The organism is Pantoea sp. App145, assembly GCF_047947045.1.
Classification (GTDB): Bacteria; Pseudomonadota; Gammaproteobacteria; order Enterobacterales; family Enterobacteriaceae; genus Pantoea.
Map to the genome: position 1 here is coordinate 343,524 of NZ_CP133293.1, position 55,968 is coordinate 399,491.

The window sequence follows — 55,968 nt, forward strand, 5'->3', positions numbered from 1 at the left end:
TCATTTCCTCATTGTAGGGTAAGGAGATCTTTATTTATCATCTTCGTGAATTGACGAAGGATGTCGGCATAAGGGTTCCACAGCAATTTTCATAAATGGATACAAAGGTAAGGCAGTTAAAATCTCATGCAGCTCGGTATTATCTTTTACATCAAAGATACTGACATTTTCATATTTCCCGGCAACACGCCAGATATGACGCCATTTCCCTTCACGCTGTAACTTTTGTGAGTATATTTTCTCACTGGCCTTTAATTTTTCTGCCTGGTCTTTTGCCAGGTCGTGAGGAATTTCAACCTTCATTTCAACTTTAAATAACATAGTGGCCTCGCTATTGGCGTGCATAATGCAAGAGTTTGTCTTCGTCGATTTCAATACCTAATCCCGGACCGGATGGCAGCGCCACACTCCCTTCACTGAAATCCAGCGGGTGCGTGAGTATGTCGTCTTTCAATAACAAGGGACCAAACATCTCGGTGCCTTCACTGAGAGCCAGCGTGGACCAGGCATGAAGTGACGCTACCGTGCCAATCGATCCTTCCAGCATGGTGCCACCGTACAATCCGATGCCCGCAGCACTGGCAACCTGTGCCAGTTTCAGTACCTGCGCCGGCCCACCCGCTTTGGCGATTTTGAGCGCCCAGGCTCCGGTGAATCCGCCATTCGCCAGCACAAAGCCTGACTGACTGTCTGTCACAGCCTCATCCGCAAGGATGGTCGCGGTAAAACGCTGGCTGAGATCGATCAGATTGCGCAGATCATGCCGCTCAAGCGGTTGCTCAATCATACGAATCCCGCCAGCGTGTAATTCAGGAATGGCACGTAACGCTGTGGTCATATCCCACGCCTGGTTAACATCGACATGGACATCCACATCACTACCCAGAGCGGCCTTTATTTTAAGGGCGTGCCGGAGGTCATCTTGCAACGCCCTGGCGCCAATTTTCAGTTTGAAGCGTTGATGGCGTCCTTCCGCGATCAGGCGAAATCCTTCATCAATATCTTTATCCGTATCGCCACTGGCCAGCGTCCACAACACCGGCAGACGTTCCTGCCTTGCGCCGCCCAGCAGGCTGCTGACGGGGAGGTTTTTCGCTTTTCCTAAGGCATCAAGAAATGCAGTCTCCAACGCGGATTTAGCGAAGCTATTACCACTCACCCCCGAATTCATTGCCGCTGCCAGTGGTTCGACACCTGCCAGTGGTCGCCCGATGATCAACGGAGCCAGGTAGCGGTCGATGGTGATTTTCATCGATTCCGGACTTTCTGCACCGTAGCTCAGCCCACCGATAGTCGTTGCCTCACCCCATCCGATAATGCCGTCTGCGCAACGCATTTTGACAATGACCATTGTCTGGCATCCCATGGTGACCATTGAGAGCTTATGGGGTCGTATAGTGGGGATATCGACCAGCCAGCTGGTGATACTTTCAATGGTGAGCGACATGTTCTTCTCCTTTAAGCAAAAATTTCATCGTCTGCCGGGTAAACTCTACAGCACAGGCAATATTGGAGAGATGCGAGGCGGGTAACACGCAAAGTTCGGCATCTGGAGCGGTATCCACCACCTGTTCTGCATCGGCAACAGTCGTCACAGGATCCTGTTTCCCGGCAATCATCAGTACTGGTCTGGACATATCTGCCACACCGGAACGCAAATCAGCCTGTGCCAGCACTTCACAACAGGCGGCATAACCTTCAGGGGAGAGATCCGCCAGACTTTCCAGCATATTTTCTACCACGCCAGGTTTTTGCTGGATGTAATCATCAGTAAACCAGCGCTTATCGGATGCGGCGACCACCTGACCCAACCCCTCCCGTCTCACCATATCGGCACGCGATTGCCATGCTGCTTCATTTCCTATGCGTGCTGCCGTATTAGCCAGTACGAAACGGTTAAATCGCGATGGGTGGTGCAGATTCAGCCACATGCCAGTCAGCCCGCCTAACGAAATGCCACAGAAACTGGCACGCTGAATATTCAGATGGTCCAGCAAATCCACAACATCCTGCCCCAGACGGTCAATGTTCGTCTCTGTACCCGGCAATGGGCTATTACCGTGACCACGGGTGTTATAACGCAGTACGCGATAGCGTTTAATGAAGCTGGAATACTGCGCATCCCACATGCTCCAGGTGGTGCCCAGTGAATTTGACAGTACCAGTACCGGGGCGCTGGCAGGGCCATCGAGTCGATATTCTAATTCCATCGCAGCACCTCACACCCGTTCAAGGATCAATGCGATACCCTGACCCACACCAATACACATGGTACAGAGCGCCAGTCGGCCACCTGTTTTTTGCAGTTCATGGCAGGCATTCAGTACCAGTCTTGCTCCCGATGCCCCCAGAGGGTGCCCAAGTGCAATAGCGCCGCCGTTAGGATTGATCCAGGGCGCATCGTCAGGCAGCTCCAGAGCACGAGTGACACTCAATACTTGGGCCGCGAAGGCTTCATTCAGCTCAATCACATCGATGTTATTCAGCTTCAGGCCGCTTAATGCCAGCACCCGGTTAACTGCGCCCACCGGACCAAATCCCATCAGCCCCGGCTCCACACCGCTGACCGCACTGGCGAGAATGCGCGCCATCGGTTGAATGTTATGCGTGATCAAAGCTCGCTCACTGGCCACCAGCATGGCGCAGGCACCATCATTTAACCCGGATGCATTCCCGGCGGTAACGGTGCCGGTTGCGTGCACGACAGGATTAAGCCGGGCCAGTGCGTCAGCGGTGGTTGGACGAGGGTGTTCATCACGGTCAAAAATGACAGAGGGTTGTTTTTTCGTCCCGGGCAGGGTCACAGCGGTAATCTGTGGCTGATAAAATCCGCTTTCCCAGGCTGCTGCTGTGCGTTGCTGGCTACGCAGTGCATAGGCATCCTGATCTTCGCGGCTGATCGCGAATTTTTCAGCCAGATTCTCAGCCGTTTGTGGCATTGATTCCACGCCATACTGCGCCTGCATCTGTGGGTTGATAAAACGCCATCCCATGGTCGTGTCTTCGATCTTCATCGCACGGCTGAAGGCCGTTTCCGCTTTCCCCATCACAAAGGGGGCTCGTGTCATGCTCTCCACGCCACCGGCAATCATCAGCTCGCTTTCACCGCTTTTGATCGCCCGTGCCGCAGTGGCGACCGCATCAAGGCTGGAACCACACAGCCGGTTCAGCGTACCGCCAGGGACTGTCGTGGGCAGGCCAGCCAGCAGTGCCGCCATTCTGGCCACATTACGATTGTCCTCGCCCGCCTGATTTGCACATCCCAGCAGAACATCATCAACAGCCGCCGGGTCGAGCTGTGGATGGCGCTGTAAAAGTTCACGTAAGGGAATAGCAGCCAGATCGTCAGCACGAATACCCGACAGGCTGCCATTCAGGCGACCAAAGGGTGTCCTGACTCCACCGCAAACATAGGCTTCAGACATAAGCGGCCTCCGGTTGTGATAAGGCAAATTGCAGCGGGATGGGAGTGACTTCCTGCAGATAATCCGCCGTAACATCACCGAACAATTCACGTACCACCACGCCAGCGGGAGTAATATCCATCACTGCCATATCGGTATAAATACGTGAAATGCAGGCAATTCCTGTCAGGGGATAGGTACACTCGGCAACAATTTTACAGTCGCCTTTTTTGGTCAGATGATCGGTCATGACAAATACTTTGCGCGCACCAATGGCCAGATCCATTGCGCCACCCACTGCCGGAATGGCTTCAACTGCACCTGTGCTCCAGTTCGCCAGATCACCTTTCTGTGAAACCTGATAGGCACCCAGTACGCAGATATCCAGATGACCGCCACGCATCATGGCAAAGGAGTCACCATGATGGAAAAAACATCCACCCGGCAGAAGAGTGACCGGTTGCTTACCCGCGTTGATCAGTTCCGGGTCGATGGCGTCTTCAGACGGCGTGGGGCCCATACCAAGGATGCCATTTTCACTGTGCAGGAAAATTTCTTTGTCGGCTGGGAGGTAGTTGGCGATAGCCGTAGGCAAACCGATGCCCAGATTGACGTAAGCACCCTCAGGGATATCCTGGGCAATGCGCTGGGCAAGTTGCTGGTGATTAAGCGTTTTCATTCAGGCTCCCTGTGCGATTAAGTGTGTCTGAACAACCGGGACATGCACGATGCGCGAGACATAGATTCCCGGTGTGATCACCGCTTCAGGATCGAGCGCACCAAGAGGGGCTAATTCACTGATTTCAGCGATGGTACAGCGGCTGGCGGCCGCCATGATCGGTCCGAAATTTCTTCCGGTTTTATTGAAGGTCAGATTGCCCCAGCGGTCGCCGCGTTGTGCTTTGATCAGAGAGAAGTGAGCGGTTAGCGGGGACTCAAGTACATAGTGACGACCATCAATCAGGCGGGTTTCTTTGCCCTCAGCCAGCTGGGTACCATACCCCGTCGGGGTGAAAATAGCGCCCAGTCCCGATCCTCCTGCCTGAATACGAGCCACCAGATTGCCCTGTGGCACCAGCTCCAGTTCAATTTTCTTCTGACGATATAACTCGTCAAATACCCAGGAATCAGCCTGCCGGGGAAACGAACAGATGATTTTGTTTACGCAACCGGCTTTCAGTAAAGCAGCAAGCCCGTAATCACCATTGCCGGCATTGTTACTGATCAGCGTCAGGCCCTGTGGTTTGCGACGAATCAGCGCATCGATCAGTTCAGTCGGTTGCCCGGCCGGACCAAATCCCCCCACCATGATGATGGCACCATCCTCTACATCAGAGACGGCCTCATCGGCATTACCCACTTCTTTGTTGACCATTTACTTCCTCACTTCATTGAATCGGCTTGTTTCCAACTTAAGCGAGGTAAAAAAGACCAACAAGTGCGAATAACGGTATTTTGTGCGATTATCGAAACTCTTAACAAATGTGTGTCAATTTTGTGAGGGATGTAAAATAAACGTTAAGTCAGTGGGGGGTTGCTATCTGGAATGCACTTTTTCATAAAAATAATGTAATGCATTGATTATGTTTATTTTTATGTGCCTTTATTACCTGGCGCGCCATTGGCCCCCACCCTTTTGGTTTAGATAAGGACCACAGCAGAGAAAATCATTGAGTTGACGAGTTGAAACTCACAACAGCAAGGCCAGTTCCATGGCTGCGCGCTGAAGTTTTGGCAGGAAAAACTCTTTCAGCTCAGCCTTAGATACTTGCGAAGCATGAGTGCCGACATTCATTGCCGCCACGACTTTCCCTTTACGTGAATACATCGGCACTGCCATCGAACGCAGCCCTATCTCTAACTGCTGGTCGTTGATTGCATAGCCCTGGGCTTTCACTTTTTTTAACTCCTCACGCAGTGCCTGTTTGCTGGTGATTGTCTGGGGAGTAAAAGGTTCCAGATTGACACGATCCAGGTAAGCATCAAGTTCCATCTCGCTTAATTCACTCAGCAACACCAGCCCCATTGATGTCGCGTAAGCGGGCAAACGGCTACCACGCCCAAGATCAATTTTCATAATCCGGCTGACTGACGCACGAGCGATATAAAGAATACTGTCACCATCCAGAGTCGCTACAGAACAGGATTGATGAATTTGCTGACTGAGGTGATCGAGAGACATCTGCGCCTGGCGTGCGAGTTCAGATGAATGCAAATACGCATGACCAATGGTTAACACGCGTGGGAGCAAATGATAGTGACGGTTATCTGATGAATAAACAAACCCTAGCGCTGCAAGGGTATAGAGGCATCGCCTCACAACAGCACGATGCAGATTAGTCATGTCACTGATTTGCGGGACCGTTAATGAATCATACTCAGGCCTGAAAGTCTGTAAAACTTCCAGCCCTCTTGCCAGTGAGGTCATGAAGTTAGGATCACCTTTATATTTCTCATTGGCCAGCAGGCTAACCTCCGGTAATCGCATGAACTCAGTATCCAAAACACTTTTTTGACTTTTCACCCCTTCCCCCCTAGCACGTCACGTACTCAAAACACGTACATTAACATATCCATAGAGCAATTTTGGTATACAGTGATTTACGGTATAACAACATGCATCAATACATCTTTCATTCTATTTTACCGTGCAATAAAAATTCCCTAAAAAAACACCTCAAAAAACCCGCATAAATACACAAAAAAGCATTAAACATCAAAATTATCAGCATAAATAGTCAATACTGAACCAATGCCGATAGCTATTATTTCAATTAAAAAACCTTCCATTAAAAAATTAAAAAAGATAATTAACTACAATGTTTTAACCCCCACTGATCTTTATATGCTTTTAGTTATACCACCCCCTTCATACTGCATAAAAAACATGAAAGTCAGCACTATAATTCAAATACTCCTTGAGAAAAAGAAATACTTTACATGGTGTAAGATAACTCATATATTTCTCAACTCTAAAGAGATAATTATCATGAAAGACTTTAATTATTGGTGGAATATAGAAGGTGATCCGAAAGAAACAAAATATTTCAATGAAAATGGATTCAGCAGTTATGCCAGAGTTGAGATAGATAATAATTTCTTTTTCGTAAAACGGATGCAAAATCATCTTTCTCGTTCTTTGATTCATCCCCGAGGTATACCAACATTAATTCAGGAGGTAAATGCAATTAATCATTTAAAAGATAGTGGCGTTAAAACACCAGATATAATATTTAGTTCAGCATATAAATCCGGAGGGCAATGGAAGGCTATACTTGTTACTAAGGAGATGGAGAATTTCATCTCCTTAAAGGATTGGTATAATAATATCAATAAGGAAATTAATGAGGAAATGAAAAATAAGATAATACGCGAAATTGCATGGACTTTTAGGAAAATGCATCTTGCAAAAAGACAACACGGTAACTGCAATGCCGGTAATATATTTATTCATACAAATGGCTATGTTCATGCCGGTTTCATCGGACTTGAGAATAGCAAAAAGCGTCTAACCCGATCTCAGGCAAAAATTCACGACTTCAATCAACTCAAAAAAAACTCACCAATGATACCAAAAGAGGACTGGAAGCTATTTCTTTCCTATTATTCACAGCTCGCATGAGAGAATTGAGTTGATAATATAATTTATACCTTTTCATCTAACAAAAAAGTAGTCTAACTATCGAATCATAGTGCATGCCAGGATGGTATTGTGAACATCGATATTCTTTTATCTACTCCTGTGCCATGGAGAAGTTTTTCCCCTTTTTCAAGGGGTAGATGAATGTCCATAGCCCAATTTTTTATGATTCATGTACTCTCACCGGTATTAAATAATCACAATGGATAAATTCTGGTATTTTATCTCTCTCTCTATTTTGGTTAGTATAGTACCGCTCTACATCCATACCCTGACGGCGAATGAGAGCCAGTGATGGCAGACAGGTTTGATAAATCCTTAAGATATATGACTGAAAATCAACACTTTTTCCGGAATAACTGAATTGAACATACAATCCTTTTTCAATTGTGATTTTTTCATATTTTTCAATGGATGGATTCATATCCTCAAAGCACATCCCGATTCCATAAAACAATATTTGGTCATCGAAATTATTTTTACCCGGCATGACCTTATCTACACCATAAATAATCTCAGGTAAGGTTCTGTTTCTTTCAATAATATCTAACCAAAGCCTTTCACGTATTGTTCTTCTGGATACGGAATAGGTATCCAGCGTACTATGATACTTTCCAGTTAATGCATAGATATTAAACTCTTCAAGCTCAACAAACGTTGCTTTAGGTAAAAAGTCTTCATGAAGTACTATGGGAGGCTCTATCCCCTGCGCATCCCAATCTTCAGCTCGTCTGTAACGTGCCGGAGTTTCACCAAATTGTTTTTTAAAAGCGCGGGTAAACGATTGCTGAGAATCAAATTGATATGTATCCGAGATATCAAGAATAGATCTACTTGTTAATCTTAATGCAATTGCAGATTTAGAAAGCTGTCTTTTCCTGACATATGCCCCTACATTTTCGCCTGTAATCTCTTTAAACATTCGTTGCAGATGCCACTTGCTGTAACCAGATTTTTCCGCTACAAAATCAATAGAAAGCGGCTGAGTCAAATTATCTTCTATCCAGAAAAGTAAAGAATGTATAATACTATGCTGTTGCTTCATATGCTTCTTCCTTCACCAACACAATCGCAGCTTATATAGCTTCTTTGTTATGTGAGTATTTTAAAAATACGACACCAATGAACATCTAGTCCGATATTAAATGTTAAAAATAATCAAAGATTTTATGTAAATTATGTTACTTTCCAAATAAAAATATAGCAAGGACATTAAAATTAAATTGTAAACCATTAATTCCAATTGATATAATTTGTAAAAATCATTTATTAACAATGAGTTATGTTGCTTTCCTATATCATTCTGAGCACTATTCTTTGCATCTGCTATATTAAAATCACATAATTTCAATAAGTTAAGCATCTAGCGAAATCTAAATAATTGATAGTTCCAAAACAAAAAACCGCATGAAAATATCAAAAACAAGACCCCATTTCATCAGTGATGATCATACTTACTGATTACTTTTTTCCTTTATATCACTTACGTACACCCTGAAAATAACAATGCATTAAAATAAATCACGACCGACTGTCTCCCCTAATATTCTTCATGTTTTGGTAATGACTCCAACTTACTGATAATGATTTATCGTGCGATAATCACCGATACTTTATCGTGCAGCTCCACTGATTTTGAGAACGACAGCGACTTCCTGCACAGCCTTGTCCGATGCAGCCTCAGATTCAGGTTATGCCGCTCTAATCTCTGCGTATACCGCTTGCTGATAACGTGCAGCTTTCCCTTCAGGCGTGATTTAGCCCCGACGTAGTCCCACTGTTCGTCCATTTCAGCACAGACAATGGCGTCTCTGCCCGGAAGTATCCCGGAGGTTACTGACTGCGGCCTGAATTTTAAATGTCGGAAAATCGTGTTGAGGCCAATGCCCATAGTACGTGCACTGACACGGCACCCTACGCCATTCATAGCCATATCAATGATTTTCTGGTGTGTACCGGGCTGAGAGGCAGTGTAAGTGAAGCTGAGTTACCATGTTTTACGGCAGTGAGCGCAGAGATAGCGTGTTGTCTAGCAGTACTTTTGCCGTTGCGCACCACGCCTTCTGTAGCGGAACAAGAGGGACAACAAACGGAGACGGAAGCCACAGGAGAACCTCAAAAGCGCCATCATACATTAAATCAGTAAGTTGGGAGCATTACCCGCCCCTCGGAATGGTGAAATGGACATCCAGTACCACCAGAGAGGCATAAGCTCGCTGCAATGTTGTACGCCATCGCAACCCGCCTTCTGGAGACGCAGCTGATATTGCACGATTTTTTCGGGTGAGCCGACCAGTTGAATATTGCCGCCGACAATTTTTTGATCGCGCTGCTGCCCGACAAACGCCTGGCTATCGCGCTGCGATGATGAGGCAAAAAAATTGTCCACGGTCACGCGATCCTGTGCCGCCACAATCGCCTGATGATACTCCCAGGCCTCTTGCTCAGTCGGACGGCAGATGATCATCGGATTGATTAACGTTCGCAGTGTGCGCTGCTGCAAGGTAGCGGCCGCTTTAATGCGCGCAGTATGTGCGGGGAGCCCCTTTAATGCCGCTTCAATCTCCGCCCTCGCAGGGCTGGTGATAAACACCAGATCCGAATGTCGTGCAGCGGACTCAATCCCCGCCGGTGAGCCGGTCGCATTGACCAGTAATGGACGTCCATAGCGGGGTTCGCCGGCGACCCATCCTTGTTCGCTGGACCAGAAATCACCCTGAAAAGTAACCTGTTCATCATTACGCCAGTAGCGTTGTGCAAGGTGACAAACTCTTCTGCTATACGGTAGCGGGTATCATGTTCAATCTGCGGCGCCCCAAACATGCGGGCATAGCAGTCCTGATTACCGGTGACCATGTTCAATCCCCAACGCCCGCCGGATATCAGATCGAACGAGGCACCAAAGCGCGCAAGATGCAACGGATGGCAGGACCCGTAGAGAATATGCAGCGTGGAAATGAGCAGAATGCGTGACGTTACCGCACTGAGTGCCGCCGTGGTCATGAAGGGATCGATGCTGTGTTCACGATAGCGAATATCGCCGCCGTACCCCCCTTTGGGATTCCATTCGGCAAGACCAAACACCAGGGCTTCGGCATTGAGGATCAGCTGTTTGTTGTAGTCAAAACGCCAGTCCGTGCTTCGTGCCAGTCGTGAAGGGCTCCAGTCACCACTCTGATTCGGCAGAAAAAGCCCCAGCAAAAACGGTTGCATCTGTACGCGATGTAACGGACTGCCCGCAATATCCGCAGGAGAAATATCGTGAATGCCTGGTGAAAGCGAAGTCATGTTGGCCCGGCTGTGATTGAGATAATGGGCCGATACTAGTGAGCGGGATTTTTAGGCTGAAATGAGAATTGGGTATTTGTTTATGCTTCTCCAGGAAATAGCGACCTGACAAAACCGAAAAAATAATTAATATCATTATAAATAATCATTAATTCAGTTTCAGATATTTTCCGCGCATGGACGAAGTATCCTGAATGCTAATAGGTTTTCCGCGCTGTCTAATATAAGTTCAGCCATTCCTGAAACCGCTGGCGACCAGATCAAACGCCTGTTTAACCAGCGTCTGGCTGGTGCCCGGACGGATCCACAGATAAAACTGCGCGCCGTCACACCAAGGCGGCCTTTTACCGCGGCTTTGATACCCAGCAAATTCGAGGTGGTGTAAGCCAGAGACCAGCGAACCTGGGCCGCATCCAATGCCTTTATTGCTACACGGCGAAAGATGCTGGGATAGTCGGCCAGAATGAGAGGCACCGGCGAGTGTGGACGATGCTGATATTGCGCGGAACATATCCAGACAGTGGGTGACGTGCGCAGCAGTACCCCTTCCAGTTGCGGATCAAAGCGTGTCGAGATGGTCATATCAACTTCCCCGCGATGCGACGCCTCCATCAGAAACGGACTGCGGCCAACATCGAGTTCAATATTGAGAGAAGGTGCCCAACGGGCAATTTGACTGAGTAACGGAGGCAGCAGAGTATCAGCCATATCATGAGGTGAGCCAATCCTCAGCACGCCAAAAAAGCGGCTGTCTTTAAGTGAACGCAAGGCGTCATCGTTTAGCAATAACAAATCTCGCGCATAGCTCAGCAAATGTTGACCGAGTTGCGTCAGACGTTTGGTTCTGCCTTCCTTTTCAAACAGCGCTGCGCCCACCAGGGTTTCCAACCGTTGCATTTGCTGGCTGACCGCCCCCTGCGTGCGACCCAGGCGGATCCCGGCTTTGCTGAAGGTATGGAGGTCAGCCACCGCGATAAACGTACGTAACAACTCAATATCCAAATTTTCTGCCGCCGACATATTGCCCCTGTAGATTCGTCTTACTCGTCTGCCATTCTTTCAAACAAAACCGGCCGGGCGATAGACCCTGTTCGCTTTTAAATTTCCGCCCAGACGGGCAACCGACGCACGACGCCTGATGTACCCGGCTATTTCTTGCTAATTCCATTTTCATCATTAACTCATGCCATTTTATTCGTTTAACACGGTGCTTTTCTGACCTACATTCATTTTGAATTATGAATTCATTTTTACATATTGAAACATATCTGGAGAAAACGATGTCAGTCAGAAAACTTTTACCCCTGGTGGCGTCCCTGTCGCTGCTGTTACCGCAGGGATATGCATCCGCCGCTGTGTTACCACTCGATCAACCCCTACCCGCCGCAGTACCCGCAGGGACCGTACTGAATGTGGCCGACCAGGATGAAGTGTTACAGACCCTGTTCCGCGCCTCGGGTCAAAACAAACATCTACAGGCGAAGGTACATTTCGGCAATTTCAGTGATGGCCCGGAGATCCTCGAAGCTTTCCGTGCCGGTGCCGTGGACGTCGCAGTGGTCGGTGATGCCCCTCCGATCCAGGCGCAGGCGAATGGTAACGCCGTGCTTATCGTCGGCGTGCAGCAGAACAGCGATCGTGAGTATCAACTGGCTATCGCACCGGGTACACACGTCACCTCGCTCGACCAACTGCGCGGCAAGAAAATTGCTAATGCGCCAGGAACAGGGCGCGAGGCTTATCTCTATCGAGTGCTGGAAAAAGCCGGACTTGGCCTCCAGGATGTTCAGCTTGTTACCCTGCAAACCGGTAATTTCACCGATGCAGTTCGTTCCGGTGAAGTGGATGCAGCAGCGTTGAAGGAACCCAACCTGACGCAGTATCTTTCCGCCTATAAGGCTAAAGGCGGTAATGTCCTGGGCACCAATGTCACCTCCGGTGGTTCAACGGGTTTACGCTACCTGTATGCGCGTCGTTCGGCACTGGAAGATCCCGCCAAGGCCGCTGCCCTGAAGGAGTTTGTGACCAATTGGGTGCAAGGCTGGCAGTGGGCTAATCATCATCCACAGCAATGGATCGATGCATATTACGTCAAAAATCAGGGACTGAATGCCGCAAATGGCAAGCTGATCAACGATGTAGCCGGTCCTACCCATTTCCCACGCATCGACCAGCATTTATTTGCTACCCAGCAACATACCGCCGATCTGTTGCTGAGAGCGGGGAGTATCCCCAAAAAAGTGGATGCAGCTGAAGAGTTTGATGTGCGCTTTGATGCTGTGATCCAGCAGGCTGCGGAAAATCATGAATCCTGAGTCAATGACGGCACGGCGTGGTCGTCTCGCTCCGCTACAGGCAACGTTCAGCTGGCGGTTGATTGGGCCGCTGATTCTGATGGCGTTGTGGCAACTGGCCAGCCAGTTTAGCTGGGTAGACAGCATGACCCTTCCTTCGCCCGCCACCGTGGGCCAGACCTTCTGGCGTCTGATTGAAGATGGCAGACTGCTACCCAGCATTCAGGTTTCGGCGGTCCGTGCGTTCACCGCCCTGTTGTTCGGTGCCGTGATTGGAGTGGTGCTGGCGCTGTGCGCGGGATTAAGCCGAATAGGTGAATCATTAATTGATGGCCCGCTACAAATTAAACGCGCGATCCCGACTCTGGCGATGATCCCGCTGTTTATTATCTGGATGGGTATTGGTGAGGCCACCAAGGTTACATTGATCATGTTTAGCGTGCTGATCCCGGTGTATATCAATACCCATGCGGCGCTGCGGGGGGTGGATGCACGTTATATCGAATTGGCGGAAACATTGAAGATCACTCGCTGGACGTTTATTCGTCGCGTCGCCTTACCGGGTGCCATGCCGGGATTTTTTACCGGATTGCGCCTTGCCGTGGCGCACTCATGGACCTCGCTGGTGGTGGTCGAACAAATTAATGCCACCTCAGGTATTGGTTATCTGATGACGCGAGCACGTGCCTACGGGCAAACGGATATTATTATGGTTGGGCTGGTACTGTATGCGGTATTTGGTCTGCTCTCCGATAGCGCAGTGCGTACTACCGAACGAAAGGTGCTTTCATGGCGCAACACTCTCGGACGTTAATCACTCCTCCCACGCCGCCGGTGATTGAGGCTACTCACTTAACCCGCCGCTTTGGCGAGCGGACGGTACTGCGTGATATATCGCTACGCATGCATCCGGGCGAATTCGTTGCGCTACTCGGCCGCAGTGGTTCCGGGAAGAGCACGCTGCTGAAAGCGATTGCCGGTCTTGATCGTTCCGCTCAGGGCAGCGGCGCGCTGGCAGTCAGCGAGAATGTGGCGGTGGCGTTTCAGGATTCCCGTCTGCTCCCCTGGTTACGTTTACTCGACAATATTCTGCTGGGGCTGACCGGCCCGGCCACACGCGAACGGGCACTCAAAGCCCTGTACGAAGTTGGCCTGGCAGGCCGCGAAAATGCCTGGCCAGGTGAACTCTCCGGCGGCGAGCAACAGCGCGCTGCCCTGGCTCGCTGTCTGGTGCGACGTCCATCGCTGCTTCTGGCAGACGAGCCTTTTGGTGCACTCGACGCCTTGACTCGCCTCAATATGCAACAGTTGCTGCGTCAGCTCTGTCAGCAACACCACCCGGCGGTCCTGTTGGTCACACACGATGTTGATGAAGCGATTGTGCTGGCGCAGCGTATTCTGGTGTTGCAGGATGGTGCCATTTCGCTTGAAATGACCATCGACCCCCTGCGTAACCGGATCCCGTCCGAACATCAACGTTATCGCCAACGGCTACTGGCAGAGCTGGGTGTGGCAGGTTCAGAGCAGGCGTAATTATTCAGGAGCAGAGCAAATCGTGAGCGAAAGTGTAAGTGTGCGCAGCGGCAGACAAAGCCTGCATCAGGAAGTCGCTAACAGTTTGCGCAGCATGATCCTCAATCATGAACTGATGCCAGGGGACAAAATTGATGAGCAGGCGTTGTGCAAACAATTTGACGTCTCACGTACGCCGCTGCGCGAAGCATTGAAAGTGCTCAGCCAGGAAGGACATATTGAACTGATGACGCACCGCGGTGCACGGGTAGCGGTTACCTCGGCAGACGATGTACGTCATTATTTTCCCATCATCGGTGCCCTCGAGGCATTAGCTGGTGAACTCGCCTGCCACAATGTGACTGACAGTGATATTGCATGGCTGCAATTTTTGCATGACGAGATGGTGGCCTGTGCTGAAAACGGCGATCTGGCAGGCTACGCCGAACGTAATCGCGCCATTCATCTGGGATTGTTTGAACTGGCTGATAATCCCCCGCTACAGACCCTCTATCAGCAGTTATCAATACGCACCCGTTCAGTCAGGCACACGGCACGCAAGACTCCCGATGAGCTGAGTCTGGCGATCAATGACCATGAAGAGATCATTCAGGCGCTACGTGACAGGGATGGTGCGCGGATTGGCACGATTCTACGCAACCATCTGAATAAAAAAGCAGAAATGGTTCTGAAGTACCTATCCAGTCTGTAAAAAACAGACAATATTGCTTAAGCGGCAGGTATTTCTTATGCATCTTTGAAGTAAAAGAAAAACCTGACACAACGCAAAAGTCCGGCATATTAATAATTTCCCTGTCAAAAATGTGCCAATGGATGCACAAGCCCCCCCTGAATCTCTATCGCGGGATTATGCCTGATACTGAAAAAATGTGTCATAACATGCTGGCCGATTCGCAGAAACATGTCTCACAACATGCTCGCGGGGGAGGAAAGATGTGTCGCAGCATGCAGAAAGGACCAAATCCTGTGTCGCAACATTTATGGGGATAAAAAATATGTGTCCCAGCATGCAGAATGAAGGTTAGTCAGCATGATGTGACACATGTCGCGCATGCAGCCGCCCATTTTCGTATCGCGTCACACACATTCAACATGCTGTGACCCATGTTTCACATGCTGCGACACATAGTCTTCATGTTATGACACATCATTCTCGTATAACTCTTTGAGTTTCTTGTTCCTTTTATTGATAAACAAAAAGGACTCCCTGCCCTTCTTAATGATGCTGTACTCGATATAGCCAATCTTCTCCATGGCCAGAAGCGCGTTCTTGATGAGGCGGTTCTGCTCCGGGACCGGTGATGTCAGCAACAATCGCTCACGGATGCGGGAGAACGAAAGAGGTGCAGGGTTATCAGGCAAGCTGGCGATATAGGTGTAAAGCGTCTGAGCAACTTTCTACCTTTCAGATAGTTATAAGGTCGCTTGCGGAGCAAAATCGTGTAGTCGATTTCGTAAAGTTCCCAAAGTCGCTAATCCGCTTCGAGAGTGACCGTATCTTTTTCCCGGTCAAGCAGTGCGGTTTTCAGAAACTGAGTGAAGAACATCTTGGCGTTCCATTCCCTTCACTTGAACTGCACAACCTTTGTCCCGCGTTTTGCCAGAGAATCAAAATCTGATCACGATGACGATGGTTGATCTGACGAGAGTCATACTGGCACAGCTGGGCAAATTCCTTAAAAGGGAGTGCGATGTTGTTACTGTCCCGACCATACTTGCTAAAGGCGCCGATTACACCCATCCACACGCTAAAATCTGATGTAATATTAAGACGTTCGCCACGAATTTCTCCAAAGCGGCCGATGTTTCTTTCACCGAGTCTTTCCGCTAAGCATCTGGTCAGGACGTCATTGCGATTTCTGTATCACGAGGTGACACATTGGTGTTCGAAGAGGGTGAGTACTATACCAATGGTCGCCCAATTGTTATTTCAGCTTAACATGCCAGTCTGAAGGGTAATGCAATCATAGGATTTAGCTCTCCCCAAAATATCCCTACCACAATTGCTGAGGTAGCAGCATTGGGTCAACAAGGCGGAGCAGGAGGCATTAGCACCCCGTAACCAGGGCTAAAACCCCTTATCGCATTCGGTTTGGTTAAAGTTAATTCAAATCCAGCTGCTGGAGGAAATGGTGGCAAGTCTGGTATACCAGTGGTCGCTGGTCGGTTTGGTTCTGGTTGAAATGGAGGTTTTTGCGGAGGCGGTGGAAGCAATGGCCGCGATGGCACCGCCGGTAATCCAGGCTCAGTCGGGCAGACTGGCATCCCTGGATGCAAGGGTGTACTACGATATATAAAGATTGACCAGCCCTCAGGCTTAAATGAAAGCTATCTATAAATGTGTTTATTACCTCTACAACTAATCTCATTACACCCTCCCCTACCGCATAAGAGTGTTACGTTTGGGATTTCGCATGCGAAATTAACCTGACTGCACAATTCACAATTCCTACGGGGCAGTTCGATTTTTTTGTAGGTGAACGCGATACTGGCTGATTTCTATTACTGGTTGTAAAAAAAGTCCAAATTTCGCATGCGAAATCACCCTCTTTCCTGAGTCAACATTGAAACTACCTAAAACGCCTGGCATACTGCAACAATCAAGGCAGATAAAGATGGCAGTCAGACCCGGCGTGTGAATGAACAACAATTTCGCATGCGAAACTTTTTTTTGGTTTGGCCGCTTTTTTAACCATTAATCGCAAGAAAGCATACTCTTTTAGGGCTCCAGTTTTAGCAATCAACTTTTGCGATTTAAAATAAAATTTCGCATGCGAAATGTTAAGGGTCTAAGAATGGACAATAAGAAAGCAGGAAAAGTCATCATCATTGGTAATCAGAAAGGCGGTGTGGTTAAAACGCAGTCAACCAATGAGATTTCATACAATATGCAGCAACTGGGCTACCAGACGCTCATTATAGATTTCGACAGTACATCAGGGCTGACCGAAAGGACTTTCCCGGGAAGTATTCCGTTGTCCATTGATCGTGACCCTATGGGAAACAGCTTTACCCCGGGTGAAGCACATGCGTTTCAGCTTTTTTTCCAGGACACAGAAATCCGGCCAGAAGTTCTGCCAGATGGACGTCACATCTTTGGCTCGACTAACGAACTAGGTGAGATTAACTACCGTCCGCAGGATTGCGTATTCGATTTCAAAGACAGGATCGACTCCCTGAGAAGTCAGTATGATTACATCCTGATTGACTCCGCTCCTGAGTATAACAATCTACTGATTGCCTCACATGTTGTTGGTGACTACCTCCTAGTCCCTACTCTGCTTGAAAAAGGGTCCAGGATTGGTGTAGGTAAACAACTTAACTATATGCTTCGAATCCGTAAAAACTACAATCCTTCGCTGCAGTTTCTTGGCACCTATATCACTCAGGCAAGTGTACAAAGCTACACCCAGCCGTTGCTGGATGGATATCTTACTGCAGTGGAAACTGAGAACCTTAAACGCCTTTTCGAGATTCTCGCTGAAAAGAATTACAATGAAGATAAGGTTCTTGGCTTAATATCCTGGGTTAAAAATCAAGCCAAAGAAGCGATTGAGTTGGGAATGACAATTCGTGAATATTCCCCGTCCAGCAAGCCAGCGATTCAGTATCAGGAACTTACGAACAAGATTGTCCAGCTAACTGGAGGTGATATTCATGGCAGCAAGTAAATTCCAGAAAAAACTACAGGAACAAAAGGATACTACGGCCGCTATGCCACAGGTAGCAACAAGTGTAGCTGCACGCAGTGCCCCTGCTCCTGCAGGAGATTCTGAGGCAGCCAGAATGCGCAGCGAGATCAGCAGACCAGCAATGGAACCTGCAGGACAGATTGTCAGGGTACGTGCTGATGAGGTCTATGAAGTTGAACAGGTACGTCCTGAATCAGATTTTGATGAAGAAGTTCTATCAGGCATGGTGGAGTCATTCTCTGAATTTGGCAACCTGACACCCCCTCGCTGCTTTCCAAAAGACAGGAAAGGATATCGCGTGTGGTTTGGTGCTACCCGTGTCAGATCGATGAAACGTCGAGGGGATGAGTACATCGATATTTATGTCGGTACTCCTCCACGCGATGAACGCCAGCGGATTATGGGCCAGCTGATTGAAAACCTTCAGCAGTCAGGTCTTAAACCACTGGCTACCGCAATGGCATTTGAACAGCTGAAAAATAATTATGGTATGAGCGGCGAAGAAATTGCCAAATCACTTGGTAAACCGACTTCATTCGTCAGTAAGCATATGCGCATTGGTTCCGCTCCCGAGAAGATCAGAACCCTGGTCCGGGGACGCAAATTATCTGATATTGAGCTTATCTATAATCTCATACAGCTGAATGAAGTCGATTCTCAGTGTGCTGATGATTTCATTGAAAAAATTAGTTCTGGCAAAAACGTCACTCGAGCGAACGTTAAGAAGGAACTTAATAACCGCAAAAACCCGAAAAAAGACCCAAAGAAGGATAGGCCTGCTGACAGCAACATTTCGCATGCGAAATCTGATCTGTCTGAGGATTTACAGCATTCATCCATAAATCCTATCCCTGCTTCAAACCATCATAACTCTGGCAGCACGCTAAAACCGATTGTATTAGTGAATGGGCTTGAAGGGTATCTGATGCTGGATCGTATTCCGGATGAATTTGGCTGGGTCTGGATTTCCACAGCGGAAGGCGAAATCTACGAAGAAGCCAGCGAGGTGACACTTCTGGGACTTCGTTGATTATCCGTACGCTCTGTCGTTCATAACCGACAGAGTGTGCACCGTCAGGTTAAAACCATATCCATTCTGAAATATCAGGTGCACTTAAGAACCAGTGATTGTCGATATGATTTCGCATGCGAAATCATATTCCATAATCAGCATTCCGATTCCTCCCAGTATGTATCTGCAACATTCTCGATTCGATTGAAGTATTAATTTAAATTGCACGAAGATCACCTCCGTGCAATCGATAGGTTACAGATTGCTTCGACGTAACAATTCGTCCAGACGCGTATATGCCAGAGACTGGGATATCGCAGGATCGGCGTTCGTTATGTCATTCAGGCACTTCCGCAGCTCTTGAGGGATGAAAGGTGAGTTACCAATGATAATACTCAAAAATTCAATGGCCTGTTGTGGGAATTGTGTACACAGACTGGTTCCTTCCAGCAGATGAAGGACGTAGTAAAGATTATCTATAGGCCTCAACCAGTCCTGAACCATCTTCAAGGCTTTTGGAAAAGATGTTTCAGAAGTGATAATCAACTGAGAAAGTAAATCTGAGATTCTTGGGGAAGAACGATTTCGTGATTTAGGCCATATGTCATGCCAGAAGGGCAGAATTCGATTTTCCCAGTATGATTCACGTTGACCAGCAGCCCCATCCAAAGCTTGCTTAAGCGTCTGTACCACACTGACTAATCCCTCAGAAGGCAGATGGCCAATAGCAGACTGAAACTCCGCCGCAGTGAAACCCTCTTTAACGTCCAAGGCGGCTAACGTAAGTAGCTGTACATACTGATGCCGATGTTCTCCGAGATTATCATAATGTTCAGCAGTATTCAGGAAGTTATCCTTGAAGGCATCAAGCAAAGGTTTATAAAGTCGGGGCGACCATAAGAATCCCTCCCAAACCCCTCTGGCTTCTGAATGATTTTGCCAGCTGAATATTGGCAGCAGATATGATTCCACCCATGATCTATCGACGCGGAACAGGGCGATAAGATTCGCTGCAAGTATGACTCGTCCATGACAATAGCGGGCTACATCGAGCTGACAGATCTCACTGAAAAAAGCGGACAATTCACCAGGAAGTGTATCGTTGTCCCTCGGTTTACTGGCTAACCAATAGTTCACCAATGCCTCTGTGATGTGCCCAACAGGATGATTAATTGCCTCAGTGACGGGGGAGTTAATAGGCCTACCATTGCTGGTGATTCGTGTTGATTCATCCAGGGGCAACTCCAGTATTCGGCGGCATAATGACCAAAATTCATCAAGATGTATATCAATAGATTTTGCACAGGATTCAGTCCACCAACTGACTGAATGAACAACTTTACTAAATTTATCATCTGGCATTTTACTGACTAAAGGTGCGGCAGCCTTCCAGGACCGGTGGGTCATAGAATCTTTGCCCCAGACCTGCAATGCCTCTCTCCAGCGACCTTCAGGCCATTCGTTCTCTTCAGCTAATGTTGAAAGCGCAACGACGCTATCTTCAAACCGTAGTTCGCAGACGTCTCGCCAGTCATCATTTCTGTTATGCCTGTCAACATCGGGGGATTCCTTCAGCCATTTAACCAACTCTTGAAGGTCCTCTGGCGCTTTTTCAGATTTAGTAAAACTATCAAAATCCGGATCCCCGGTAACACTCATCCAGTGAGAGAATTCATCACTCTGATTGTCAGCCAGCTTCCATTTCGGATTAGCTTTAGAGACGTCATGAAGGTATTCGGCTGCCTGAGTGCCCAGCTGAATGCCGGATAAGCCCAGTTTTGATAAGTACTTCCAAATCTCATGTTGAACAATATGGTGCCATCGATCATGCCCCAAACCTTCACTGTACTTACTCCGTGGTGGGCCTGCCAGAATCGCTGACTCCAGCTTTTCCAGATAATCGCTTGTCAAATGCATTCCCTGTAGCACCAGCAGACGAAACACTTCCCGGCCAGTATCAACTGACCAAAGCCATCTGGCATTATCTTCAACGAGCCAATCAACCCAGACTGATGAAGAAATGCAGCCATTTTGGCTTGCAGCAAAGAAAGCGAGTCGTTTGAAAGTCGGGTAGGGAAGATGAAACCAGGACATGGCTATTTGCCGGGCACGGTCGTGGTTGCTGTCATATAAAGTCAGCCAGCCATCACGAAGATACTCGATTAAAACAACCCATTCCTGGTAACCCCGGTTTTGCCAGTGCGGGGTGATAGATGGAAGGTGCCAGTGGGAAGGATCCTGGAATTCATCAGCGTCTTCCAGCTCATGTAACAGATCAAGAGCATCCCGAAGCAGTTGCTGGAGGTCATCCAGCATTTCTTTAAAGATAGATTTCAGACGGTCAGCAGGTAGTGATTCTAAAGTTCCTTTCACATCATTCGCTTTCAGATGGATTTCCCAGTCCACCAGATCACGAAGTTGCTTCTGTTCATCTGTATCTCCGGGTATTTTCGAAAATCGAAACGGCTGCTTAAGTAAAACACAGGGGGCCAGCATATCCCTGAGCTCAAGACGCATAGTTCCTGTCAATCCCTCGGTTTTAATCAGAGCAACCCACTGATACAAATCCGGTTCTCTATAGAATGATTTAACCCGTCTGCTCAGAATTAAGCCCCATAGCTTTCTCATCAAGGGACTGGGTATTGCATTAGGAGCACTTTCCCTGATTCTGTCCAGTTCAGAGATATTATCGCCACTCAGCATCGCGTCGATTTCCTGAAGTTTTTTCTGAATCATCATCCTGAAGCGTCCGTGAAGAGATCCCCCATTACCCGCAAGACTGATAACAAGTCTTGGGTCGTTCAGATGCCGGATGAGCCAGCGAGCAATCTGAAACATGACCTCATCCCATCTGACAGCATCAATAGCATTGTCAAATAACCCCATGTATGGGGTAAGAGAGTACGGGGCAGGGCGGGATACCAGACTAAACGTTAATTTATCGTCAACTTCAGCACGAGGAGTAACACCGAAGCGAGGCAGATCGAAGTGCTGAAAACTTCGCTTTTCAAACGCTTCAATCAGCCAGTCAAGGGATGGCACAGGATCAAAGTCAGCAAACTGCCTGGCGGGCAACCCCGACTTATCGGACAGAGCCCATAGCATCCTTCCGACATAATCATCCTGTTGGGTGCTTGCTGAAGGTCGTGACAGTGCATGATTCACCACGATCCGCTCTTTGCCCAGAGTGCCATCTCTGTATGTTTCTGCCCAGGCATGCAGGGTCTTATGCAATGCTGAATGATCAGGGACTCCTTTGGTGGAAACAGGGACATGATAAAGAATAGGGGTGACCCCTTTAGCCTCCCACTCAACAGTTTTCTTATGTTCCTGACCAGATTCGTAATCAGCGAATGCCCAGGCCTGGGGGGTGAACTCACCCTGCATACGATCAGCCGCTAACGCGTCCATCATGTAGCGTAAAACTGGATCATTGATGCTGTATCCCACAAAGCACACGACGTAGTTACGAAACAACTCACTGACAAAGCGTGCTGCCCAACGCTCGGTAAGATAGGCCAGCCCAAAGTCTCCACTGGTGATAACCAGACGATTTAATGATGTTTCATCCTGGCTACCGGTTAACAATCCATGTAGATAAACGACACCATCCCACCGGCTGTTTTTGGGCACGGGGAGCATGGGGGCAGAATAGGTATCAAATTTAACGCCGTCTCGCCTGGCTGCTTTGTGAAAGACATTATCGAAGTTAGTGGTGACGAGCCTTGTCTTTCCCTCCAGGTTTCTGCCGAGCCTGAGCAAAGCACTGTGGGTATCCATCGCCCCCTTACGGCGCAGTTTAGGTTTCAATGCTTCTGCGAGTGCACGTCTTACTGCAATTCTGCGTCCCTGTAGGCGTTTCTCAAGCAAATCAAGCGTGGCATCGAATTTTTCTTGTTCGAAAGCAATTTCTTCTATCTCTTCTCTTGCTGTCCCAATAATTTTATAAATGCTGGTAACCAACCCCTTAAATCCAGGCAGACCAGCAGGGTAGGAAATTCCAGCACCACAGAAAAAAACTACGCGTCCTTCTTCATGGGCTTGTAACAGCGCGTCGGGAATATCCGGTCCGTTAGTGATGAACTGCATTTCATTCCACTCCTGTCGATGAATGCAAAATTTGAATTAATCCTGTTCGCTCCAGAGAGCGTCAGAATTTACATTTTGGTTAAGTAACAAGAACCGTTCATTTCAGCCGTTAGTTGACTATAACGTCTTCTGGGATCAGGTTTTTTTGATTCTATGCGCTAATAGATCAGAACGAAACTGAAATGAAGTGCAGAAATTCCATCATTGAAAGTGCATTACATTTTTATTTAAAATGTATATTGTTTAAGGTTAATATCGCAAATTTGATGACGGATAAAATAGTAATTGTTATCGGTATGTGGACATAGGGTAATCTTTATAGATTGCAGACAAATAAGTCAGGATTTAATTAAGGATAAGCGATGGCCGAGAAGAAGGAATATTGGGTTAATATTCACAATTTAGCTCAAGCCAAAAATCATACGTTTTCCCCCGAACGCAGGAAAACTCATTCCGATGCGTACCAGAAATGTCTCAGAAGAGCATGGGATACTCGTTATATCGCTACCTGTTCGTGTGACAGAACAAAGGAACTAAGGCTTTACATCCGATCCGTAAATGGTGGTGAGCCTTTTTCATTAAGGCGCTTTCCACACACAGGATCGCACCATGCCGAAGATTGTATTTTTCATAGCAGAGTCAACAGTGATGGAGCTGCGAGTACTTATTCAGGAAAAGCTCTCACAGAAGATCCGGACGGAACGGTGCAAATTAGTCTCGGCTATTCACTCCAGGTGAAGGAGGTTAAGACAACTGAACCAGATGCCCTTTTACCCGCAAGACGAAACCATGCAGATACCAAATTAGGGCAAATGACGTTGCTGGGGGTACTCCATTTACTCTGGGAAAACAGTGAGATGAATGCCTGGTCCCCCGCGTTTGAAGGCAAAAGATCTTCAAACACGGTAGCAAGGCGGCTGGACGAACAGGCAAAATTAATTCGGCAGGGTACGACACATCTGAACGATATTCTGTTGCTGCAGGACAGAAAAAATGAAAACGAAGCGCGAACGACTTATGCCATAAATAACAACCGGCGTCTGATCGTCATTTGTCAGCTTGAGGTAAAATCAGCACAATCGGGGCTACGTACTTTACCAGTAGGAAGTTTCGTTGCTCAGGGTATGCCATTTCTCAACATTGACAACGTTCGCTGGAATGACACTTTGAAACGTTTTCCCCGTGCATCCGCCTGGTGGAGAGAAGGGAAGAACGTAGTGCTTATCGCTGTGACTGACGTACCTAAGCAGGGTTCGAATTACAAATCTGCTAAGGTTCGACAGGCCTGCCTTATGATGGTCAACGACCAATGGTTGCCTCTTGATTCCTCTTTCGAAGGGATCGTTGCTGATCGTCTTGTCAGTGAGAGAAGGGCATTTGTGAAACCACTGATCTATGACTCAGCTATCAGTGAGTATCATATGGATTTTTGTCTTACGGATACGCCTCATGGAGATGTATACCCCATGGAAGTATGGGGCAGGGATGATGATGATTACACCCATCACCGTGAAGAAAAGACTGAATGGTATAACGCGCGACATCCGCAGGCATGGTGGGAGTGGGACGCTGTGGTAGATCCCAAAGGAGTGCAGATGCCCGTATTTCCTGATCGAAGTGAATATTACAGTAAGAAGTACCCCTACCCGACCAAAACCTGAATAAAGGGTTTTGCCATAGTGCTAACCATGCATCCTTGTATAACGAGATCATTTCTCTGGCTGTCTTGTGACTAAACAGCCAGTTATGATGCTTCCTGGCCTTCTGGAGCAATGAACAGCATAAATACATGCCTTACATCACTTTTATCTGAAGTAGGCTCAGAATCGCTTACAGACGTTTTTTGGAATGGATTGCCCAGTGCGAACCTGGAAGACACCACCAAGCTAAATCAGAGATCTTGCATTTAACTCTCGATATATTGTTCCTGCGATGTTTGATCTTGTTTCAGAACTCGTTGATTCGCCGGAAGGAAACGACTCTGGATACCTCAATTTTACCGGCTTGGTTGGCCATGAGAGCGATTTTAAGGGTCAAGGTGTGGGTAGCCACCGGATTTATTGCCAGAGCGCTTCTAAGCGGCGTTAATGACGTCTGGTGCAGTTCTCTGGCATTGATCTCTTTAAAACTCAGGATCTGTAACTGACTATGGCATTGTCCATCATTGGATCGTTTTGATGTTCTCCATACATACATGCGTAGTAGTTGTGAAGGTTTAATCGTCATTATCCACAAACGCGTTTGCAGACTGGTGGCCATTATAAAATCTTAGATTCAAATGGTGTTTCTGTTACGTGAGCTGCTGAAGGTGCATTCTTACTGACCTCATATGAGGATCCTAAAAATGATCCTGCGGATCGCATGCTTCATCCAGGTCCTTAAGTGTGTGACTTTTCCACTTATCCACCGGGATATTTTTAATAGTTTTTTAAAATTGTTACCTATTTTTAAACCTTTTTAGACGGCTCTCAGCCCTTGTCACACGCGGCCTGCGAAGGATCAATATGTAGAAATCACCCTCAGAAGGTGTAGAGATCACCCTCAATAGATGTAGAAATTGCCTCCAGCATGTGTATCATCTGCCCTTAACGTATGTAGAAACTGCCCTCAACCTTAAAAGTTACTCACACGGATCAACAGGGGATCGGAATCAGTGGATAAAAACAAGCAAGTTCTGGCGCTGGTTGAATCAGTAATGCCTGTCAGCAAGATCATTGCGCAGTCTAATGAGATGACTGAAGCAGCATACCACTTAACGCGTGACCAAAAGCGTATTCTTTTCCTTGCTGTTGGCCGTATACGAAACGCAACCAAAGGCGGTGATAAATCCGCTGGTCTTTGTGAGTTCACGGTTGCTGAATACGCAGAGATGTATAATTTGCCCTCGGCTGAAGCCAGCAAAGATATCCGGACAGCGCTGGCCGGGTTCGCAGCGAAGGAAGTATGTATTTTTCGCCCTGAAGAAGACGAAGGGAACGAGAAGGGCAGTGAGGTTTACCCTTGGATGATTAAGAAAGCCTACTCTCCACGACGCGGTACCTACATTGTCCACCTGAATCCCTATCTGATGCCTTTCTTTACCTCACTGGAGAAGCGATTCACTAAAATCAAAATCAAGGATGTAGCAGGTATCACCAATCCCTATGCTATTCGCCTTTATGAGTCACTTTGTCAGTATAAGAATGCAGAAGGTTCTGGTTTTGCTGTGTTAGGAGTCGACTGGATGATCGAGCGCTATGGATTGCCGAAGTCGTACCTCAAAATGGCTGAGTTTAAGCGTGGTTTTCTTGTAAAAGCCGTAAAAGAAATCAAAGAAAAAACCCATATGTCAATTACTTACAGTGAGAAGAAGTCAGGGAATCGTATCACCCATTTTCAGTTCACCTACCAGCAAAGCTGAGGGCAATTTCTACATGTCTTCCCCCTGATAGAAGCCCAGACCCGAGGGCAAAATCTACATATCCAATACAGACAGAAGCCTGTACGCGAGGGTGATTCCTACACTTCCCCTCAGTTTGAAGCTCCTGTCTGAAGACCCTATCAACTCCCCCTGTTCGTTGACTGCTCGTAAGGGTGTTTTCTACATATCCTTATTGATGGATGCTTATGCCTGAGGGCAGTTTCTACATCTTGCTACTTGTAGTATCCCAGTATCAGGGCAATTCCTACATGTCTTCATTGAAGGAAACTTATACCTGCGGGCAGTTTCCACATATTTGCCTACTGATAGCACCCATTCTGAATGCGAGGGCGATTCCTACAGTACCTGCTGATGTAAGCTTAATTCTGAGGGCATTTTTTACATCTCTGTCTACCTTCAACATCCCCGATGTGAGGGCAATTCCTACATATGCCAGCTGTTGATCGTTTAAATCTGAGTGCAGTTTTTACATGTCAATTTGCCATAAGCATTCCTGGCACGAGGGCAATAACTACATTCCCCTGCTGTTGAAAGCCTGAATCTGAGGGTGATTCTTACACCTTACGCCCTACGGGGATGCAAATCCGAGGGCAATTTCTACATTTCCGCTATGAAAAGTACCAGTCGAGTTCTTCTTCTTGTTCTCCTGTTGGGCGATGCTCCAACCTGAGGGCAAAAACTACACGTTGTTGGATAGTCATCTGAATATATTGGTGATTTTCTGACTGCTTTCTTTTCCAGATGTGTTATCTGTGCTTTATTTCACCACTTCAGGATGATGCACATGTAGTTTTTGCCCTTAATTGAGGGCTGTTTCTACACCATACCGCGTTTATATCCCCTGGGATTTACTGTAATCAGCGATTTTGAGGGCAAAAACTACACCTTCGGATGGCTGTAGTGGTTGCCATCGAACATTAAGGGCAATTTCTACACCTTATTTTCAGTGTGATTTGGTTGAGGGCAGTCCCTACATCTCTCTAAAAGGAGTTAAAGGGCAATTTCTACATCTTAACGACCTTACACTGAGGGTGATTACTACATATCTTAGCCAAAATTCTGAGGGTGATTTCTACACTTTTCGGATGAGAACTCTTAGGGTGATTTTTACATATATCTTAATAAATCATATACTAAAATGCTTTTGACACGTTCTCACTATGTCAATATTCCTGTTTTACCTGAAGAGCAGAACGCTCGGTTTAGGGCGTTGCTATCACGCAGGACAAACCTGAAGTGAGAACCAGATATCATCCTCTTTTTACAGTACCAACTTTACTCCGGCCAGGTACTTAACATTATCTTTGCCATCTGCCATCTGCCATCTGCCATCTGCCATCTGCCATCTGCCATCTGCCACTGGTACTGCCGAAGTCCGTCTTGCCCGAGTTAGGTTTTTGTGAATCCGGTCAGCATAAATTTGCTAACTAACAATGAAAGAGTGCGGTTAGTGTTTTGGTAGAGTATTTGATAGAAAAATGTATGAAAATTCATTAGCTTTGAAAATTAAAGCCAGAGGTGAGGCAAGGTGAATGGAGGCCAACCTGGGGGCTATTACAAAGCGGCTGTGGCCTCTGGAACGGGAAGCGTTCTTACATGCTGGAACGAGAAAAGCCACCGCGATAATGGAATATTAGCCATTATTCCAGGTAAATTCATAGCGTTCTGGTCGAATGTAAAAGACCGAGTGCTCTGCACACCGACTGTCTTCAAACCAGGAGGTCCTTTCCAGATGAAACAATGGGGCATCGACAGTAACATTGAGGATTTCGGCGAGGGCTCTGTCGGCAAAATTCAACTTGATACGGATGTCGGCGCGTGTAATGGCTAACCCAGCACTTTTTTCCAGCAAAGACCATGTTGGCTGTTGCTCAATGTACTCCCAGCTCATGTTCTCACTGAAAACAGAAATATAGCTGTGACCGACTGCGATTGGCTCGCCATCTACCAGGTGCAGTCTGGCAATAAACGTCAGGTTATCCGCAACATTGAAGAGGGACTGCAAATTCTCCGGCGTGGGGCTGCTCTTTTTTTCGAGCAGACGCATTGTGGCATTCAGACCCTGCTGTGTCAGCGACTCATGAAAGCTGCGCATGACATTGATACCATGTGCCACTTTTTTTCCTGCAACGTAAGTCCCTTTCCCCTGTTTACGCTCAACCACCCCCTGTCCGGTAAGGTGCTTTAAAGCCAGTCTCACGGTGACACGACTGACCGCAAAACGCTGCTCCAGCGCCGATTCTGATGGTAGTTTTCCACTGGGCTGATAACAACCCGCAGCAATCTCCTGCTGCAAAGTGTCAGCGATTTGTCGGTAAAGCGACGTCAGGTTGTCTCGAACCAAAGTCATGATTATCCCGCCTGTCTGTATTCCGTTCGGATCTAATTTAGCAAGAAGCGATCTTAGACCAACTTGTATTAATACGTATTATTACCATATCTCGCTTCATTCTCTCACAGAGTCACTTTGATGAGTACAAACGTTGCCATGCTGGACATTGATTCCCTGACATTCCAATACCCTGCCGGTGCTAAGGTGTTTCGCAACTTCAGCTTCCATGCGGATGAGGGTGAGTTTGTCGTTTTGCTGGGTCCGTCCGGTTGTGGCAAAAGCACCCTGTTGAACCTGCTGGCGGGTTTTACTCAGCCGGACACCGGTGCAGTGAAAGTGAAAGGTCAGTCGATTCAACCGGAAAACGATGTCCTCGGTTATGTATTTCAGCAACCGCACCTGTTTGGCTGGTTAAGCGCGGTAGAAAATGTGCGCTTTGGTCTGCGGATGCGCAATCAGATCAGCAAAAAACAGCAGCTGGCGATCGCCCGGCAATATCTGGACCGGGTAGGGCTGGCGCATGCGGCCGATTTGTTGCCGCATCAAATGTCCGGTGGGATGCAGCAGCGTGTTTCCCTGGCCCGTGCTCTGGCGCTCGAACCAAAAGTGCTGTTGATGGATGAGCCGTTTGCGGCACTGGATGCCATCACCCGCAGCGACATGAATGAAGAAACCCTGCGTCTGTGGACGGCGCTGGGGCAAACCACGGTTTTCATCACGCACGATATTGAAGAAGCGGTATTCCTCGCCGATCGCGTCATTGTGTTGAACCTTGCGCCCGGCGGCATCCATAGCGAACTCAATATCGAGCTGCCGCGCCCACGTAGCAACCTTGAAACGCGTCAGTTGCCTGAATTTATCGCTTATCGCACGGAATTACTTAAACGCATCAGTGACGTGATGCAGCAACTCCCTCAAAAATCATCACATTAAAACGGACAACACAATGGGTAAATCACGCTTTGCGCTGCTGGTTGCGGCCATCCTTGTTTCCACCTCAAGCCTGGCGGCCGGGAATCCGCCAATTCGCATTGGTTGGGTTTATGCACTGGCGAACGCCCCGGCACTGATCGCAGAGAAAGAAGGCTTCTATCAACAGGAAGGCCTTAACGTTGAGTTAACGTCGTTTGGTGATGGTCCGGTTATCACCCAAGCCTTAGCCGCGCATGAACTGGATGCGGCTTATATTGGTGCGCCGCCGGTTTTCCAATGGTATTCCCGTGGGCTGAAAGGGCAAATCATCGCCAAAGTGAACAGCGGTCAGGCAGCGTTGCTGGTCAGTAAAAACAGCACTATCACCCATCTTGCCGATTTGAAAGGCAAGCGTATCGCAGGAGTGAAAAAGGGCAGCGGTATGGATGTGCTGCTGCGCGGTCTGGTGCTATCTCAGCAGGCAAAACTGACCGCCGATAAAGATGTTCAGGTGTTGAGTATGCCTGCGGGGAATATGGTGGCCGCACTGGGGCAGAATGTGGTGGATGCGGCCTTCACCTGGGAACCTTTCGTCAGTGAGGCGATATTGCGCGGTGATGCCAGGGTGCTGCTCGATGTGAATCAGGTACAGCCGGACTATCCCTGGTACGTGATTATGGCATTGCCGGAAACCCTGAAAAATCGCCCGGATGATGTGGTGAAATTATTACGTGCCCACCGTAAAGCGGTCGACTTTATCAACCAGCATCCGCAGGAAGCGGACAAAATCATCGCCGACGCCTTCAAATTGCAGGCGATCAAAACGGTCGACGGGAAAACTATCACGCCAGAAGCCCTGGTGCAGGAGGCCCGTAAACGTATTCACTGGTCGGTTTCCCTCACCGATCAGAACAGCGCCTTTATTCAGGGTCTGATGAATGACTCGCTCAGACTCGGTTATATGCAGCAGGCCCCCAGGCTGAAGGATGTGGTGAGCACTGAATGGTTGCGTAAGGCGGGTCTGCAACCGTGATCAGGTTCAAACCAAACTGGGGTTGGGCGTCGTTGCCGTTCTTGCTGCTGGTATGGATCGCTGTTGCCAGCCGCTATCCCTCTTACGTGCTGCCTCAGCCCTGGGATGTCTGGCATGAAGCGGTCCGTTGGTTTAGCGACGGTTCGATCTGGGTACAACTGTGGGCAAGTTTGCTGGAAGAGTTCGCAAGCTTCACCATCGCGGTGGTGCTGGCGCTGCTGTTGGGTGTCAGTGCCGGTTTATCCGATCGCTTTCGGGACTTTATTACGCCATTAAACAGCCTGTTTATGGCGATCCCGCCCATCGCATGGGCACCACTGATGCTGCTTATTTTTGGCCTGGGTTTCACCTCCATCATGGTGGTGATCGTCATTGCTGCCCTGTTCCCGATGTGCATCACCATCCAGGAAGGGATCCGTGGCATTCGTGGCGGTGAAGTCCGTGCCGCCCGTACCTTGGGCGCAAATTATCGTCAGTTATTGCTGCATATCTATCTGCCCAGCTCTCTGCCATTTATTACCGCCGCTTTACGCATTGGTTTCAGTCAGGCGTGGCGCGCACTGGTGGCTGCCGAAATGCTGGGGGCTTCACAGGGTATTGGATGGATGGTGGCGATGGGTGGTCAGACGGGCAACAGCAGTCAGGTACTGCTGGGTATTTGCCTGATCGGGTTGATTGCCTGGCTAATGGAAAATCTGGTGTTCCGCCGTATTGAGCGGCGCTATCAGCGCTGGCGTGCGGCTTAATGTTGAGAGAGGTAAGTGTGAGCCAATTTGATATTCGCGATGCCGGCCAGTATGTGGCACCCCAGGGATTGTATCAGCTGAATAAAGCGCGTCCTTTTCTCGGTAGCGTGATTTGTTCCCATCACACCGTCACGGCTGGCAGTTGGCAGGAGATCGTCCTGACCTATACCGTCGGTGCCAGTGGTCTGGCGGACGGGGCATGGCTGAAACTGGCCTTTAAGTTTTATTCAGACTGGGCACTGTTCCAGACCAGCGAACCGGCAGCGGCGGACTATATCAGTGCGGAGTACCAGGCGGGGCCCCTGGTGCCAGGGCAGAGCCCGGCAACGGTGCAGCATCTTAAGGTGCGATTCGATCAAAAAGGGCACGAGCGTCCGTTTCAGAAAGCGATTCTGATCGACATCGTCGATGGTTATCTGAATCCGGGTGATCAAATTATCATCCGCCTCGGCGATCGTCGCTACGGCGGCGGTGGCACCCGTGTACAAAGTTTTGTCGAGAAAGATTTTGCCTTCCGTATGTTTGTCGACCCGCTGGGCAGTTCCAAATTTGCCGAGGTGCCGGGCTATATTCTGCTGGATATTGTGCCGGGCGCACCGTCCAGCCTGGCAGTGATCGCCCCCCGGCTGATTGCCCCAGATACCGGATTTTCCGCCATCGTCCGGCTGGATGATGCCTGGGGAAATACCTGTATCAACTTACCCCTGACCGGCGTTCTGAGGTTAACCCGCCAGGATGGGACATCAGTTGAGCAGCGTTTCAGCCTTGCTGAACAGGGCTGGGCGATCACGCGTGTGCAGGATTTGGCGCTGGCGGCGGGGGAATGGCAACTCACGGCCACCCTTGATGCCTTGCCATTGCAAGGCCAGGCGTGGGTCAACGCGGAAGAGATCAGCAGCGGCCTGCGACCATTGTATGCCGATCTGCATGTGCATTCCGATGACACCGTAGGCACCAACGATACCCTGTATAACCTGAGTTATGGCCGGGATGTCGCCGGTCTGGATATCCTCGGTTACACCGCCAATGATTTCAACATTACCGAAGCCCGCTGGAAAAAAGCGGTCAAACTGATCAATGAGCTGAATCAGTCCGGGCATTTTGTCTGTTATTCCGGTACCGAGTGGTGTGGCAATACCTGCGCCGGGGGAGACCACAATGTGGTGTTTCTCGAAGATGACGACCCGCAGTTTCCTTTCGATCGCGAAGGGCGTCTGGTTCGTTCCTTCGAGTGGAATGAGTTTACCGCTGGCACGATAAAACCCGGAGCCTGGCCGCTGGATGAACTCTATGCTGCGTATGCCAGAGAACCGCACAAACACCTGTTGATCCCACACGTCGGTGGGCGTCGCTGCAATCTCGACTGGCATCATCCTGAACTGGAACGCCTGATTGAAGTTAGCTCGGCGTGGGGCCAGTTTCACTGGGTTTACGCTGAAGCGTTGGAGCGGGGCTATCGTCTTGGCGCAACGGCAAACAGTGATGAACATCAGGGGCGTTGTGGTGGTGGTGTCCCGGCTACCGCAGTGTTCGGATCGCGGGGCGGATTAACCGGCGTGCTGGCTGAGCAGTTTGACCGCAAGGGGGTGGCGGCAGCTCTCAGGGCGCGTCATACTTTCGCAACCACCGGTGAACGCAGTTATGGCGAACTCCGTTATGGCGCAGCCGTGATGGGTGATGTCGCGTCATTCAGCGCCACAGGGGTGTTGAACTATCGACTGCTGGGCGATGCGGGTTGGGAAGCGATAATGCTGTACGATGGCGAGAAAAAAGTCTGGGAGCGCGATCTCCATGCAGAGCGCGGGCGTTCAACCCGTCAGTTCCGGGTGCGCCTGAGTGGCGCACGGATCAAAGACCGTTACCGGGGTGCCTGGTGGCAGGGGCATATTGAGGTGTCTGGTACGCCGATTAATCGCTTCGAGCTGACAGGTGCCGACCATCCTGAGCAGGTCATCTGGCGTAAAAATCATACGCAAATCGGTTTGCGGACGGATACCAATGGTGACAGCGATACCATTACGGTAAGGACCGGCGGGCTGGAGCACGCCCAACTTAAACTTCACCTGAATATTGGTGGCTATGTAAAAGTCGGGGATGTTCGCGCACCGCATCCGCATGTGTGGGCACCGGAATTCAGTGTCGAAATCAGCGGTGCAGAGCTGCTGCAGGCGGGCAAGCAGAGTTACACCTTGCCGGGTACTGAGTTGCAGGTCGAGATTGAGGCCATTAGCGAATTAGCGCTGCCGCGTGATGTCACGGGTGAAATTGTCTTGCAGGATTTGTCACTGCCAGAGAAGCAAGAGCATGCGCTGTTCATTTCGGCTCGCCAGCAAGATCAGTCGCGTATCTGGACGTCGGCGCTGTTTCTGACGCGGGCTTCCAGCCCAGTTCCGGCGCAATCCGTGTCGCAAAGTTGCTAATAATCTGGCTGTACTCCCGGAGCTAAATTCGCAGGGGAATTCGATTCTCAGCGCATTTCTGGCAACGGAGCTGGCCGTGTTGTTACCCGGTGACATCAGCTGGCTGATGTCACCGGGTTAGCTGCTTTGCCGGATGGGCAGCGCGAAGCGGCGTTAAGTCAGGGGTTTTCAACGGCGACGTCATTGCGCTGGATATTGTTGCCGCAGGGATTAGTGAATGCCTGCCAGCCGATACCGGGCTGGTGTATTACCTGTTGTGCACCGGGTTGGCGCATCTGGTGCAACGGCACAGGGTGAAATAGCCAGGATCAGGCGGGATGGCGTCATTATTGGCCTGCCAGCAATAACGCCGAAATGAGATTTTCTGATAATCCGCTATTGAGACGATAGGTCACCGATCTGGCAGCCCGGGTTGAAACCAGTAGACGTGCCTTGCGCAGTGAGGCCAGATGCTGTGACAGGTAGGGTTGTGCAATCCGGGTTCTCGCTTCAAGTTCTGCCACTGTAGCTGGTTGCTGACTCAGTTCGAAAGCAATCAGCAACCTGTCCGGATGCCCCAGGATACGCAGGCATTTCGCCAGCAGTTTGCTGTTGTCTGCAAAGGTTTTCATGATCCTTAGTATCCCTGTGGCTACGCGGTTTTTCACCATGTCGGTTAAGCCCCATCCTGTCAATCAGACACCTATCAGGGTAATCAAATCTGACAAGTCATTTCGCACTAAAATATGAAGCGCGATAACTTTATTACCGTGAGCAACCGTGCGAAGAAAACCGGGGGAATATTTAATCCTATGAAAATAAGGTTATTGCTTGATAAGGGATTCTATTTTTATTTTTGATCATTCAGGTGGGCTTTTTAATTAACAGTAATGCCACTTCTGGTCTTTGTTAATAACAATTAGTTTATTTGCATTCCATCCTGTTTCGATACTCTCCAGTGGCGAGGAGATAAATATGAACAGTACCCTAAGATATATAGGTTTTCGGCTTATACAGGTCGTTCCAACCGTCATCATTATTATTTTGTTGGCTTTCGGGTTGATGAAGCTGGCACCCGGTGATCTGGCCGATGTCATTGCCGCACAATCAGGCGGGGCTTCTGCCGAATATATGCATGAAATGCGGCAGTTATATGGTCTTGATGTCCCTTTATGGCAGCAATTTACCCATTATCTTAGTGCTATCTTCCATCTTAATCTGGGGTACTCATTTCTCTATAACTCCAGTGTCAGCGATCTGATAATCAGCCGCTTGCCTGCCACTTTATTACTGGCCTTAACAGCAATCTTCTTCGCGCTGGTGTTCGGTGTGCTATTGGGTGTGCTGGCTGCCCGTTATCGTGGAACCTGGATTGATGGCGTTATCTCAGTTTTTTCGACGCTGGGTTTTGCCACGCCGCTATTTTGGATCGGTTTATTGTTGATTGTTGCCTTTTCGCTGAAATTACCCTGGTTGCCTTCCGGTGGGTTTTCCACTGTCGGCACCAGTTACACCAATATCTGGCAACACATTGCCGATGTGCTGCACCACCTGATCCTGCCCGCTTTTTCTCTCAGCCTGTTCTTCTTATCTGTCTATGTGCGTCTGACTCGCTCCTCAATGCTGGATGTCTACCATCAGGACTATATCCGTACTGCACGTGCTAAGGGTTTACAGGAGTGGGGTGTCATCTTTAAACACATGCTGCGTAACGCCGCACTGCCGATTGTGACGCTGACCGGGCTGGAAATTGGTGGGCTGCTGAGTGGCTCAGTGGTGATTGAAACCGTGTTTGGCTGGCCGGGCATTGGCAGGCTGGCTTATGACGCGGTGCTGCAACGCGATATCAACCTGCTGCTGGGCATTTTCCTCTTCAGTGCCCTGCTGGTGGTATTGGTTAATCTGGCTATCGATCTGATTTATGTTGTTCTCGACCCACGTATCGGGAGAAATCGCGCATGACTGACTCTACGCTTCAGGCCATACCGCGTCGCACCGGCAAACTGCAACGTATCCGCGGTTCGACATCGCTCTTACTGGGGCTACTGATCCTGCTGGTGATTGTTATCTGCGCCATACTTGCGTCGTGGTTATTTCCTGGCGATCCACGCGAGATGGTCAGCGCCCCCAACCTGTGGCCGGGTAGTAATCCGTCATATCCGCTTGGCACTGACATGATGGGCCGGGATGTGATGGCGCAGCTTTTTTACGGTGCGCGTGCCTCGCTGGCAATTGGCCTGATTGCTACCGTGCTGGCGCTGGTCTGCGGTGTGCTCATTGGTGTTGTTTCCGGCTATTTTGCTTCCACGTGGCTGGATGATGTGCTGATGCGGGTGACGGAGGTGTTTCTCACCATGCCACGCTTACTGTTCGCCATCGCGATTATTCTGGCACTGGGTCCGACGTTGTTCAGTCTGTCTCTGGCGTTGGGTGCCACCTCATGGCCGCAAATCGCCCGTCTGGTCAGGGCAGAGGCGATGAAAATTCGGGAGCAGGATTTTATCCGCGCCGCGAACACTCTCGGTCTCAGCCATACCCGCATTATTTTCCGCCATGTGTTGCCGAACAGTGTAACGCCGGTGATGGTGGCTGCCTCGGTATTGATCGCGCAAATCATCCTTTCTGAAGCGTCGCTTTCGTTCCTCGGGCTGGGTGATCCCAGCCTGGTGTCCTGGGGGGGTATGGTGGGGAGCGGGCGTGAAGTGCTGCGTACTGCCTGGTATATGGCGGCCCTGCCAGGGCTGGCCATTTTCATTACCGTAATGAGTTTTATGCTGATTGGTAATGGTCTCAATGATCTGTTCAACCCGCGCTTAGCGATAAGGAAATAAACAATGTCAGCATCTGCTTTTATCCTGGTCAACCCACTGGCTATCCGTCAGCAACTCGCCAGTGGCGAGGAAGTTGCATTTATCGACATTCGTGAAGCCGGGGAATACGGTAACGGGCATGCGTTGCTGGCAGTGAACCTGCCGTGGAGTGAACTCGAATTCAGGGTTGGGCAACTGATTCCCCGGCTCAGCACGCCGATTATTGTTCAGGATGAAGTCGGTGATGAGCGTGCTGTCACGGCAGCCCAACGCCTGCAGCAACTTGGCTATCAGGATATTCGTCTCGCACAAGGGGGCGTACAGGGCTGGCAACAGGCTGGTTATCCGTTGTTTCATGGTGTTAATGTTCCCAGCAAAGCCTTTTCGGAATGGATAGAGCGCGAGGCGCATACCCCAACCTTAAACGCTGAGACCCTTGCTGAGTGGCAGCAGCAGAATAAACCTCATCTGTTACTGGATGGCCGTACTCCGGAAGAGTTTCAGCAGTTTCATATTCCCGGCGCAATCAATTGCCCCAATGGTGAACTGGTCTCCTGGGTAAGCGCTTATGCGGCTAAACCCGCATTACCGATTGTCATCACCTGCGCCGGACGTACGCGCGGCATCATTGGTGCCCAGTCACTGATTGATGCCGGTATCCGGCAGCCGGTGCTGGCACTGGCTGGCGGCACCCAGGCCTGGCGTATTGCGCACCTGCCGCTGACGCTTAATGATAACCGTGCCTGGAGACCCGGCGAGCGCGTGAATGACAGTGGCAGGTCATTGCATCATCCGGCTATCCAGCAGGTGGATAACTGGCAGCCAGAGAAAGATGCATCACGTACCACCTATCTGTTTGATGTACGCAGTAGAGAAGAATATCTGCAAGGCTCATGGCCAGGCGCGGTGTGGGTACCCGCCGGACAACTTATCCAGACGCTGGATGAACATGTTGGCACGCGCGCTGCGCGGATCGTCTTGTTTGATCCGCAACACAGCCGGGCGCAGGTGGCCGCATGGTGGTTGTATCAATTGGGCTGGGATGTCAGCATCCTGACTGATGCGGCAGGAGTGCAGCCCCCCACGGCTGTAGTTGTGGCTTTGCCTGCTCTGTTTCCGCCGGTCGCCAGCCTCACCGCCAGTGCTGCGCAGGCAGAATATCAGCCTGGCGATATTATTTTGCTCGCCGATCGCAGTAAAAACCTGGCGAAACCCACGCTGCAAGGCGGGTACTGGGTAAACAGGGCCACGCTGGCACAACATGTGGCAACGCTGCCGAAAGATCGGGTGTTGTGGGTTTTTGCCAGACAAAGCTCGCTCGCCTGGGCGGTGGCCTGGGATTTGATTTCCCGCTATGCATTGCATGCCAAAGTGGTTCAGGGCGATGAGGATGACTGGCGTGCCGCAGGCTGGCAATTTGCCGCACAGCCTTTGTCTCTTACTGAAGCGGAACGTATAGATTACCTGTTCTGGTTACATGATAGACACAGTGGAAATCTGCAGGCCTCCGCGGATTATCTTGCGTGGGAAGCCGGCCTGCCTGCGGCGGTTGATGAGGATGGCCTGCATGGTTTCCGCCGTTTGCTGCCGCAGGCACAGGCTGAAGAGGCGCTGCAATGAGGCGCGATGCGTTAATTCGCAGCGTAACAGTCTATCCCTTACGCATACCGCTTAAATCGGCGTATGACATTGCCGCTGGTGTGGCGCGTCAAAGTGTGGACGTTGTGATTGTCAGCCTGCAAACCGAGGACGGGATAATTGGGTTAGGTGAAACTCAGGCCTGGCATCGGCAGGGCAGTAACGAAACGCTGGTGGGTCTGGTGGATGCGATGCAATCACTGCTGATTCCGCTGATGCTGGGGCAATCAATCTTTGATATTGCCACGATCGCCCGGCGTTTTGATCAGCACTTATCGGGGCGCTACGCTGCTAAAGCGGCATTGCTGGATGCCCTCTATGATGCGCAGGGGCATATGCTGAACCTGCCGGTATGGGCGCTACTGGGCGGCCGTGCACGCCCCACGGTAGCAACCGGTGCGGTGCTGACGTTACGCGATCAGCTGGCGGAGACGCTGGAAGAGGCCCGCTTACGTTATGACCAGGGCTACCGACACTTCAGTCTGAAAGTCGGGCGATCCGTCAGTCGGGATATTGCGGCGGTGGCGGCATTGCGCGATACCCTCGGTGATGATGCGCAGATCCTTATCGATGCCAATGCCGCGTTGTCCTTCAGCGAGGCATTGCGGTTATTGCAGGCTATCGAACCTTACGCCATTGAGGCGGCAGAACAGCCACTCGCCAGTCATGACTGGGCCGGTCTGGCGGATCTGGCATCCAGAACCTCCATTCCATTGCTGCTGGACGAGAGCGTGACGACCCCCGCTGATTTACTCCAGGCCATTCCGCAACGTGTGGCACAGGGCATTCACACCAAAACGGCGAAAAATGGTGGCATCTGGCACACGCGCCAGCTGTGGCACATCGCCAGCAGTGCCGGATGGCGGGTGCGCGCGGGCAATCACCCCGCCACCAGCATCTCGACGCTGGCGGTTGCTCATCTCGCCACCGCCTGGGCAGAGCCGCTGATACCTTCCCCCTTTACCAGCAGTGTTACGAATGAATTAGCCAGCGATGTCGTCAGCCCGCCGCTGGCCATTGCCGATGGAGAGCTGACGTTACATGACGGCGTCGGGTGGGGGGTAGAACTGGATATGAACGCTATCGCGCGCTGGCGCATCGATTAATAAGGAGAAAGATCATGAGCTTATTAGATGTCCGGGATCTCCGCATCAGCATCAGCGACAAACCGTTGGTCAGAGGGATTTCATTTACGCTTAATCCCCATGAGAAAGTGGCGCTGGTAGGGGAATCGGGGTCAGGAAAAAGCCTGAGCGCCATGAGTTTATTGCGGCTCATCCCCGGTGCGCAGATCAGCGGTGAAGCGCAATTTGCGGGCCGCAACCTGCTGGCACTGGCTGAAAGGGATATACGCACCCTGAGCGGTCGCGATATTGCGATGATCTTTCAGGAACCGATGACCGCGCTTAACCCGTTAAAAACCGTCGGTGAACAAATTGCCGAGGTTTACCGTCTGCATCATCAGTTGAACCGTCGCGAGGCGTGGTTTCAGGCGGTGGCACGACTGGCCGATACCGGCATTCCGCAACCAGAGCAGCGCGCCCACGCTTATCCGCATCAGCTCTCCGGCGGGCAACGCCAACGGGTGATGATTGCGATGGCACTGGCTGGTGAACCACGCCTGCTGCTGGCCGATGAGCCAACCACCGCGCTGGATGCAACATTACGCCTGCAAATTCTGAACCTGCTGGCGGACCTGCAACAACGCAACGGTATGGCGGTGTTGCTGATTAGCCATGACCTGCATTTGGTTCGTCGTTTCGCCGATCGGGTGCTGGTAATGGAGAAGGGGGTGATTGTCGAAGATGCCCCGACGGAACGGCTGTTTCTTTCTCCCGCTCATCCTTATACCCGCAAACTGCTCAGCAGCCGTCCAGAACGGTTGGTGGATATCCGGCATCCGGGTACGCCAGCAGTACGACTTCACGCCCGTGATGTGGAGATTCGCTATCCACGTATGCTGAAAGGGGTGCGAAACTGGTTCACGCCCGCCTGGCATACCGCGGTTAAACAGGCCAGTCTCGAGGTGTTACAGGGGCAAACTGTCGGCATTATCGGTGAATCCGGATCGGGCAAGACGTCACTGGCTAACGCAGTGCTGGGTTTGATCAAACACCAGGGGACATTACAGGTGGATGGTACTTCATGGCAGAATGCACGCAAGGCGGGTAAAGAGGCGCATAAAATGCACCGGCGGAAAGTGCAGGCGGTGTTTCAGGATCCTTATTCATCGCTGTCGCCCCGCCTCACCATTGAACAGATCATCGGCGAAGGGTTAAGGTTGCACTATCCGGAGTTATCTGCGACGGCAAGGCGGGAACGTATTCTGGCGTTACTGGCGGAAGTGGGGCTGCCAGAACAACAATTTCCGCATTTGCTACAGCGACATCCTCATGAGTTTTCAGGTGGTCAACGGCAACGCATTGCCATTGCTCGTGCTCTGATAGTTGAGCCGGATATTCTGGTGCTGGATGAACCGACCAGTGCGCTTGACGTCACTGTGCAAAAACAGGTGGTGCAGTTGCTGCAACAACTTCAGCGCGATCGCGGACTCAGTTATCTGATCATCACCCATGATGTGGCTGTGGTGGCGGCGATGGCACATCATATTCTGGTGATGCGTGAGGGTGAGGTGGTTGAGCGGGGAGAGGCGATGCGGTTAATGGCGGAACCTGCACATCCCTACACCCGTCAGTTGATCGACGCGGCGCATTTTCAGCCCCGTCAGGCGCAGCCAGCGGCCTGACGGGAGCCATTACAAAATCGCTTTCTGCCCGCCATCCACACTCAGTAATGCGCCAACCACATAACTGGCGCGTTGGCTGGCGAGAAACAGCACCGCATCGGCAATCTCTTCCGGCTGACCAAAACGTCCCAGCGGCAAATCGGCTTCCATGCGTGCCAGCGCTTCATCCGGCGTCAGATTCAGACGTTTTGCTTCATGTTCAATGGAACGATGGATGCGATCTGTCAGGGTGAAGCCCGGATTCACCGCATTAATACGAATACCATAACGTGCGTAATGTTGCGCCAGCGCCAGCGTTGAAAGCAGTAAGGCGGCATTGGCGGCACCGCCAGCCGCATGAGATGGGTTGGGTACGCGTCCCCCGGTGCCGACAATGTTCACAATGGCACCACGTGCCTGCTGTGGTGCAACCTCACGCTGCCGCCACCGCGCCAGCACCGCATCCTGAGTGTGGATGTAGGTGAAGTATTTAGCGTCCAGCGCTGCATGCCAGGCAGCGCTGTCGAGCTCTTCCGGCGCACGGCGTTGTGCATCGCCAGCGCTATTCACCAGCACATCGATTTCTCCCCACCGGGCCGCCGCCGCATCAATCACCGCAATTGCCTGCTGAGCATCACGCAGGTCAGCAGGTAACGTATGCAGGCGCTCCTCACTGACATTGAGACTGGCACGTGCTGAAGCAAGGTTCTGTTCATTGCGGGAAATCAGGATAACTCTGGCGCCTTCATCGAGAAAACGCCGCGCGACAGCCAACCCGATACCTTTGCTGCCGCCGGTAACGACGACCACTTTATTGTTAAGCTGTAAATCCATAACCATCCGACCTTATATTTTCGTGTTGATGGGGGGCAACGAGCCATTGAGATAAAAGTCACCCACGGCACGCGCCTTATAGGAAACGGGATCGTGGGTGGTATGAGTACGCGCATTACGCCAGTGACGATCAAGGTTATGGCCTGCGGTTGTCGCAGAAGCACCGCCAAGACGAAACAGCATCTCGCTGACCTGCAACGAGGCGTGAGTGGTGGCGTATTTGGCTTCGGCGATGGCAATTGACGCTTCAGCCAGCCAGCGGTCTGCCTCCGGTGTGGGGGCAAAGCTGCCGGGCAGGGCGCGGTCGAGCAAACGGGCACCGCGTTCCAGTAGCGCCTGGGCGCTGTGGGTAATGATTGCCATCTCGCCGACGGTATGCAGCACATAGGGGTCCTGAGTGGCAGACTCCACGCCGCTTTCACGTAGCACCCTGGCATGTTCGCGACCATAACGGCAGCCCTCGGCCAGTGCTGCCTCGGCGATCCCTGCATCGATAGCGCAGTGAATCAATTGGGCAAAGCCGCCTTCATGGGTACGCCGCTGGCCAAACGCCGGGATTGGTAAAATCTCCTCATCTTCAATCACCACATCATCATATTCGGTGGTGCCGCTGGCCGTTGTGCGTTGCCCCATACCATCCCAGTCGTCAAGCACGCGTACGCCCTGACGATCGTTGGGCACAAATACCGCGGCACGCCCGCCATCGGGATGCAATGCGGTGACCAAAATGACTGAGGAGTAGAGACTACCGGTGCTGTAGGCTTTTTTGCCTTGCAGGCGCCAACCGTGCGGCGTGCGCAACAAACGTGTCTGCACATCCCCAATGTGATTACCGCCTTTTTCGGCGGCGGCATTGCTCATCAGGCTGCCTGCCAGCACCTGCGTGAAATAGCGTTGCTGCTGCGCCGGGGAGCCATACAAACGCAACTTTTCCAGGTTGGTGAATTGCGGCGCGACCGCCTGGGCGATATTGGGATCACCCGCCGCAAGGAGCCACAGCACATGGCTGAAAGTTTGCAGATCCAATTCCGCGCCACCGTAAGCTTTAGGTACACGGATCGCCAGCAGGCCGCTGCGCTTCAGTTGTTCGATCTCATCAAACGGCAGTAAACGCTGACGATCGCGGCGGTTGCTGCTGGCAGCAAGCTGCGTGCGGAACGTCTCTGCGGCCTGAATCGCCTCCTCGGCGCTTAAAATGGGTATCTGTGTAGTCACGCGACATTCCCCTTTGCATAACGACTGGCAGGACGGGCTAACCCCATCCGTTCACGTAAGGTGTTGCCCTGATATACGGTGCGATAGACCCCGCGCTTCTGCAATTCAGGGACTACCAGGGAGACAAAATCTTCCAGTCCACCGGGTAACCAGCCCGGCATGATGTTAAAACCATCCGCCGCGCCTGTTTCAAACCAGTCCACCATGAAGTCAGCAATGTCCGCGGGTGTCCCCACCAGCAATGTATGACCACGCGCCACGCCGACCTGCTGGTACAGCTGGCGAATGGTGAGATGGTCGCGACGTGCAATTCTAATCAGCAACTCAGCACGGCTGGTGAACTCTTTGCCAGGCGGAAGTTCCGGCAGAGGGCCATCAATATCATGCCCCGCCAGTGATACCCCGCCGAGGTGATGCTCCAGTTGCGCCAGCCCGACTTCAGGGTGCAGCAGCGATTGCAGTTGCTCAAATTTCTCCTCCGCCTCACTGCGACTCGGGGCCACCACCGGAAACAAGCCAGGCAGGATACGTAAATCATCGGCACGCCGTCCGGCTTCCTGCGCCAGCCCCTTAATCAACTCATAAAACGCCTGCGCATCACTCCGGGTGGTTTGCGCGGTGTAGATCACTTCGCCGTAGCGTGCACCCAGCGCAATGCCCTGTGCTGAGGATCCGGCCTGCACCAGCAGCGGGTGCCCCTGAGGTGAGCGTGACACCGTTAACGGCCCGCGCACGCAAAAGAAGTCACTCTGATGATCAACAGTATGCAACCGTTCGGGCAGAAAATAGCGCCCATCCTGTTGATCGGCGACGATAGCGTCGTCGTCCCAGCTGTCCCATAAGGCGCGCACCAGACCGACAAACTCAGCAGCGCGTTCATAGCGCGCCTCGGATGTGGGGATCTCCACCATTGAGAAGTTATCGGCTTCCGCCTGGCTCGATGATGTGACGATATTCCATCCCGCACGCCCCTCACTGAGATGATCCAGCGAGGCGAACTTGCGTGCCAGATGCCAGGGTTCATTGAAGGTGGTGGAGGCCGTCGCGATCAGCCCAATATGTTGTGTCAGCGGGGCGAGGGCGGAAAGTAACGTTAGCGGCTCAAAGTGCGCTTTGGGGGTACGGCCCAATTTTTCAGCCGCCCGGTCACGCACTGCCAGCCCATCGGCGAGAAAAAACAGATCGAACAGCCCGCGTTCAGCGATTTCTATCACTTTCCGGTAATGGTCAAAACGCATCGGCGCATGAGGGTCAACGTCCGGGTGTCGCCATCCGGCCAGGTGGCGCCCTGTGGTTTCAACAAACACGCCGAGATGCAGAGTGCGGCTCATCATGGCACCTCGCGCACGGGGGTAGCCAGGCCAAGATGGTCACGCAGCGTGCTTCCCTGATACGCCGTGCGAAACAGACCACGGCGTTGCAATATCGGCACCACGTGATCGATAAACTCTTCCAGCCCGCCCGGTAACCAGGGGGCCATAATATTGAAGCCATCAGCCGCACCGGCGGTGAACCACTCCTCCAGCACATCAGCAATTTCTTCCGGGCTGCCGAACACTGCCCAGTGACCGCGCGTGCCGGTAACGTGCCAATACAACTGGCGAATGGTGAGGTTCTCTTCATGGGCAAACTTCAGCAACAGTGCCTGGCGGCTTTGGTTCCCCTGGGTTAACGGCAGTTCCGGTACCGGATCATCCGGTGAGTAACCGGAGAGATCGAAGCCACCCAGATGACGTGCCAGCACTGGCCAGCCGATTTCCGGGCTGACCAGTGCCTGCAGGCGTTCGAATTTTTCCCGTGCCTCGGCGGCATTTTTCCCCACCACCGGGAAAATTCCGGGCATGATTTTCAGGCTATCAGGCTCGCGTCCCCAACCCTCTAACTGGCTTTTTACCGTGCGATAGAAGTGTTGCGCATCCGTCAGGTTGCGCTGGGCGGTGAAAATCACCTCGGCATGGCGGGCAGCAAGCGACTGTCCATCTGCTGAGGAGCCAGCCTGCACCAATACCGGGTAGCCCTGGGGCGCACGGGCAATGGTCAGTGGGCCGCGTACCTGGAAAAATTCGCCCTGATGGTCGAGGATATGCAGGCGCTCAGGATCGAAGAACTTACCTTGCTGGCGATCGTCAAGTAATGCATCTGCATCCCAGGTATCCCACAGGCCTTTTACCACCTCAACGAACTCCTGCGCACGGCGGTAGCGCAGGCCATGCTCCATCACCTCTGCACGGTTAAAATTACGTGCTTCACCACCGGTCCAGCTGGTAACGATATTCCAGCCGGCACGACCATTGCTGATGTGATCCAGCGAGGAAAACTTGCGTGCCACATGGTAAGGCTCGTTGTAGCTGGTGGAGGCGGTGGCGATCAGCCCGATATGTTGGGTACTCGTTGCCAGCGCCGACAGCAACGTAAGCGGTTCAAAATTCACCGTGCGCGAGGTACGGCCCAGCGTTTCATCTTCTTCATACTGAAACGTCATCTGATCGCCGAGGAACACCATATCGAATTTTGCTGTTTCAGCACGGCTTGCCAGATGGTGAAAATGGTCAAAATTCATCCCGGCACCCACTGGTGCGTCGGGATGCCGCCAGGCGGCAATATGATGACCGGCATCCTGTAAAAAAGCGCCCAGGTGCATCTGGGCAGGGCGTGAGCTGCTCATAATCTGTTTCCGATTAGTCATACATGGTGATGGGAGGAGGCGTCTGGTCAAGATAAAAGCGGCCGACGACCCGATAACGATGGTTGATCGGATCGTGCGTGGTGTGGGTGCGTGCATTGCGCCAGTGACGGTCAAAATTATTGCGGCGCAGTGTGGCGGAAGATCCGCCGACATCGTAAATCAACTCGGCAGCTTTCAGCGCCGCGCTGTTACAGATGATTTTGGCCTCTGCGGTGGCGATGGAAGCGGCAATCAGCGTGGATTCCAGTTCTGCACCCTTCACCTCGCTGTACCAGGCATTCACTGCTTCATCCACTTTACCCGCTGCACGCAGCAGAGTGGCTTCAGCCGCGTGCGCATGGGCGGCGATGTTGCCGATAATGTGCTGCACGTACCAGTCATCGGTGGATCGCTCAACACCCGAGTCCGGGCGGGGACGGGCACCGCGCTGTGCCCAGCCAATTGCATCCTGTAGAACCGCAAAGGTAATACCGACTTCGATAGTGGAGTGCAGCATCTGGGTGGCGGCGGGCTGGTAATTGCGGCGTTTGTTCAGGGCGCTGCTGTAGAACATCACTTCTTCAGGATGGACCAGCACATCGTTAAATTCGGTGGTGCCACTGGCGGTGAGACGCTGCCCCATACCATCCCAGTCGTCATGTTGCACGATGCCCGCGCGTTGACGCGGGATCAGTACGGAGACCGTATTGCCATCGTCATCTTTGGCAGTAACGCGCAACCGGTCAGCCAGCAGGCCACCCGTACTGTAAAATTTTTTACCGCGTAAACGCAGTCCCTTTTCTGTGGACACCAGTCGGGTGGTCATGTCGGTAACAAACTTGCCGCCCAGTTCGCCCGTTGCGCCACTGATAATGTCACCGTGACGCAGGCCATGAAAATAACGGCTTTGTTGCTGTGCATTACCATTGAGTCGCAGACGTTCCACCGAAGTGAAGTGCGGGATGAGCGCCTGGGCGATATTGGGGTCGCCTTCAGCCAGTGCGATCATCACTTGAGCGAGATCCCGCCACGGCAGTTCCGGTCCGTTCCATGCTGCGGGGACTCGCGCGGCGGTGATGCCCGCTTTACGTACCCATTCCATCTCATCAAACGGCAGGATGCGTTGCAAATCACGCTCGGATGCACCCGCGGCCAGCGTGGCTGTCAGTGATTTTGCGGCGGAAACCAGGGTGTGAGTGGAATCACGGGTCACCACGGCAAAATCAAAATGCCCGGGGTGTTCGGTGCTTGATTCTAAGGTCATATTGCTCTCCGCAGGCAATTAATCACGATAGGTAACGCTGTCACGATCCAGCAGGCGTTTCAGGGCGTTGAAATGCAGCGTATGGCCTGGCAAATAACGGCTGGTTGCGGCATCGTGCAGCGGTGTACGGGTGATTTGATGGCGCACTTTTTCACGTAATTCTGGTGTCAATTCACGCAGTGGTTCACCGGTCCAGCGCGCATAGAGCTGAACCTGGCAGGCATATTCAAGGGCATAGAGACGATCCCATGCCTCTGCGGCATCTTCTCCGGTCACTACCACACCATGATTTGCCATAAACAGAATTGATTTCAGTTGCAGTAACTCGGCCAGGCGTTCACCTTCTGCCGGATCGCGTGCGAGTGCCTGATAGTCATTGTCATAGGCGATATCGTCACTGAGTAACGCTTCTGCCTGGCCGGTAATCAGTAAGCGCTGATCCGCCAGGCGGGCAATCGCGCTGGCGTAAGGCATATGTGTGTGGAATACCGCGGCATGTTTCGGTGCAAATGCATGAATCGGCGCATGGATGCAGTAGGCCGAACGCTGAATCTGCCCGCCACCCGCCAGCAGCTGACCGTCATAGCCAATCTTCAGAAATACGCTGGCAGTGGCCTCGGTCCAGTGCAGGCCAAATGGGAGCAGCAGGAACGCCTGTTCATCGGGCACGGTCAGGGTAAGGTGGTTGTAAATGCCCTGGCTGAAACCGTTACGGTGGGAAAAATGGTGTGCAGCGGCAAGATCAATACGTGCCTGCCATTCGGCATCGCTGACGCTGTTGCGGGATACGGGTTCAAGTGCTAATTCAGACATAGAGTCCTCCGTTAAGATTAGGGCGCGAGCCAGGCGTTGCGGAAGCCGGCATGCGCACCCGCTGGTGAGAAATCAATGCCGTGCAGTTTGCGGTTATAAGCAGTAAAGAACGGAGCTTGCATCACCGGGATTAAAGGCAGGTCGGTCAGCGCCAGACGCTGGAACTCATGGAACTCCTCTATGCGTTTTTGCGGGTCAACCTCACGTTGGTAGCGGTGAATGATGTCGTCCATCTGCGGATTGCTGTAGGCAAAGGCGTTGGCATAAGGCACACCCGCTTGCTGGGCGCTGGAATCATAGACGCGGGTCAGTCCCATTTGTGGATCGAGCATGATACCCCAGCCCTGGAAGACCACGTCGAAGTCATAATCGGTGTAGATCCGTTTGGTAAAGGTGGCGTTATCCAGCGGAATGTATTTCAGCGTGATGCCAAGTTTGCTTAACGACTGCCGCAAAAACTCGCCAACCAGCAACGCCTGGCTCGAAGCCGGGTCCGAGTAAAGGCGTAAGGTAAAGCGGGAACCATCAGGTCCTTTTTTGAAGCCGGCTTCGTCCAGCAGCTGGTTGCCTTTGGCGATGTCGTAGTCGTAATGAGGAATATCGTTGGTGAAGTAACGCGTCAGTGAGGCAGGGATGACGCTATATTCTGGTTTACTCTGCCCATACCAGACGGTATCGATCAGACGTTGACGGTCAATCGCGTGGGCAAACGCCTGACGGACTTTCTGCTGTGCCAGATATTTGTTGCGTAAGTTGAAGGCAAGAAAATAGGTTTGCGCCGCATAGGAGTAACCTCGTGAATCGAACGCCAGTTGGGGATTTTGTTTCAGGCGGCTGATATCGGCAAAGGGAATACCGGCAAACGGGATGTACTGCACTTCGCCAGATTCCAGTGCCGCACTGCGTGCTGAAGCATCCGGAATAAAACGATAAATAATGCGATCGAGATAAGGTTTACCTTGCTGCCAGTAATCCGGATTGCGCACCAGTTCAACATATTGTCCACGGACCCACTTGCTGAATTTAAACGGCCCGGTGCCAATTGGGGCTGCGCTGGCGGGGTTGGTACGAATATCTTTGCCGGCAAAGATATGTTCCGGTAAAACCTGAGACTCAGCGCCATCGAAGGCATTGAGAATCACTTGCGATGGTGCGCTAAGGCGGAATATCGCCGTCCAGTTATCCGGGGTTTCCACATCGGTTAAGGTTGCGAATGTGGAACGGCCGCGGGAGTGCACTTTCTTCCATACTTCCAGCGCAGAATAACGCACATCTTTAGAGGTAAAGGGCTGGCCATCATGCCATTTCACATCGTGGCGTAATTTAAATGTGATGGACTTCCCATCCGGTGCAACCGACCATGATTCTGCCAGGTTCGGCTGAGGTTGATAATTATCATCGTAGGTCAGCAGACCATCAAAAATATTGGCGGAGATGGTACGGTTGGCATATTGGTTATTAAAGGTGGCTGTTAACGTACTGGGTTCAGGATCGATAGCCACAATCAGCGTTCCCCCTCTGACCGGCGTGGCGGCAGGATCTGCAGCAGAGGTCGTGTCTGAGATAACTCCCAGCAAAAGCAGAGAGGCAATGAAAACTTTATACAACCGCGACATAGGCGGGATGCTCCTTATACGATGAAGTGATAACCAGGTGAGTTTTTTATTAATTGACTTTTACAGGCGTCAGTCTAGCCGGTGGTAAAATTCAGAAGTAAATAACAAGATCGGTATTCTTTTTTCATATTATAGCTTTCAGTCAGTGAGGTTAATTTATCTTGTTATTTCAGTAGTGGGATTGTTAGGGATTCCCATAACTGTATGCTTTAGTGGCTCAATTTATAGTGTTAATTTGAGAAGAGTTAAAAATGATGTGGTGAATTGCACGTTTATAATGCACGACAGGTAATGGTGGCCAGTTAATAAGAATGATTTCACCAGTTTTGCTAAACATAAATTCTATATTGCTTATTATGACTTTTCTTATCTGGTTAAATCATTTTCGCCTCGTTGTCTGAATATCTACCCTCGCGTTCATTAATAATACGCAGGATGGCGAATATGGCGAAAATTGCGATTTACGGAGCGGGTGCGGTAGGCAGCGTCATGGCAGCGAAGTTAGCGCGTGCGGGACACCAGGTGAGCGTCATTGCCCGGGGCGCGCACTTGCAGGCGATTCGCGAACATGGGCTGCAATATAGCGCAGGGTATGACACCTTCACCGTAGACGTCACTGCCAGTGATAATGCGGCGGAGCTGGGGGTACAGGATGTGGTTATCTGTACACTAAAAGCCCATACTGTGGCGGCATCAGCGTTGTCCATGCGGGCTTTACTGGCGCAAGACACCCCGGTGATCTTTGCGCAAAATGGACTTCCCTGGTGGTACTTCAGTGGACAGAACGTGTCAGTCGCCGACATAGATTTGGACCCACATGGTGTGTTGGCGCGTTACATCGGTTTGCCGCGCACGGTGGGATGTATCATTCATTGCCCCAGTCAGTTGGTTTCCCCTGGTGTGGTCAAACAACACGGGGAAGCTGCGTGCTACTATTTGGGCGAACCAGGCGGGGACGTGAGTGCGCGATTACTCAAATTACAGAGTATGCTGTCTCCCGCCTTGCCTGTGACTGTGGTACCTGATATCCGCTTTGAAGTTTGGCGTAAATTGCGCATCAATATGACAAGTTCGTTGTTGACCACGCTGACGCTTTCCCTGCCCGCAGACATCATGAAGAATCAAACATTGCGGCTGCTTGCGCGGCAAGTGCTTGCCGAAGTGGTGGCGATTGCTGCTGCTTATGATGTGAGATTGCCCCCGGATGAAGAAGATGTGCTGTTAAATTTATCCCAAAGTTTGCATGCACCTTCCATGTTACAGGACCTTCTTGCAGCCCGACCGCTGGAGATTGATGCTCAATTGATTTCAGTTCAACAGATGGCACGTGCGGCCGGTGTGTCGACGCCTACGCTGGATGGATTACTGGCGCTAGTGCTACAGCGATTAACGGCGACGGCGCGGCACACTTCAGCTGTTGCTCCCCCAACAACATGACCAGTCTCACTGAGGAGCGATCTGCCATAATTTGACACATGCTCTGGCGAGCGCAGCGGTCGGGTCGATGGCATGGGGTAATGCACCGACTGGATGTTTTCAGTGTCGGGGGAATTTCAGTACAGGCGAGCACCCGTTCATCGCCTTCAGGCGTAATCACGCGGATGCCGACGCGTTCAAAACGTGACTGAAACCAACCCGCGTGCAAGGTTCCGCGCGTGGCAACAGCAGATCATCGAGCCCATTGACAGATATGCGGGCAGGACAATTTTGCGGCGGAAATACCGATATTGCTGCCAATCATGCCGCACAGCAGCACCGGCAATTGTTCATCGTAAGCCTCATCAATCCGAATCAGTTGCTGTTGTAAAATCCCAGGCAGCTCGTCGCGTTGACATTTGCCAACGCCGCAACTGTCTTGCACCGCTTTAATGACCACTCCATCACGCACGCTTAATGCGCGGAAATTACTGGTGCCCCAGTCCACCGCGATGTAGTTCATGGGCGACCTCCCAGCACGGCCAGCGGCAGGAAATCCGTCAGTTCCTGTAATTCCTTGCGCGTGGTGTCATTCAGACCTTTCGCGGGTTCACGCACGTAATCGCTGGCGAAAATCCCTGCCTGATGCAGCACCGCTTTATGAATGGCGACGCCGATCCCCGGCTGTACGCCGTAGCGCAGGAAAGGAAGATAACGATAAAACAGCGCCTGTGCTTCCTGACGATTCTGCTGCCAGGCCGCCAGGATCGCATTGATCACATCAGGAAACTCGCAAGCTGGCATAGTGCCCGTCACGCCACGACATAACTCTTCAAATAAGAATCCCGCGTTCAGGCCGCCAAACAGACCGACACTGTCTCCAGGCGCCTGCTTTAGCGCGGTGATTTTCAGTGTGGTGGGCGGTTGTTCCACTTTAATGTACTTGATGGCGGGGAAGTCCTGGCACAAACGCACCAGCGTCGGTACGGGGATGTTAACGCCGGTCATCAAAGGCGCATCCTGAATCATGATGTCGATATCGCAGGCATGGCAAATGTCGCGCCAGAAATGATAAATCTCCTCCGGGCCAGGCTTCACCACCGAGGGGGGATTAACCATCGCCACCTGCGCTCCCCAGCGCTGTACTCGGTTGATCTCTTCAATGGCGACGGCAGATGAAGCACCGCCAGCCGCCGCCACCAACGGCAAATCACCCACTTGTGTTTTGACGCAATGAAACAATGTCTGCTTCTCATCCTGAGTTAAGGCATAGCCAAACAGCGTCATGCCATCAATCCCTTGTTGCAGTAGAAATTTGACCAGACGTTCAATGGATGCCAAATCCAGTTGGCCCTGCTCATCAAATGCCGTAGCGAGAAGGAGATGCGGTGGCGTTTGGTCGCCTGTTTATCTCTAATTCGGAACTTGTCGAGCGCTTATGATACGGTGCTGAGCTAACCACAGCACCACGCGAAACCTATTATGGCGGTGGTGCCCGAAGGTATACGGACTGGCATAAAGGCGATTATTGATAATCTCACAATCGTGGGGATGCTGACTGCAGCTGAATTTGGTTGCGAGAGATACGCTGGCAACCAATTATTAATACTTCCCCTTACCCTGCCTCAGGCATTGAGCTTGAAATGTACGTATATATGAAAAAATTGCTGATGGTGTGCTCAGGAATAGCGTTGTTATTGATAATTGGGGGTGTTTCACTCTATGTCGATGTACAGCTGAGATTGCAGTCTGACCTTAAAGCATGCAAAGTCCTGACTCGTCGGCAGGCAGCAGATGCTGTTATAGCTGACGTTACGCGGACTGATCGACAGTTTTACGGTAAATACCAGATTTTATCCTCTGAAATCTATGTGGACCCGAACAGCGTGCAGATTGGTTCGGGTACTGTGCTGGTACCGTTTCACATTGCTGCAGACCCAGATAGACAGTATTTCGGCATGCCGCATTGCTCTGAGTTAAAGAATGTTGAATATGCTAATGACTGAACAGCATCACCTGAAGAACGGGAAAGTGACGTGTTTCCGCTTATGCGGGATGTATCTCATTCAGCTCCCGGTAATTGCTGCTTGCGCAGAGGATTTTTATCATTGCTCTTGTTCTCAGATACTCTGCAGACTGGCTTGTACTCAAGATCGGATATCCTGTTCCTGGAGGATTTCTTATCTTTTTTAGTTCCCCCAATCAGAGGCATGTAGCTGAGTAAATCCGCTATCGTCTCAACCAAATGATTCATCCTGTTACTCCTCCATTATGGCTTCGTTAGCTGAGTGGTGGCGTACACTTTTCTTAGAATAACTCTACGTCTGGTTAATCATCCGGCCAGACGTAATGTGTAAAAACTCCAAAGAATCAATCTGAGCATAGCTCACACATGCTTACTTAACAAAATTGTTTAAATGAGTGTATTCAGTGAGTTAATGGATTATGCCAGCTGTTAATCTGAATGCCTGGTCAATCCCTCCACCTTATTTTATTTTGCAGCCAGGAAAACTCCCCCATCTGACTGTGACGATCACTGATTAATCGGGCTGTAGCAGTCCTTCATCAGAAATATGCCTTTTATTCATTACTGACCAACCCAATCGCTAACAGCATCCGTGCCGGATGCGCCGCTCTGTCGCGCCGTTGCCTGCGCTCCCTGCATCCCGGCAATAATCCTGCCGGGCTGTGAGGTGCAACGCCGTTTCGCGCCTGCGCTTTACGCCGTTGCGGCGAGTCCCTGCTCATTCTTCCTCCGTAGCCTTTCCCCCGTTTAAGTCCCTGTCGCCGGGGCTGATACAGGCACAGTCGTCGTGGCCGTCCAGGGTGAAGTGAACGCGCTGAAAATATTGTCCGGCATTACGCAGGCTCCAGACCGGAAAATTTTTTCCCCGCGCCCCGGACGTCTGCCTCCGCCGGTGCCGGTTTACGCCCCTGCGGCGAAGGTTCTCAAACGGGTGATGGCAGTACCAGAGGGAACCGAAAAGCCGGTACCCGCAAAACGTCAAAACCGCAGCTCCGGAAACTCAACGGATGATGGGGTTTTAAAGACGAAAGCGCATCTGATTAAGGAGATTCATCATGACAGTACGTGGAGTTAACAAAGTGATTCTGGTCGGTTTCCTGGGGCAGGATCCTGAAATTCGTTATCTGCCGAATGGCGTTACGGTCGCCCAGCTTTCCCTGGCAACCGCTGAAACCTGGCGTGATAAGCAGAGCGGAGAAGTCCGGGAACATACCGAATGGCATCGTGTGGTGGTGTTCGGAAAGCTGGCCGATATCGCCGGGGAGTATCTGCGTAAGGGAGTTCAAATCTATCTGGAGGGTCAGCTGCGCACCCGCAACTGGTCAGACAGCAATGGTGTTGTCCGTTATGCCACTGAAGTCATCATCGGGCACAACGGTACCCTGCAACTGCTGGGTGGTCGCCGGGAGAACAGCCAGAACGATGAAAAGGCCAGCCAGGCAGCTGCTTCGCAAAAACCTGCGGGTCAGGCAACACCTGCCAGGAAGAAAACGCGTGGAAAGGGAAGAAAAGCTGCCGTGCAGCCTGCACCGCTGCCACTGAATGTGCAGGATGACTGGCCGTCACAGGATGAACTTGACGGGATCCCGTTCTGATAACTGCATCCCTGGCGGCGTGGTCACGTCGCCAAGGTCTGATCGCCATTCATCTTTTGAGGTTTCAATAATGTTACTTTCAAAATCAGCGAAGAAAAACACACGCAGAAAAGCAGATGAGGTTGTCTCTGAAGAACTGGTAAGCGCGCTTGAAAATACGCAGGTGCGCTATGCCCGGTACACTCAGCTGTTTGTCGGGGAAATTAACACCCGCAGAATCCCGCATACCGATGAGGAAATCCGGGGTTATGCAGACACTATCCTGGCCGTTGGCCTGCTGCAGAATCTGATCGTAGTTGAATGCTGCGACGGGCGTCTGGAAGTTATTGCGGGGGGAGGGCGTACCAGAGCCATAGGGCTGCTGGTTGCTGAAGGTAAGGTGGATCCGGAACATGAATGGATTGCTTACAAGGTTATCCCACGGGAGCTGGCGCGCGTCGCCTCCCTGACCGAAAACGGCAGGCGTAAAGAAATGCATCCGTATGACCAGATTACGGGATTCCGGGAACTCGCCGCAGAAGGGAAAACACCCGCACAGATCGGTGATCTGCTGGGATACAGTGCCCGCCATGTTCAGCGCATGCTGAAGCTGGGCGGACTGGCTCCTGCCATTCTTGAGTCACTGGCAAAAGACGAAATCACGTCGGAGCACTGCCAGGCGCTCGCGCTGGTAAGTGAGCACTCCGATCAGCTGAGGGTTTTTGACGCAGCCTGCGAGTCGGCCTGGAATGGTGTACCGGAAGTCCGCGTAATCCGCTCGCTGATCCTCTCGGGGGAAGTGTCTACAGACTGCGATAAATTCCGCTTTGTGGGTGACACTGCATTCAGCCACAGTGAGATCAGAACGGATCTGTTCAGTGATGAACAGGGTGGTTTTGTTGATGCGCTGGTCCTCGATACCGCATTGCTCGGGAAACTTCAGTCTGTAGCTGACGGGTTTCTTGAAGCGGAGGGCTGGGGATGGTGTACAGCGCGTATGGGTGCAATCAGTCACTATGGTGATGACGCGAAGATTTACCGCATCCAGGATGCGCCAGCTTCGGTATATACAGACAGGGAGCGGCAGCGACTGGAGGAAATTCAGGCGCAGGACGGTGAACATGACGATGCCGCCGAATCCGAGGTCGCTGCCATTGAATGCGCGGCCAGAGTCCGGGGCTGGTCGCCGGAACAGAAAGCGGAGAGCGGAGTTGTGGTCTCCTGGTACCAGGGTGAGGTACATGTACAGCGTGGTGTGATGAAACGGGAGCAGCCTGACCCTGCAGAGCTGGCAGCTGCTGTTCCTGTTACTCATCACCGGCAGCCAGAACCCGTCGATGAAATCAGTGTGCCCCTGCTGACAAAAATGTCGTCCGAACGCACTCTCGCCGTTCAGGCTGCACTGATGCAGCAGCCGGAGAAAGCGATTGCCCTGCTGACCTGGACACTGTGTCTGAACGTATTTGGCAATGCTTCGGTTGCTACACCGGCCACAGTCAGCCTCAAATGTTCACACCACACACTGACGGAGACGGCACCATCAGGGAAAATGGTATGGCTTATCAGGCCCTGATGCA

The 55,968-nt window shown here is 51.1% G+C and carries 47 protein-coding genes and 5 pseudogenes; 26 read left to right on the forward strand and 26 right to left on the reverse strand.

Annotated elements, in window-relative coordinates; translation table 11 throughout:
- Positions 1 to 30 precede the first annotated feature (30 nt).
- The 7 genes from catC to RCF31_RS26440 form a co-directional block, all read right to left on the reverse strand.
- Entirely contained in the window at positions 31 to 321 is a 291-nt protein-coding gene (gene catC, locus RCF31_RS26410) for a muconolactone Delta-isomerase (RefSeq protein ID WP_416414289.1), read from the reverse strand.
- A 10-nt stretch (positions 322 to 331) separates the two neighbouring features.
- Positions 332 to 1,447 (reverse strand): muconate cycloisomerase family protein, encoded by a 1,116-nt coding sequence (locus tag RCF31_RS26415; protein WP_416414290.1) that lies wholly within the window; start codon positions 1,445 to 1,447, stop codon positions 332 to 334.
- Positions 1,431 to 2,210 (reverse strand): 3-oxoadipate enol-lactonase, encoded by a 780-nt coding sequence (gene pcaD, locus RCF31_RS26420; RefSeq protein ID WP_416414291.1) that lies wholly within the window; start codon positions 2,208 to 2,210, stop codon positions 1,431 to 1,433. The genes RCF31_RS26415 and pcaD overlap by 17 nt, the downstream gene beginning before the upstream one ends.
- 9 nt (positions 2,211 to 2,219) lie before the next feature.
- The gene (pcaF, locus tag RCF31_RS26425; protein ID WP_416414292.1) at positions 2,220 to 3,425 is read right to left on the reverse strand and encodes a 3-oxoadipyl-CoA thiolase; all 1,206 of its coding nucleotides are present in this window, start codon (positions 3,423 to 3,425) and stop codon (positions 2,220 to 2,222) included.
- Positions 3,418 to 4,083, reverse strand: coding sequence for a 3-oxoacid CoA-transferase subunit B (locus RCF31_RS26430; protein WP_416414293.1), 666 nt, complete (start codon positions 4,081 to 4,083; stop codon positions 3,418 to 3,420). The genes pcaF and RCF31_RS26430 overlap by 8 nt, the downstream gene beginning before the upstream one ends.
- Positions 4,084 to 4,779, reverse strand: a complete 696-nt coding sequence (locus RCF31_RS26435; RefSeq protein WP_416414294.1) for a 3-oxoacid CoA-transferase subunit A — start codon at positions 4,777 to 4,779, stop codon at positions 4,084 to 4,086.
- Between the two features lie 315 nt (positions 4,780 to 5,094).
- The gene (locus tag RCF31_RS26440; RefSeq protein ID WP_416414555.1) at positions 5,095 to 5,892 is read right to left on the reverse strand and encodes an IclR family transcriptional regulator domain-containing protein; all 798 of its coding nucleotides are present in this window, start codon (positions 5,890 to 5,892) and stop codon (positions 5,095 to 5,097) included.
- A gap of 501 nt (positions 5,893 to 6,393) precedes the next feature.
- Between RCF31_RS26440 and RCF31_RS26445 the strand changes: the two genes are divergently transcribed.
- Positions 6,394 to 7,026: a lipopolysaccharide kinase InaA family protein gene (locus RCF31_RS26445; RefSeq protein WP_416414295.1), complete on the forward strand. Its 633-nt coding sequence runs from the start codon at positions 6,394 to 6,396 to the stop codon at positions 7,024 to 7,026.
- Between the two features lie 181 nt (positions 7,027 to 7,207).
- Here the strand turns inward: RCF31_RS26445 and RCF31_RS26450 are convergent, their stop codons facing one another.
- The 4 genes and pseudogenes from RCF31_RS26450 to RCF31_RS26465 all read right to left on the reverse strand — a co-directional run bounded on the left by RCF31_RS26450 (position 7,208) and on the right by RCF31_RS26465 (position 11,352).
- Positions 7,208 to 8,089 (reverse strand): helix-turn-helix domain-containing protein, encoded by an 882-nt coding sequence (locus tag RCF31_RS26450; RefSeq protein ID WP_416414296.1) that lies wholly within the window; start codon positions 8,087 to 8,089, stop codon positions 7,208 to 7,210.
- Between the two features lie 529 nt (positions 8,090 to 8,618).
- Positions 8,619 to 9,150 (reverse strand): annotated as a pseudogene (locus tag RCF31_RS26455) (IS1 family transposase).
- 28 nt (positions 9,151 to 9,178) lie between these two features.
- Positions 9,179 to 10,332: pseudogene (locus RCF31_RS26460) on the reverse strand (LLM class flavin-dependent oxidoreductase).
- Positions 10,333 to 10,561: 229 nt separating this feature from the next.
- Positions 10,562 to 11,352, reverse strand: a pseudogene (locus tag RCF31_RS26465) (LysR substrate-binding domain-containing protein).
- A 260-nt stretch (positions 11,353 to 11,612) separates the two neighbouring features.
- Between RCF31_RS26465 and RCF31_RS26470 the strand changes: the two are divergent.
- The 7 genes from RCF31_RS26470 (at position 11,613) to RCF31_RS26500 (ending at position 18,881) form a co-directional block, all read left to right on the forward strand.
- Complete coding sequence (locus RCF31_RS26470) at positions 11,613 to 12,647, forward strand: ABC transporter substrate-binding protein (protein WP_416414297.1); 1,035 nt, start codon at positions 11,613 to 11,615, stop codon at positions 12,645 to 12,647.
- Positions 12,637 to 13,440: an ABC transporter permease gene (locus tag RCF31_RS26475; protein WP_416414298.1), complete on the forward strand. Its 804-nt coding sequence runs from the start codon at positions 12,637 to 12,639 to the stop codon at positions 13,438 to 13,440. The genes RCF31_RS26470 and RCF31_RS26475 overlap by 11 nt, the downstream gene beginning before the upstream one ends.
- Complete coding sequence (locus tag RCF31_RS26480; RefSeq protein WP_416414299.1) at positions 13,416 to 14,159, forward strand: ABC transporter ATP-binding protein; 744 nt, start codon at positions 13,416 to 13,418, stop codon at positions 14,157 to 14,159. Before RCF31_RS26475 ends, RCF31_RS26480 begins: the two co-directional genes overlap by 25 nt.
- 22 nt (positions 14,160 to 14,181) lie before the next feature.
- Positions 14,182 to 14,850, forward strand: coding sequence for a GntR family transcriptional regulator (locus RCF31_RS26485; protein WP_416414300.1), 669 nt, complete (start codon positions 14,182 to 14,184; stop codon positions 14,848 to 14,850).
- Between the two features lie 1,438 nt (positions 14,851 to 16,288).
- Positions 16,289 to 16,456 (forward strand): hypothetical protein, encoded by a 168-nt coding sequence (locus RCF31_RS26490; RefSeq protein ID WP_416414301.1) that lies wholly within the window; start codon positions 16,289 to 16,291, stop codon positions 16,454 to 16,456.
- 498 nt (positions 16,457 to 16,954) lie between these two features.
- Complete coding sequence (locus RCF31_RS26495) at positions 16,955 to 17,830, forward strand: ParA family protein (protein WP_416414302.1); 876 nt, start codon at positions 16,955 to 16,957, stop codon at positions 17,828 to 17,830.
- Positions 17,817 to 18,881 carry a ParB/RepB/Spo0J family partition protein gene (locus RCF31_RS26500; protein WP_416414303.1) on the forward strand — a complete coding sequence of 355 codons (1,065 nt, stop codon included), beginning with the start codon at positions 17,817 to 17,819 and terminating at the stop codon, positions 18,879 to 18,881. The genes RCF31_RS26495 and RCF31_RS26500 overlap by 14 nt, the downstream gene beginning before the upstream one ends.
- Before the next feature lie 237 nt (positions 18,882 to 19,118).
- Here RCF31_RS26500 and dsr1 read toward each other — a convergent pair whose 3' ends face one another.
- Entirely contained in the window at positions 19,119 to 22,952 is a 3,834-nt protein-coding gene (dsr1, locus tag RCF31_RS26505) for an anti-phage defense-associated sirtuin Dsr1 (RefSeq protein WP_416414304.1), read from the reverse strand.
- 362 nt (positions 22,953 to 23,314) lie between these two features.
- Here dsr1 and RCF31_RS26510 point away from each other — a divergent pair, with 362 nt between their 5' ends.
- The gene (locus tag RCF31_RS26510) at positions 23,315 to 24,613 is read left to right on the forward strand and encodes a DUF1173 family protein (protein ID WP_416414305.1); all 1,299 of its coding nucleotides are present in this window, start codon (positions 23,315 to 23,317) and stop codon (positions 24,611 to 24,613) included.
- A gap of 286 nt (positions 24,614 to 24,899) precedes the next feature.
- On the opposite strand, the gene RCF31_RS26515 is transcribed toward RCF31_RS26510, so the two are convergent.
- A complete protein-coding gene (locus tag RCF31_RS26515; protein WP_416414306.1) occupies positions 24,900 to 25,211 on the reverse strand; it encodes a hypothetical protein in 312 nt (103 codons plus the stop codon).
- A gap of 436 nt (positions 25,212 to 25,647) precedes the next feature.
- On the opposite strand from RCF31_RS26515, the gene RCF31_RS26520 reads away from it, so the two are divergent.
- Positions 25,648 to 26,352 (forward strand): RepB family plasmid replication initiator protein, encoded by a 705-nt coding sequence (locus RCF31_RS26520; protein ID WP_416414556.1) that lies wholly within the window; start codon positions 25,648 to 25,650, stop codon positions 26,350 to 26,352.
- A 1,654-nt stretch (positions 26,353 to 28,006) separates the two neighbouring features.
- Here RCF31_RS26520 and RCF31_RS26525 read toward each other — a convergent pair.
- Positions 28,007 to 28,723: a GntR family transcriptional regulator gene (locus RCF31_RS26525; RefSeq protein ID WP_416414307.1), complete on the reverse strand. Its 717-nt coding sequence runs from the start codon at positions 28,721 to 28,723 to the stop codon at positions 28,007 to 28,009.
- A 120-nt stretch (positions 28,724 to 28,843) separates the two neighbouring features.
- Here RCF31_RS26525 and RCF31_RS26530 point away from each other — a divergent pair, with 120 nt between their 5' ends.
- The 5 genes and pseudogenes from RCF31_RS26530 to RCF31_RS26550 all read left to right on the forward strand — a co-directional run.
- On the forward strand, positions 28,844 to 29,638 hold the full coding sequence (locus RCF31_RS26530) for an ABC transporter ATP-binding protein (protein ID WP_416414308.1): 795 nt from the start codon (positions 28,844 to 28,846) through the stop codon (positions 29,636 to 29,638).
- A 13-nt stretch (positions 29,639 to 29,651) separates the two neighbouring features.
- Entirely contained in the window at positions 29,652 to 30,650 is a 999-nt protein-coding gene (locus RCF31_RS26535) for an ABC transporter substrate-binding protein (protein ID WP_416414309.1), read from the forward strand.
- The gene (locus RCF31_RS26540) at positions 30,650 to 31,396 is read left to right on the forward strand and encodes an ABC transporter permease (RefSeq protein ID WP_416414557.1); all 747 of its coding nucleotides are present in this window, start codon (positions 30,650 to 30,652) and stop codon (positions 31,394 to 31,396) included. The genes RCF31_RS26535 and RCF31_RS26540 overlap by 1 nt, the downstream gene beginning before the upstream one ends.
- Entirely contained in the window at positions 31,396 to 33,816 is a 2,421-nt protein-coding gene (locus RCF31_RS26545) for a hypothetical protein (RefSeq protein WP_416414310.1), read from the forward strand. Before RCF31_RS26540 ends, RCF31_RS26545 begins: the two co-directional genes overlap by 1 nt.
- Positions 33,817 to 33,927: 111 nt before the next feature.
- Positions 33,928 to 34,056 (forward strand): annotated as a pseudogene (locus RCF31_RS26550) (amino acid ABC transporter permease); the annotation flags it as partial.
- Positions 34,057 to 34,142: 86 nt separating this feature from the next.
- Here RCF31_RS26550 and RCF31_RS26555 read toward each other — a convergent pair.
- On the reverse strand, positions 34,143 to 34,427 hold the full coding sequence (locus tag RCF31_RS26555) for an ArsR/SmtB family transcription factor (RefSeq protein WP_416414311.1): 285 nt from the start codon (positions 34,425 to 34,427) through the stop codon (positions 34,143 to 34,145).
- 343 nt (positions 34,428 to 34,770) lie between these two features.
- On the opposite strand from RCF31_RS26555, the gene RCF31_RS26560 reads away from it, so the two are divergent.
- From RCF31_RS26560 to RCF31_RS26580, 5 genes are read left to right on the forward strand one after another with little or no spacing between them, the layout of a single operon-like run.
- Positions 34,771 to 35,757: an ABC transporter permease gene (locus RCF31_RS26560; protein WP_416414312.1), complete on the forward strand. Its 987-nt coding sequence runs from the start codon at positions 34,771 to 34,773 to the stop codon at positions 35,755 to 35,757.
- Positions 35,754 to 36,626 carry an ABC transporter permease gene (locus RCF31_RS26565; protein WP_416414313.1) on the forward strand — a complete coding sequence of 291 codons (873 nt, stop codon included), beginning with the start codon at positions 35,754 to 35,756 and terminating at the stop codon, positions 36,624 to 36,626. The genes RCF31_RS26560 and RCF31_RS26565 overlap by 4 nt, the downstream gene beginning before the upstream one ends.
- A 3-nt stretch (positions 36,627 to 36,629) precedes the next feature.
- The gene (locus RCF31_RS26570) at positions 36,630 to 38,225 is read left to right on the forward strand and encodes a rhodanese-like domain-containing protein (protein WP_416414314.1); all 1,596 of its coding nucleotides are present in this window, start codon (positions 36,630 to 36,632) and stop codon (positions 38,223 to 38,225) included.
- Positions 38,222 to 39,349: a mandelate racemase/muconate lactonizing enzyme family protein gene (locus RCF31_RS26575; RefSeq protein WP_416414315.1), complete on the forward strand. Its 1,128-nt coding sequence runs from the start codon at positions 38,222 to 38,224 to the stop codon at positions 39,347 to 39,349. Before RCF31_RS26570 ends, RCF31_RS26575 begins: the two co-directional genes overlap by 4 nt.
- Positions 39,350 to 39,363: 14 nt before the next feature.
- Entirely contained in the window at positions 39,364 to 40,989 is a 1,626-nt protein-coding gene (locus RCF31_RS26580) for an ABC transporter ATP-binding protein (protein WP_416414316.1), read from the forward strand.
- 9 nt (positions 40,990 to 40,998) lie between these two features.
- On the opposite strand, the gene RCF31_RS26585 is transcribed toward RCF31_RS26580, so the two are convergent.
- From RCF31_RS26585 to RCF31_RS26615, 7 genes are read right to left on the reverse strand one after another with little or no spacing between them, the layout of a single operon-like run.
- A complete protein-coding gene (locus RCF31_RS26585) occupies positions 40,999 to 41,802 on the reverse strand; it encodes an SDR family oxidoreductase (RefSeq protein WP_416414317.1) in 804 nt (267 codons plus the stop codon).
- Between the two features lie 12 nt (positions 41,803 to 41,814).
- Complete coding sequence (locus tag RCF31_RS26590) at positions 41,815 to 43,017, reverse strand: SfnB family sulfur acquisition oxidoreductase (RefSeq protein ID WP_416414318.1); 1,203 nt, start codon at positions 43,015 to 43,017, stop codon at positions 41,815 to 41,817.
- Complete coding sequence (locus tag RCF31_RS26595; RefSeq protein ID WP_416414319.1) at positions 43,014 to 44,351, reverse strand: LLM class flavin-dependent oxidoreductase; 1,338 nt, start codon at positions 44,349 to 44,351, stop codon at positions 43,014 to 43,016. The genes RCF31_RS26590 and RCF31_RS26595 overlap by 4 nt, the downstream gene beginning before the upstream one ends.
- The gene (locus tag RCF31_RS26600) at positions 44,348 to 45,682 is read right to left on the reverse strand and encodes an LLM class flavin-dependent oxidoreductase (RefSeq protein WP_416414320.1); all 1,335 of its coding nucleotides are present in this window, start codon (positions 45,680 to 45,682) and stop codon (positions 44,348 to 44,350) included. The genes RCF31_RS26595 and RCF31_RS26600 overlap by 4 nt, the downstream gene beginning before the upstream one ends.
- A gap of 13 nt (positions 45,683 to 45,695) precedes the next feature.
- Complete coding sequence (locus RCF31_RS26605) at positions 45,696 to 46,946, reverse strand: acyl-CoA dehydrogenase family protein (RefSeq protein WP_416414321.1); 1,251 nt, start codon at positions 46,944 to 46,946, stop codon at positions 45,696 to 45,698.
- 18 nt (positions 46,947 to 46,964) lie between these two features.
- Positions 46,965 to 47,759, reverse strand: a complete 795-nt coding sequence (locus RCF31_RS26610) for a class II aldolase/adducin family protein (RefSeq protein ID WP_416414322.1) — start codon at positions 47,757 to 47,759, stop codon at positions 46,965 to 46,967.
- Positions 47,760 to 47,776: 17 nt separating this feature from the next.
- Positions 47,777 to 49,375, reverse strand: coding sequence for an ABC transporter substrate-binding protein (locus RCF31_RS26615; protein WP_416414323.1), 1,599 nt, complete (start codon positions 49,373 to 49,375; stop codon positions 47,777 to 47,779).
- Positions 49,376 to 49,819: 444 nt separating this feature from the next.
- Here RCF31_RS26615 and RCF31_RS26620 point away from each other — a divergent pair, with 444 nt between their 5' ends.
- Entirely contained in the window at positions 49,820 to 50,812 is a 993-nt protein-coding gene (locus RCF31_RS26620) for a ketopantoate reductase family protein (protein ID WP_416414324.1), read from the forward strand.
- 232 nt (positions 50,813 to 51,044) lie between these two features.
- On the opposite strand, the gene RCF31_RS26625 is transcribed toward RCF31_RS26620, so the two are convergent.
- The gene (locus RCF31_RS26625) at positions 51,045 to 51,314 is read right to left on the reverse strand and encodes a 2-dehydro-3-deoxygalactonokinase (protein ID WP_416414325.1); all 270 of its coding nucleotides are present in this window, start codon (positions 51,312 to 51,314) and stop codon (positions 51,045 to 51,047) included.
- Positions 51,311 to 52,132 carry a dihydrodipicolinate synthase family protein gene (locus RCF31_RS26630; RefSeq protein ID WP_416414326.1) on the reverse strand — a complete coding sequence of 274 codons (822 nt, stop codon included), beginning with the start codon at positions 52,130 to 52,132 and terminating at the stop codon, positions 51,311 to 51,313. Before RCF31_RS26630 ends, RCF31_RS26625 begins: the two co-directional genes overlap by 4 nt.
- A 41-nt stretch (positions 52,133 to 52,173) precedes the next feature.
- Between RCF31_RS26630 and RCF31_RS26635 the strand changes: the two are divergent.
- Positions 52,174 to 52,323: pseudogene (locus RCF31_RS26635) on the forward strand (alkene reductase); the annotation flags it as partial.
- 123 nt (positions 52,324 to 52,446) lie between these two features.
- The gene (locus RCF31_RS26640; protein WP_416414327.1) at positions 52,447 to 52,797 is read left to right on the forward strand and encodes a hypothetical protein; all 351 of its coding nucleotides are present in this window, start codon (positions 52,447 to 52,449) and stop codon (positions 52,795 to 52,797) included.
- Positions 52,798 to 52,853: 56 nt separating this feature from the next.
- Here RCF31_RS26640 and RCF31_RS26645 read toward each other — a convergent pair whose 3' ends face one another.
- Together RCF31_RS26645 and RCF31_RS26650 are read right to left on the reverse strand one after the other, a co-directional pair.
- Positions 52,854 to 53,045 carry a hypothetical protein gene (locus RCF31_RS26645; protein WP_416414328.1) on the reverse strand — a complete coding sequence of 64 codons (192 nt, stop codon included), beginning with the start codon at positions 53,043 to 53,045 and terminating at the stop codon, positions 52,854 to 52,856.
- Positions 53,046 to 53,371: 326 nt separating this feature from the next.
- Positions 53,372 to 53,539, reverse strand: coding sequence for a hypothetical protein (locus RCF31_RS26650; protein ID WP_416414329.1), 168 nt, complete (start codon positions 53,537 to 53,539; stop codon positions 53,372 to 53,374).
- Between the two features lie 83 nt (positions 53,540 to 53,622).
- Between RCF31_RS26650 and RCF31_RS26655 the strand changes: the two genes are divergently transcribed.
- The 3 genes from RCF31_RS26655 to RCF31_RS26665 all read left to right on the forward strand — a co-directional run bounded on the left by RCF31_RS26655 (position 53,623) and on the right by RCF31_RS26665 (position 55,964).
- Positions 53,623 to 53,892, forward strand: a complete 270-nt coding sequence (locus RCF31_RS26655) for a hypothetical protein (protein ID WP_416414330.1) — start codon at positions 53,623 to 53,625, stop codon at positions 53,890 to 53,892.
- On the forward strand, positions 53,873 to 54,412 hold the full coding sequence (gene ssb / locus RCF31_RS26660) for a single-stranded DNA-binding protein (protein WP_416414331.1): 540 nt from the start codon (positions 53,873 to 53,875) through the stop codon (positions 54,410 to 54,412). The genes RCF31_RS26655 and ssb overlap by 20 nt, the downstream gene beginning before the upstream one ends.
- 70 nt (positions 54,413 to 54,482) lie before the next feature.
- Positions 54,483 to 55,964 carry a ParB/RepB/Spo0J family partition protein gene (locus RCF31_RS26665; protein WP_416414332.1) on the forward strand — a complete coding sequence of 494 codons (1,482 nt, stop codon included), beginning with the start codon at positions 54,483 to 54,485 and terminating at the stop codon, positions 55,962 to 55,964.
- Positions 55,965 to 55,968: the final 4 nt, after the last annotated feature.

Bases quoted from the DNA above. Each gene is read 5' to 3' on its own strand.
- RCF31_RS26555 (WP_416414311.1), bottom strand. From the start codon at position 34,427: ATGAAAACCTTTGCAGACAACAGCAAACTGCTGGCGAAATGCCTGCGT.
- RCF31_RS26620 (WP_416414324.1), top strand. From the start codon at position 49,820: ATGGCGAAAATTGCGATTTACGGAGCGGGTGCGGTAGGCAGCGTCATG.
- RCF31_RS26525 (WP_416414307.1), bottom strand. From the start codon at position 28,723: ATGACTTTGGTTCGAGACAACCTGACGTCGCTTTACCGACAAATCGCT.
- RCF31_RS26470 (WP_416414297.1), top strand. From the start codon at position 11,613: ATGTCAGTCAGAAAACTTTTACCCCTGGTGGCGTCCCTGTCGCTGCTG.
- ssb (WP_416414331.1), top strand. From the start codon at position 53,873: ATGACAGTACGTGGAGTTAACAAAGTGATTCTGGTCGGTTTCCTGGGG.
- dsr1 (WP_416414304.1), bottom strand. From the start codon at position 22,952: ATGCAGTTCATCACTAACGGACCGGATATTCCCGACGCGCTGTTACAA.
- RCF31_RS26565 (WP_416414313.1), top strand. From the start codon at position 35,754: ATGACTGACTCTACGCTTCAGGCCATACCGCGTCGCACCGGCAAACTG.
- RCF31_RS26580 (WP_416414316.1), top strand. From the start codon at position 39,364: ATGAGCTTATTAGATGTCCGGGATCTCCGCATCAGCATCAGCGACAAA.
- RCF31_RS26595 (WP_416414319.1), bottom strand. From the start codon at position 44,351: ATGATGAGCCGCACTCTGCATCTCGGCGTGTTTGTTGAAACCACAGGG.
- RCF31_RS26515 (WP_416414306.1), bottom strand. From the start codon at position 25,211: ATGGCCACCAGTCTGCAAACGCGTTTGTGGATAATGACGATTAAACCT.
- RCF31_RS26585 (WP_416414317.1), bottom strand. From the start codon at position 41,802: ATGGATTTACAGCTTAACAATAAAGTGGTCGTCGTTACCGGCGGCAGC.
- RCF31_RS26530 (WP_416414308.1), top strand. From the start codon at position 28,844: ATGAGTACAAACGTTGCCATGCTGGACATTGATTCCCTGACATTCCAA.
- RCF31_RS26570 (WP_416414314.1), top strand. From the start codon at position 36,630: ATGTCAGCATCTGCTTTTATCCTGGTCAACCCACTGGCTATCCGTCAG.
- RCF31_RS26500 (WP_416414303.1), top strand. From the start codon at position 17,817: ATGGCAGCAAGTAAATTCCAGAAAAAACTACAGGAACAAAAGGATACT.
- RCF31_RS26610 (WP_416414322.1), bottom strand. From the start codon at position 47,759: ATGTCTGAATTAGCACTTGAACCCGTATCCCGCAACAGCGTCAGCGAT.
- RCF31_RS26605 (WP_416414321.1), bottom strand. From the start codon at position 46,946: ATGACCTTAGAATCAAGCACCGAACACCCCGGGCATTTTGATTTTGCC.
- RCF31_RS26665 (WP_416414332.1), top strand. From the start codon at position 54,483: ATGTTACTTTCAAAATCAGCGAAGAAAAACACACGCAGAAAAGCAGAT.
- RCF31_RS26495 (WP_416414302.1), top strand. From the start codon at position 16,955: ATGGACAATAAGAAAGCAGGAAAAGTCATCATCATTGGTAATCAGAAA.
- RCF31_RS26615 (WP_416414323.1), bottom strand. From the start codon at position 49,375: ATGTCGCGGTTGTATAAAGTTTTCATTGCCTCTCTGCTTTTGCTGGGA.
- RCF31_RS26435 (WP_416414294.1), bottom strand. From the start codon at position 4,779: ATGGTCAACAAAGAAGTGGGTAATGCCGATGAGGCCGTCTCTGATGTA.
- RCF31_RS26475 (WP_416414298.1), top strand. From the start codon at position 12,637: ATGAATCCTGAGTCAATGACGGCACGGCGTGGTCGTCTCGCTCCGCTA.
- RCF31_RS26625 (WP_416414325.1), bottom strand. From the start codon at position 51,314: ATGAACTACATCGCGGTGGACTGGGGCACCAGTAATTTCCGCGCATTA.
- RCF31_RS26440 (WP_416414555.1), bottom strand. From the start codon at position 5,892: ATGCGATTACCGGAGGTTAGCCTGCTGGCCAATGAGAAATATAAAGGT.
- RCF31_RS26510 (WP_416414305.1), top strand. From the start codon at position 23,315: ATGGCCGAGAAGAAGGAATATTGGGTTAATATTCACAATTTAGCTCAA.
- RCF31_RS26480 (WP_416414299.1), top strand. From the start codon at position 13,416: ATGGCGCAACACTCTCGGACGTTAATCACTCCTCCCACGCCGCCGGTG.
- RCF31_RS26645 (WP_416414328.1), bottom strand. From the start codon at position 53,045: ATGAATCATTTGGTTGAGACGATAGCGGATTTACTCAGCTACATGCCT.
- RCF31_RS26650 (WP_416414329.1), bottom strand. From the start codon at position 53,539: ATGAGCAGGGACTCGCCGCAACGGCGTAAAGCGCAGGCGCGAAACGGC.
- RCF31_RS26535 (WP_416414309.1), top strand. From the start codon at position 29,652: ATGGGTAAATCACGCTTTGCGCTGCTGGTTGCGGCCATCCTTGTTTCC.
- RCF31_RS26600 (WP_416414320.1), bottom strand. From the start codon at position 45,682: ATGAGCAGCTCACGCCCTGCCCAGATGCACCTGGGCGCTTTTTTACAG.
- RCF31_RS26430 (WP_416414293.1), bottom strand. From the start codon at position 4,083: ATGAAAACGCTTAATCACCAGCAACTTGCCCAGCGCATTGCCCAGGAT.
- RCF31_RS26545 (WP_416414310.1), top strand. From the start codon at position 31,396: ATGTTGAGAGAGGTAAGTGTGAGCCAATTTGATATTCGCGATGCCGGC.
- RCF31_RS26445 (WP_416414295.1), top strand. From the start codon at position 6,394: ATGAAAGACTTTAATTATTGGTGGAATATAGAAGGTGATCCGAAAGAA.
- RCF31_RS26490 (WP_416414301.1), top strand. From the start codon at position 16,289: ATGGTGGCAAGTCTGGTATACCAGTGGTCGCTGGTCGGTTTGGTTCTG.
- RCF31_RS26450 (WP_416414296.1), bottom strand. From the start codon at position 8,089: ATGAAGCAACAGCATAGTATTATACATTCTTTACTTTTCTGGATAGAA.
- RCF31_RS26640 (WP_416414327.1), top strand. From the start codon at position 52,447: ATGAAAAAATTGCTGATGGTGTGCTCAGGAATAGCGTTGTTATTGATA.
- pcaD (WP_416414291.1), bottom strand. From the start codon at position 2,210: ATGGAATTAGAATATCGACTCGATGGCCCTGCCAGCGCCCCGGTACTG.
- catC (WP_416414289.1), bottom strand. From the start codon at position 321: ATGTTATTTAAAGTTGAAATGAAGGTTGAAATTCCTCACGACCTGGCA.
- RCF31_RS26575 (WP_416414315.1), top strand. From the start codon at position 38,222: ATGAGGCGCGATGCGTTAATTCGCAGCGTAACAGTCTATCCCTTACGC.
- pcaF (WP_416414292.1), bottom strand. From the start codon at position 3,425: ATGTCTGAAGCCTATGTTTGCGGTGGAGTCAGGACACCCTTTGGTCGC.
- RCF31_RS26560 (WP_416414312.1), top strand. From the start codon at position 34,771: ATGAACAGTACCCTAAGATATATAGGTTTTCGGCTTATACAGGTCGTT.
- RCF31_RS26415 (WP_416414290.1), bottom strand. From the start codon at position 1,447: ATGTCGCTCACCATTGAAAGTATCACCAGCTGGCTGGTCGATATCCCC.
- RCF31_RS26520 (WP_416414556.1), top strand. From the start codon at position 25,648: ATGCCTGTCAGCAAGATCATTGCGCAGTCTAATGAGATGACTGAAGCA.